Raw genomic sequence first — 45,181 nt, 5'->3', positions numbered from 1 at the left:
GTGGGGGTGCGGCGCCCGGGGCCCCCCGCCCCCGTGCGCCCCCGCCCCCCCGGGCGGCGCGGCGGGCCCACCGGGCGGGTCTCCCCGGGGGCCCCCCCCCCCCCCCCGGGGGCGGGGCCCCGCCCCACGGGTCAGCCTTCCAGTTGGGCGAGGGCCTCGGTGGCGATCCGTTCGAAGACGGCCTCGTCGGCTGCGAAATCGGAGTCGGGGATGGGCGCGTGGACCACCAGCTCCGTGAAGCCCAGCTCCCGGTGGCGGCCCGCGAAGTCGACGAACGCGTCCACGGACTCCAGCATGGTGTTGCGATCCGGAGTGAAGCCGGTGAGCAGGATCTTCTCCACGGACCCGGTCTCGCGCCCGATCTCCGCCAAGGCCTTGCCGAGCGCGCCGACCTGCCCGCGCAGGGCATCCAGCGACTGCTCCGCGGTGCCCTCATCGAAGAGCTTCGGGTCACCCGTGGTCACCCATGCCTGGCCGTGCCGGGCGGCGAGCTTCAGGCCGCGCGGCCCGGTCGCGGCGACGGCGAAGGGCAGCCTGGGGCGCTGCACGCAGCCGGGGATGTTGCGCGCCTCCACGGCGGAGTAGAAGGCCCCTTCGTGGGTCACCGCCTCCTCGGTCAGCAGCCGGTCCAGCAGCGGTACGAACTCGGCGAAGCGGTCGGCCCGCTCCCGCGGGGTCCAGGGGTCCTGGCCCAGGGCGGTCGCGTCGAAGCCGTTGCCACCCGCACCGATCCCGAGGGTGACACGGCCCCCGGAGACGTCGTCCAGGGACATGAGGTCCTTGGCCAGGGTCACCGGGTGACGGAAGTTCGGCGAAGTGACGAGCGTGCCCAGGCGCAGCCGCTCGGTGACGGCGGCCGCCGCGGTCAGGGTGGGCACCGCGCCGAACCACGGGCCGTCGCGGAAGGTCCGCCAGGAAAGGTGGTCGTAGGTGTAGGCGGTGTGGAACCCGAGCCGTTCGGCCCGCTCCCACTGGTCACGACCGCCCTCGTGCCATCGACGTACCGGAAGGATCACCGTACTCAGACGCAGACTCATGCGTTCGAGCCTACGGGGCCGCCCGACCGGCCCGCGCGGGACCGAGGCGAAGGTTTCACGTGAAACACGATCCCGGCACCGATGTTTCACGTGAAACACGGACCGGCCCCGGAGGTCGTCCCGATCATGGTTCGCCCGCTCGGGACCATGGGCGAAGATGGAGCCGTGACCTCGGCTCCCCAGCGCCCGGAAGGGCCCACTCCCACGCCCCGGCTGATCGCCACCGACCTCGACGGCACCCTGCTGCGCGACGACAAGTCGCTCTCGGCCCGCACCGTCGACGCACTCGCCGCCGCCGAGGAGGCCGGCATCGAGGTCTTCTTCGTGACCGGGCGCCCGGCACGGTGGATGGGCGTGGTCAGCGACCACGTGCACGGCCACGGCCTCGCCATCTGCGCCAATGGCGCGGCGGTGGTCGACCTGCACGGCGGTCCGGCGTTCGTCCAGGTCCGGGCGTTGCCCCGGACCGCGGCCGGCTCCGTGGTGGAGGCCCTGCGAGCCGCCGCCCCCGGTACGTCCTTCGCGGTCGAGCTGACCACCGGCATCTCCTACGAACCGGAGTACCCGCCCTTCTTCCAGGACCCCGGCGCCACGGTCGCCACCGCGGAGAAGCTGCTGCACGAGGACACGGACGAAGGCTCCGCCCCCGTGCTCAAGCTGCTCGCGCACCACTCCGAGCTGGCTCCGGACGCGTTCCTGGCCCTGGCCCGCTCCGCCGCCGGCGCCTATGCGTCGATCACCCGGTCCAGCCCGACCTCCCTGCTGGAGATCAGCGGCCCCGGCGTCTCCAAGGCGAGCACCCTGGAGCTCTGCTGCGCCGAACGGGGCATCGCTCCCGCCGAGGTCGTCGCCTTCGGCGACATGCCGAACGATGTGGAGATGCTCGGCTGGGCGGGCACCTCGTACGCGATGGGCAATGCCCACCCGGACGTGATCGCGGCCGCGTCCGGCCGCACCACCGCCAACAACGAGGACGGGGTCGCCGTCGTGATCGAACGCATCCTGGCCGAGCGCACCGCGGCCATCGCGGCCGAGCAGCAGGGCATCTGACCCCGCCCGCCGCGACCCGGCCGGGGCGGGCGCCGGTCGCGGCCCGGCATGCCGTACGGGCGGACGATCTCTAGAGCGGGGCCTCCCACACCACGGTGGTCCCGCCGCCGTCCTCCCCGATACCGGGGCCGTACGAGCTCGCGCCGCCCAGCGACTCCGCCCGGCGGCGCAGGTTCCGCAGGCCGCTGCGACGCCCGCCCTGCGCAATCCCCACCCCGTCGTCGGCGACCTCCAGCCGCACCCCGGGCCGCCCGTCGGCGAGGATGGCGGTGGAGTCCACGACCACTTCGATCCGCGATGCCTCGGCGTGCCGGAAGGCGTTGGACAGGGCTTCGCGGAGGGCCGCGATCAGGTTCTTGCCGACCAGCTCGCCGACGACGGCGTCGATCGGGCCGAGGAAGCGGTGGGCGGGCTTGAAGCCCAGCGGCACGGCCGCCATGTTGATCTCCCGCAGCACCCGGGTGCGCAGCCCCGAGGGGGCCTCCGCCGGGCCCTGCTGCAAGGCGAAGATCGCCGTACGGATCTCCTGGATGGTCACGTCGAGCTCGTCCACCGCCTTGCCGACGCCGTCACGGACCTCGGGAACGACCGATCTGCGCTGGGCGCCCTCCAGCATCATCCCGGTGGCGAAGAGCCGCTGGATGACCAGATCGTGCAGGTCGCGCGCGATCCGGTCGCGGTCCTCGAACACGGCCAGCCGCTCCCGGTCCCGCTGCGCCTCCGCCATCATCAGGGCGAGCGCCGCCTGGGAGGCGAACTGCGTCGCAAGAGTGCGTTCGGCCTCGCTGAACGGCCGCTTGTCGCGGGCGCGCGGAGTGACCAGGGCGCCCAGCACCCGGCCGCCGCTGTGCAGGGGCAGCATCATGCACGGCCCGTACTGGTCGGCCAGCCTGCTGATCGTGCGGGGGTCGGCGGCGGCGTCGTCCACGAAGACGGCCTCGCCCCGCAGCAGCCGGCCCACCACGGGACTCTCGGCCGGGATCACCATGCCGAGCGAGGTGGCCGGGTTCTCGGCGGAGACGGCGACGATCTCCATCCCGCCGTCCGCCGCCGGCAGCATCACGATCCCGGCGGCGGAGTCGGCCAGCCGCCGGGCCTGCTCGGCCACCACCGCAAGGGCGTCGTCCGCGTCCCCGCCGGACAGCAGGGCGGTGGTGACGGCCACCGAGCCGTCGATCCAGCGCTCGCGCTGGGTGGCGGCCTCGTACAGCCGGGCGTTGCCGATGGCGATGCCCGCCTCGGTGGCCAGCACCCGGACCATGTGGACGTCGTAGTCGTTGAACTCGCCGCCGCCTTTCTTCTCGGCGAGGTACAGATTGCCGAAGATCTCCCCCTGCACGCGGATCGGGACGCCGAGGAAGGTCTTCATGGGCGGGTGGTGGGCCGGGAACCCGGCGGAGCGCGGGTCCTGGGTCAGATCGGCGAGGCGCACCGTGTCCGGGTGCGAGATCAGGGCGCCCAGCAGCCCCCGCTTCCCGTCGGGGCGGTGGCCGATCTTCCTGGCCGGCTCCGAGCCGATTCCGAAGGTGACGAAGTCCGAAAGCCCCCGGCCCTCCGGGTCGACGACCCCGATCGCCGCGTACCGGGCGCCGGCGAGCTCGGCCGCGGTCTCGCAGATGCGGTCCAGGGTGGAGTGCAGTTCGAGACCCGTGCCGACCGACCTCATGGCCTCCAACAGCTGGGGCACCCGGGCGGTGAGCTCGGTGGACAGGCCCTGCAGGCTCCTGGTGGCCCGAGTGGCGGCCTCCATCGGGTCCGGCGTTCCGTCCGATGACTCCTGCGCTGACATGCCCTTGAGAGTAGTTAGTCCCTTTTGCTGTGGAAAGTCGGCCGCGTTCCGTCCGTTTCCCATTCCCGCTCCAGCATCCGCCGCAGCGGCCCCTCGGCAGCGGCCAGCTCCGCGTAGGAACCGCGCTGCGCGACTTCTCCGTGCTCCAGTACGAGCACCTCGTCGACCGCCTCCAGACCGGCGAGCCGGTGCGTGATCAGCACCGTGGTGCGCCCCTCCGTGGCCGCCAGCAGGTCATCCGTCAGGGCGTCCGCCGTGGCCGGGTCCAGATGCTCGGCCGGCTCGTCCAGGACCAGCACGGGGAAGTCCGCGAGCAGCGCACGGGCCAGGGCCAGGCGCTGGCGCTGTCCGCCGGAGATGCGCTCCCCGTGCTCGCCGACGAGGGTGTCCAGGCCGTCCGGCAGGCCGTCGGCCCACTCCAGCAGCCGGGCCGCCGCCAGCGCGTCCCGCAGTTCCGCCTCGTTCGCCCCGGTCCGGGCCAGTCGCAGGTTCTCCCGTACCGAGCTGTCGAAGATGTGGGCGTCCTGGGCGCACAGCCCCACGCGCGCCCGTACGTCGTCGCCGTCGAGGGTGCGCGCGTCCGTCCCGCCCAGGGTGTACGTGCCCTCGTGCGGGTCCAGGAACCGCAGCAGGACCTGCGCCAGGGTGGTCTTGCCGGAGCCCGAGGGGCCGACCACGGCGATCCGGCGCCCCGCTTCCAGAGTCAGGTCCAGCCCGTGCAGTGCCTCCCTCTCCTGGCCGGGGTGGCGGGCGGCCAGCCCCGTCAGCCGCAGCGGGAAGGGGGAGGCCGGGGCCCCGGCCGGATGCGCCGGCTCGACGACCGGAGCCGGCGCGTCGATGACCTCGTAGACCCGCTCGGCGCTGCGGCGGACCCGTTGGCGGTACTGGACGGCCAGCGGAAGCCCGTTGACCGCCTCGAAGGCGGCGAGGGGGGTCAGCACGGCGACGGCCATGGCCACCCCGGACAGCCGCCCGTCGTGCACCGCGTTCGCGGCGACGGCCGCGGCGGCCACCACGGTGAGCCCGCAGACCAGTGCGGAAAGGCCGCTGCCCAGACCGGTGGCGGCGGCGCCCCGGGCGGCGATGCGCGTGAGCACGCCGTCGCTCTCCCGGGTCCGGCCCTTGCGGTCCTCCAGGGCGCCGGCCACGGTCAGCTCCGCGGTACCGGTGAGGAGGTCGGCCACCCGGGTGGCGAGCTCGCCCCGGGCGGGCGCGAGCCGGCGTTCGGCGCGGCGGGCGGTCGCCCCGCTGACCAGGGGCACGCCGAGGCCGGCGGCGAGCAGTCCCGCCGCGAGCACCGCCCCCGCCTCGGGCAGCAGCCAGGAGGTGAAGGCCACCGAGCCGGTCCCGACCAGCACCGCGGTGCCGACCGGCAGCAGCCAGCGAAGCCAGTGGTCCTGCAGGGCGTCGGCGTCGGCCACCAGCCGCGCCAGCAGGTCGCCGCGCCGGTGCTCGCGCAGTCCTGCGGGGGCGATGCGCTCGAGCCGCCGGTACACCGACACCCTCAGGTCGGCGAGCATCCGCAGCACGGCGTCGTGGGAGACCAGCCGCTCGGCGTACCGGAAGACGGCCCGTCCCATGCCGAAGGCCCTGGTGGCGGTGACCGCGACCATCAGGTAGAGCACGGGGGGCTGTTCGGAGGCGCGCGAGATCAGCCAGCCGGAGACGGCCATCAGACCGACGCTGCTGCCGACGGCCAGCGCCCCGAGCAGCAGGCCCAGCCGGAACCGGCCCTGCCAGGCCTTGGCCACCGCACGCACCCGGCGCAGCGGATCGGTCCCGCCCGCGTCCGCCCCGCCGGCCCTCCCCGTCTTCTCGGACGCGGGGCCGAGGATCCACTCCCCGGCGTCCGGAGTGGATCCGCGCGGTTCGGCGGCGGGCCGGGTCCCGCTGGCGGCGGGCCGGGGGAGGAGCCCGGCCGGGCGGTCCTGCGCCGCCAGCGGGACCACCCGGTCCGCGACGGCGAGCAGGGCCGGCCGGTGCACGACCAGGAGCACGGTGCGCCCGACGGAGAGCCGCCGCACGGCGTCCACGACCCCGGCCTCCGTCTCCCCGTCCAGCGCGGCCGTCGGCTCGTCCAGCAGCAGTACGGGGCGGTCCGCCAGGAACGCCCGCGCCAGGGCGAGGCGCTGACGCTGGCCGGCGGAGAGCCCTGTGCCGCCCTCGCCCAGGGCTGTCTCCATGCCGCGGGGCAGCTCGGCGACGAACTCCCAGGCTCCGGCGTCCTGCAAGGCCTGGACCACGTCGGCGTCGGACGCCCCGCTGCGGGCCAGCCGTACGTTCTCGGCGATCGTCGCGGCGAACAGGTGCGGCCGCTGGGGCACCCAGGCGATCCGCTCGCGCCACTGGTCGGGCGCGAGCAGCGCGAGGTCCACGCCGCCGATGCGGACCCGCCCCGCCGTCGGTGCCGTGAATCCCAGCAGCACCTGGAGCAGCGTGGACTTCCCGGCCCCGCTGGGGCCGGTGAGGGCGACGCACTCCCCCGGCTCGACGGCCAGCGAAACCGGCCCCGGCGAATCCCCGCCGCGCCCCTCGTACCGGACGGCGACCCCGTCGAACTCGATCCGCAGAGGGGTGCCCGCCGGCAGCACCACCCGGCCGCCCGGGTTCGCGACGGGGGTTTCCAGTACCTCGAAGATCTGCTCGGCGGCCGCCAGACCCTCCGCGGCCGCGTGGTACTGCGCGCCCACCTGTCGCAGCGGCAGGTAGGCCTCCGGCGCCAGGATCAGGATGACCAGCCCGGTGTAGAGGTCGAGTTCGCCGTGGACCAGCCGCATGCCGATGGTCACGGCCACCAGCGCCACCGACAGGGTCGCCAGCAGTTCCAGGGCGAAGGAGGACAGGAAGGCGATACGCAGGGTCCGCATCGTCGCGCGCCGGTAATCGTCGGTGATCGCGCGGATCGACTCGGCCTGCGCCTTGGCACGCCCGAAGACCTTCAGGGTGGGCAGCCCGGCCACCACGTCGAGGAAGTGCCCCGACAACCGGGACAGCATCCGCCACTGGCGGTCCATCCGGGACTGGGTGGCCATGCCGATGAGGACCATGAACAGCGGGATCAGGGGGAGCGTGACCACGATGATCGCCGCCGACACCCAGTCCTCGGTGGCGATCCGCGCGAGCACGGCCACCGGTACGACGACCGCCAGCCCCAGCTGGGGCAGGTAGCGCGAGAAGTAGTCGTCGAGGGCGTCCACCCCCCGGGTGGCCAATGCCACCAGCGAACCGGTCCGCTGCCCGTCCAGCCAGCCGGGTCCCAGGTCCGCGGCCCGCTCCAGCAGCCGGCCGCGCAGCTCGGACTTGACCGCCGCGCCCGCCCGGTGCGCGGCCAGCTCCGTCAGCCAGGCGATCAGCCCCCGCCCCAGCGCCACGGCGGCGAGGAGCAGCAGGGGGGTCCGGAGGGCTTCGCCGTCCAGCCCCTCCTCGAAGGCGCCGACCACGATCTCGGCGATCAGCATCGCCTGACCGACGACCAGCCCCGCCCCGGCGAGGCCCAGGGCCACCACCGCCCCGAGGAAGAGGCGGGTGGAACGGGCGTACCGGAGCAGGCGCGGGTCGATCGGTTTCACGTGAAACATCCCCAGGGGCAGGGTCAGTCAGGCAGGAGGGCGGGATCGAGCGGGTTCAGTGCGCGTCGACGATGTGCTGCGTGCCGATCCGCTTGCGGAACACCCAGTACGTCCAGCCCTGGTAGAGCAGGACGAGCGGAGTGGCCACTCCCGCGCACCAGGTCATGATCTTCAGGGTGTACGGGCTGGACGAGGCATTGGTGACCGTGAGGCTCCAGGCGTCGTTCAGCGAAGACGGCATGACGTTCGGGAAGAGCGTCAGGAAGAGCATGGCGACCGCGGCGGCGATGGTGATCCCCGACAGGGCGAACGACCACCCCTCCCGGCCCGCGAGGTTGAAGCCTAGGGCGCCGACCAGGGCCGCCACCGCGACCACCATCGCCACCAGGCTCTTGCCGTCGCCGCGCGAGGCCTGGGTCCAGACGAGGAAGACCAGCGCCAGCACGGCGGTCACCACACCGAGCCGGGCCGCCAGCCGCCGGGAGCGGTCCCGGATGTCGCCGACCGTCTTGAGCGAGGTGAACACCGCGCCGTGGAAGGTGAAGAGGGTGAGGGCGACCAGTCCGCCGAGGATCGCGTACACGTTGAGCAGGTCGAGGAAGGTCCCGACGTACTCCTTGTTCGCGTCGATCTTCACGCCGCGCACGATGTTGGCGAACGCGACGCCCCACAGGAAGGCGGGAATCAGCGAGGTCCAGAAGATCGCGTGTTCCCAGTTGGTCTGCCATGCGTCCTCGGGCCGCTTGTGGCGGTACTCGAAGGCGACACCGCGGATGATCAGGCAGATCAGGATGAGCAGCAGCGGCAGGTAGAAGCCGGAGAAGAGGGTGGCGTACCACTCGGGGAAGGCGGCGAAGGTCGCTCCGCCCGCGGTGAGCAGCCAGACCTCGTTGCCGTCCCACACCGGCCCGATCGTGTTGATCAGGACCCGCTTCTCCGTGCGGTCGCGGGCGAGCAGCTTGGTCAGGACGCCGACTCCGAAGTCGAAGCCCTCCAGGAAGAAGTAGCCGATCCACAGGACGGCGATGAGCACGAACCAGACGTCGTGGAGTTGCATGGTGTGGTCTCCCCAGCCTCAGTACGAGAAGGCCATCGGCCGGTCGGGGTTCTTGTCGTCCCCGCCGATCTTGGTGGGCGGGTTGAGGTCGGCCTCGGTGAGCTCGGGAGGACCGGCCTTGACGTACTTGACCAGCAGCTTGACCTCGATGACCGCGAGCACGGCGTACAGGAGCGTGAAGCCGATCATCGAGGTGAGGACCTCACCCTGGGAGACGTTCGGGGAAACGGCGTCCCTGGTGCGCAGGACTCCGTAGACCACCCAGGGCTGGCGGCCCATCTCGGTGAAGATCCAGCCCCAGGAGTTGGCAATGAGCGGGAAGCCCATCGTCCAGAGCGCAATGACCCAGTACACGTTCGTGAGCCTGGGGCTCAGCGCCTTCCGGAAGAGGACCAGGTGCGGGACCTCCTCCTCACCGGTGCGCAGCCCCGGGGGCAGCATGAACCTCTTGCGGGTCAGCCACAGCCCCAGGGATCCGACGGCCAGGGAGGCCATGCCGAAGCCGATCATCCAGCGGAAGCCCCAGTAGGCGACGGGGATGTTGGGCCGGTAGTCGCCGGGTCCGAACTGCTCCTGCGCGGCCTTGTTGACGTCGTTGATGCCGGGGACGAAGGAGGTGAAGTCGTCGTTGGCCAGGAACGACAGCAGGCCGGGGATCTCGATGGCGACCTTGTTGTGGCCCTTGTCGACATCGCCGTACGCGAAGACGGAGAACGGCGCGGGCGCCTCGCCGTCCCACAGGGCCTCGGCCGCGGCCATCTTCATCGGCTGCTGCTTGTACATGACCTTGCCGAGCAGGTCACCGCTGACGGCGGTGCCCATACCGGCGATGATCATGACGACCAGGCCCAGCCGCAGCGAGCTGCGCATCACGGGGATGTGCCTCTTGCGCGCCAGGTGGAAGGCGGCGATGCCGGTCATGAAGGCGCCGCCGACGAGGAACGCGGCCGTGATCGTGTGGAAGAACTGCGTGAGGGCGGTGTTCTGGGTGAGCACGAGCCAGAAGTCGGTGAGCTCCGCCCGGCCCCGCTCCTCGTTGATGCGGTACCCGACCGGGTGCTGCATCCAGGAATTGGCCGCCAGGATGAAGTAGGCGGACAGGATGGTGCCGATCGACACCATCCAGATGCAGGCGAGGTGGATCTTCTTCGGCAGCTTGTCCCAGCCGAAGATCCACAGACCGATGAAGGTCGACTCGAAGAAGAAGGCGATCAGCGCCTCGAAGGCCAGCGGGGCCCCGAAGACGTCACCGACGAACCGCGAGTAGTCGGACCAGTTCATGCCGAACTGGAACTCCTGGACGATGCCGGTGACGACACCCATCGCGATATTGATCAGGAAGAGCTTGCCCCAGAACTTCGTGGCTCTGAGGTACTTCTCGTTCTCGGATCGCACCCATGCGGTCTGCAGGCCGGCCGTGAGGGCGGCGAGCGAGATCGTCAGGGGCACGAAGAGGAAGTGATAGACGGTGGTGATACCGAACTGCCATCGCGCCAAGGTCTCCGGCGCCAAAGCTAGGTCCACGTCGTCGTCTCCTTCGGACCGTGGGGGACAGCGGCAGTTTTGCCTGGTGTGCCCCACTCATCTAGGGAGGAAGTAGGACACGCTTGTGAACGCGTTCACATTCACAAGCATTATGTCGTACTGGCTTCCGGATCTTCCACGGGGGGGTACCTCTAGCCAATTTCTTCAACAGATTGTTGAATGCGGCTCATGCAGATACGAATCTCCTGGCCGGCGGGCCAGCTGACCGCGACCCTGTACGACACCCCGACCGCCAAGGCGCTGGCCGAGGCGCTTCCGATCTCCGCCTCCGCCAACACCTGGGGCGAGGAGGTCTACTTCGACACCGGCGTCTCCACGGCCCTGGAGCCCGACGCCCGCCAGGTCGTCGAGCCCGGCACGGTGGCGTTCTGGACCGAGGGCGACGCCCTCGCGCTCCCCTACGGCCCCACGCCCATCTCACGCGCAGGCGAGAGCCGCCTGGCGAGCCCGTGCAACGTGCTCGGCTCGTTCGACGGCGACCCCCGCCTCCTCTCCACCGTCCGCGACGGCGATCCCGTCCGCGTGGAACGGGCCTGAGGGACGTCCCGCCGGCGCCCGGCCGGCCCGGGCCCCCGGACCCGCCCGCCACTGCCCCTGCGCGCCCGCGGACGGGCCAGGCCTACAGCTCCTTGATGAACGCCCCTGCCGTGTGCAGGAAGAGGTCGTTCGCCTCGGTCTCACCGATCGTGACCCGCAGGCCCTCACCCGCAAAGGGCCGGACCACCACACCGGCCTTCTCGCAGGCCGCCGCGAACTCGGCGGTCCGCTCCCCCAGCCGCATCCACACGAAGTTCGCCTGCGTGTCCGGCACCGCCCAGCCCTGCGCCAGCAGCGTCTCGTGCACCCGGTTCCGCTCGCACACCAGCGCCCCCACGCGGCCCATCAGCTCGTCCTCGGCGCGCAGCGAAGCCACCGCCGCGTCCTGGGCGAGCTGGCTGACGCCGAAGGGGACCGCCGTCTTGCGCAGCGCCGCGGCCACCGGCTCGTGCGCCACGGCGAAGCCGACGCGCAGACCGGCCAACCCGTACGCCTTGGAGAACGTGCGCAGCACGGCGACGTTCGGGCGGTCGCGGTACAGCTCGATGCCGTCCGGGACGTCCGTGTCACGCACGAATTCGCGGTAGGCCTCGTCCAGCACCACCAGGACGTCCGACGGGACCCGGTCCAGGAACCGCTCCAGCTCGGCGCGGCGCACCGCCGTGCCCGTCGGGTTGTTCGGGTTGCAGACGAAGATCAGCCGGGTCCGGTCGGTGATCGCGGCCGCCATCGCGTCGAGGTCGTGCACGTCCCCCTCGGTCAGCGGGACCTTCACGGAGGTCGCGCCCGAGATCTGCGTGATGATCGGGTACGCCTCGAAGGAGCGCCAGGCGTACATGACCTCGTCCCCCGGGCCCGCCGTCGACTGGATCAGGGACTGGGCCACTCCCACCGACCCGGTGCCGGTGGCGACGTGCTCGACCGGCACCCCGAAGCGCTCGGCGATCTCGTTCACGAGCCCGGTGCAGGCCATGTCGGGGTAGCGGTTGAAGCTCCCGGCCGCCGCGACGGTGCTCTCCAGCACGCCCGGCAGCGGCGGGTACGGGTTCTCGTTCGACGACAGCTTGTACGCGACGTGCCCGCCGGCCGCGGCCGGCCTGCCGGGCTTGTACACCGGAATGCCGTCCAGCTCGGCGCGCAGCTTCGGGCTCTTCTCGCTCACCGCAGGTCCTCCTCGACCGTCCCGTACGACGTCGCCGCCGACTCAATACTGCTCACCTTATGAGGATTCCGCGCTCCCGAGAATGGGGGCGCCTGGATTGCGGGGGAGCGCGCGCATATATGCGCGCGCCGGTGGCCTGCGCCGTGGCGCGCATCCCTCGTGCAGGTGAGTTGAGACCGGCGCGAGGCCACCCCGTTTTGGCATGCCCGGTCCTACCGACAAGCGTACTGATCGCTTGGAGTACTCAAATGTCTTGATTTCCAAGGTCATTGGGGGTGGCGAACCATGCAGAATCGTGCCTGTCAACGCGTGCATATGCACCCGGACCGCCCACCCCACCGAGCCCTACTATCGGCTCGCCATGACAGCAGCAGGGAAGCATCAGGTGAGCCGGACCGAGACCACCCGGCGGGCCGCCGGCCGACAGGGCCGGGCCGGCATCAGGGACGTGGCCGCCGCGGCGGGCGTCTCCATCACGACCGTCTCCGACGCGCTCAATGGCAAGGGGCGGCTGCCGGACGCCACCCGCCGCCACGTTCGCGAGGTCGCCGACCGTCTGGGCTACCGCCCGTCCGCCGCCGCCCGCACCCTCCGTACCGGAAAGTCGGGCCTGATCGGCCTGACCGTGACCACGTACGGGGATGAACCTTTCACCTTCACCGAATTCGCCTACTTCGCAGAGATGGCCAGGGCCGCGACATCGGCCGCCCTGGCCCGCGGCTACGCCCTCGTCATCCTCCCCGCCACCTCCCGACACGACGTGTGGTCCAACGTCGCCCTCGACGGCACCGTCGTCGTCGATCCCTCGGACCACGATCCCGTCGTCAGCGAGCTGGTCCGCCAAGGCCTGCCGGTGGTCTCCGACGGCCGGCCGGCCGGAACCCTCCCCGTCACCGCGTGGGTCGACAACGACCACGAGGCGGCCGTGCTCAACCTCCTCGACCACCTCGCCGACGCGGGCGCCCGCCGCATCGGGCTCCTGACCGGCACCACCACCGACACCTACACCCGGCTCTCCACCACCGCCTACCTGAACTGGTGCGAGCGCGTCGGCCAAGACCCCGTGTACGAGTCCTACCCCGCCCACGACCCGTGTGCGGGTGCCGTCGCCGCCGACCGGCTCCTCGCCCGCCCCGACCGGCCCGACGCCGTCTACGGGCTCTTCGACCCCAACGGAACCGACCTGCTCGCCGCCGCCCGCCGCTACGGCCTGCGCGTCCCCGAGGACCTGCTGCTCGTGTGCTGCAGCGAGTCCACCGTGTACGCCAACACCGAACCGCCGATCACCACCCTCTCCCTCAAACCGCGCCGTATCGGCACCGCCGTCGTGCAGTTGCTGATCGACGCGATCGAGGGGGTCGACACCGGCCGCCCCGTCGAACAGGTCGTCCCGACCGAACTCATCATCCGTACCTCGTCGCAGCGCAGGCAGCCCCGCACCACCGTCAGCCCGCCCCGCTCGCCGGCGCAGGACTGACAGCCACACCACTCCACCGACGCGACCACAGACCCCTCCGAATATTTCAGCACCACCGATTTCGGGAGAAAAGGGCAGGAAGGATCGGCTCCGCAAAGGATTCACCACCCCTGGTGCGTCACAGAGCGCGAGCCGCATTCCTATGATGGGCGCACGACATCACGGACCCTCCTCTCCGGAGGTCAGAAGGGTCCGCAGGTGTACGGCAGCGCGACGGTGGTGGAGGGGTCGATGACTCAGGGGGCCGGTCAGGGACCCGCAATGCGGACGGACACGCTGCGGGACTTCCGGGTTCCGGTCGTCGAGCCCGTTCCGTACCCCGCGTCCCAGGGGTTCGCGGGCGAAGCACCCGTGTACGGCGAGTACCCGGCGTACTACGGCGGGAGTGCGGTGCCCGTGCGCACGATGAGCACGGAATCCGAGGACGAGGACCCCGAGGGCTACACCCCCACACAGCGGGACCTGCCCGTCATCGGGCGCGGCGCGATCGGCGGGCCGGGCGACACCGTCCAGGTCCAGTACGTCCCGCAGGAAACCGCCCCCGGGGGCCCCGGGCCGCTCTACGTGGTCGGCGACGTGCACGGCTACCTGGACGAGCTCGTCACCGAACTCCACGCCCAGGGCCTGATCGACACGGAGTGCCGCTGGTCCGCCGGCAATGCCCGGCTCTGGTTCCTCGGCGACTTCACCGACCGCGGCCCCGACGGCATCGGAGTCATCGACCTGGTCATGCGGCTCTCCGCGGAGGCCGCCGCCGCCGGCGGCTACTGCAAGGCCCTCATGGGCAATCACGAGCTGCTGCTCATCGGTGCCAAGCGGTTCGGCGACACGCCCGTCGCCTCCGGCGCCGGCACCGCCACCTTCCAGGCCGCCTGGCTCCTGAACGGCGGCCAGCGCACCGACATGGAGCGGCTCCAGGACGTCCACCTGCAGTGGATGTCGCGCCTGGACGCCGCCGTGCTGGAGGAGGACCACCTGCTGCTGCATTCGGACACCACCGCCTACCTGGACTACGGCGACTCCGTCGAGGACGTCAACGACACCATCCACGAGCTGCTCAACCGCAACGACGCCGACGTCACCTGGGACCTCTTCCGCAAGTTCACCAAGCGGTTCGCCTTCCGCGACGAGGACACCGGCCCCCAGGCCGTGCGCGAACTCCTGGGCACCTACGGCGGCAGTCGCGTCGTGCACGGCCACAGCCCCATCCCCTACCTGCTCGGCGAAGTGGGCACGGAGGACGGCGACGCGGCCCACGGACCCGAGGCGGTGGACGGCCCGCACGTGTACGCGGAAGGGCTCGCCATCGCCATGGACGGCGGGGTGACGATGGCCGGCAAACTGCTGGTCGTACAACTTCCTTTGAACGACTGACGCTTCTCCCAGCGGGGTATTTCCGGAAAGCCCCTGTCAACCGGTGGCGTGGGCGCTCTACCATCGCTCTATCCGTAGCGGGCTCTCCTCCGTTTGTGCCGGCGCCCGGGTCTACGCGGGCATACCGGCTTCTACGGAGCATCGGGGGATGCACATGACCAGCGCTCCGCACCTGCTGACCGAAGACCGGCCGGAGTTCGATCGGCTCCTCGACGAGGCGCTGCGCACCGCGCCCGACCGGCCGGAGCTCGCCGCCCTCGGCGAGCGGCTGAACGCCGAACAGCTGCGCACCATGGCCATGGGGGCCAGTGCGCTGCTCACGGGCGCGGCCGCGGCCGAGTACGACCACTACGTGAAGGTCCGTGGGGAGCGGCGCGACGAACTGCTGTCCACGCCGGGCTCGGCCGCCGAGGAGAACGACGGACAGGGTGACGGCGCCGGAGCCGGGGCCGTGGTCGCGGTCCTCGCCCCGGTACTGGCGGGCACCGCCATGCTGATCTTCCTGCTGGTGGGCTACAGCCTGAAGATGATCGAGCCGGAACCGGCCTTCGCCGAGACCATGCTGACGGCCGGCTGGCTCTTCGGCGCGCTCACCGTGGCGGGCCTGCTGTGCGCCGTGGTCGGACTGCTGGTGACGGCCGTACGCAACAGCGCCACCGAGGTGGTGGCCGACGAGACCGAGGCCGTACCCGACGAGGTCGCCCGGGCCCGTGAGGCGTGGCGCAACGCCCTGCTGGAACGCGGCATCATGCCGTTCCTGCGGGACGCCCTGGCGGACCCGAGTGCCGGGCCGGGCTTCCGGTCCCCGCGCGGACGCGGCGGCCGGATTCCCAGCCTCGGCTACACCGCACCCGACTTCACCAGCCCGGGGACCCCGTCGGAGGGCCCCCGGCCCGGCTACGCGTCCCCGGACTTCACCAGCCCGGACTTCGGCGGCCCGGAGCACGGCTCGGACTGACCCGCCCGCCTGCGCCCCGCGCCGTTCCCCGTACCGGCTGTTTCACGTGAAACATCGCGCGCAGGGGGCGGGCCGCCCCGCGGACACGTCAGTCGGCGAGCGGCAGGTACACGCGGTTGCCCGCGGCCGCGAACTCGGCGGACTTCTCCGCCATGCCCGCCTGGATCTCCTCCGCCTTGAGGTCCCCTCCGTGCTCGCGGCGGATGTCGTGCGAGATCTTCATCGAGCAGAACTTCGGACCGCACATGGAGCAGAAGTGCGCGGTCTTGGCCGGCTCGGCGGGGAGGGTCTCGTCGTGGAACTCACGCGCCGTGTCCGGGTCGAGGGCCAGGTTGAACTGGTCCTCCCACCGGAACTCGAAGCGGGCGTCCGACAGGGCGTCGTCCCACTCCTGGGCTCCGGGGTGCCCCTTGGCCAGGTCCGCCGCGTGCGCGGCGATCTTGTACGTGATGACGCCGGTCTTCACGTCGTCGCGGTTGGGCAGGCCCAGGTGCTCCTTGGGCGTGACGTAGCAGAGCATCGCGGTGCCCCACCAGGCGATCATCGCGGCGCCGATGCCCGAGGTGATGTGGTCGTAGGCCGGGGCCACGTCCGTGGTCAGCGGGCCGAGCGTGTAGAACGGCGCCTCCTCGCAGATCTCCTGCTGGAGGTCGATGTTCTCCTTGATCTTGTGCATCGGGACGTGGCCCGGGCCCTCGATCATCGTCTGGACGTTGTGCCGCTTGGCAATGGTGTTCAGCTCGCCCAGCGTCTTCAGCTCGGCGAACTGGGCCGCGTCGTTGGCGTCCGCGATGGAGCCCGGCCGCAGGCCGTCACCCAGTGAGTACGTCACGTCGTACGTCGCCAGAATGTCGCAGAGCTCCTCGAAGTTCGTGTAGAGGAAGTTCTCCTTGTGGTGCGCCAGGCACCACGCGGCCATGATCGATCCGCCGCGGGAGACGATTCCCGTCTTGCGGCGGGCGGTCAGCGGCACGTACGGCAGCAGGACGCCGGCATGGACGGTCATGTAGTCGACGCCCTGCTCGGCCTGCTCGATGACCGTGTCCTTGTAGATCTCCCAGGTCAGGTCCTCGGCGCGGCCGTCGACCTTCTCCAGGGCCTGGTAGAGCGGCACGGTGCCGATCGGGACGGGGGAGTTGCGCAGCACCCACTCGCGCGTCGTGTGGATGTTGCGGCCCGTCGAGAGGTCCATGACCGTGTCGGCGCCCCACTTGGTCGCCCAGGTCATCTTGTCGACCTCCTCCTCGATGGAGGAGGTGACGGCGGAGTTGCCGATGTTGGCGTTGACCTTCACCAGGAACCGCTTGCCGATGATCATCGGCTCGATCTCCGGGTGGTTCACATTGGCCGGCAGCACGGCGCGACCTGCGGCGATCTCCTCGCGGACCACCTCGGGGGAGACGTTCTCGCGGATCGCGACGTACTCCATCTCCGGGGTGATCTCGCCCCGGCGGGCATATGCGAGCTGCGTGACGGCGGCGCCGCCGCGGCCGCGGCGGGGCTGGCGGGGACGGCCCGGGAAGACCGCGTCGAGGTTCTTCAGCCCCCCGCGCGGCAAGGTGTGCTTGATGCCGTCGTCCTCGGGGCGCGCGGGGCGTCCCGCGTACTCCTCGGTGTCCCCGCGTCCGATGATCCAGTTCTCGCGCAGCGGCGCGAGCCCCCGGCGGACGTCCGTCTCGATTCCGGGGTCGGTGTACGGACCGGACGTGTCGTACAGCGTCACGTCCTTGCCGTTGGTGAGGTGGACCTGGCGAACCGGCACCCGGAGGTCGGGGCGGGAGCCCGCCACATACCCCTTGTGCCAGCCTGGCTGGCGCTCGGTCCGGCCGTCGGCGTCCTGGCTGACGGCAGGCGTGCGTGCGTCCTGAATGGTCATGAGACCTGATCTCCCTACGCCGGCATTACCCGGTAACAGGTTCGGCGGTCGACGCAGCCTCTTCCCGTGCGCACGGATCGTGCGCGTACGGTGATCAGCGTCCTCTCAGCCCGGTGCTCCGAGCTCCCGCGTTGTGCAAAGGTGCCCCCACGCTAGCGTCATCCAGGGCGTGCTGAACAGTGGGCCCCCTCATCTCTTGCGATGATCTGCCAGTGACGTCCTCGCCGCAGCCCCCCACCGATTCCACCGACGACCACGGCCACGCCGGCCACGCCCACCCGGGCCACGGGCCTTCCTCAGGCCATTCCCACAGCCACGGCCACGGCCCCGCGGCCCCCGTCTCCAAGCACCTGCGCAAGGTCATCGCCGCTGTGCTGATCCCCTTCGCCACCGCCGTCCTCGTCGGACTGGTGGTGCTCTGGCCCGGCGGCGCGCCGTCCCACGAGCGCACGGGGGTCGGCTTCGACCGCCAGACCCAGCAGGGCGTGGTCGTCTCGCTGGCGCTCGTCGACTGCAAGTCCGTGAACGCCTCGCAGGTGCCGCCCACGGGCGACACCTCGACCCCCGAGGGCCGGGAGGCGCAGTCCGCGCAGACGGACGAGTGCAAGAAGGCCACCGTCGAGGTCGGCACCGGCCCGGACAAGGGGCGGACCTTCGTGGAGATCGTCCAACCGGGCGCGCCGCGGCAGTTGGAGGACGGACAGGAGGTGGTGGTCGCCTACGCGCCCGATGCCCCGCGCGACCTCCAGTACTCGGTGATCGACGTGAACCGCAAGTTCCCGATGGCCCTGCTGGCCGGCATCTTCGCCCTGGCCGTGGTCCTCGTCGGGCGGATGCGCGGGCTCTTCGCGCTGATCGCACTCGTCATCAGCTTCGGCGTGCTGACCCTCTTCATCCTCCCCGCCATCCTCCAGGGATCGAATCCGCTGGTCGTCGCCGTCGTCGGGGCGAGTGCGATCATGCTCATCGGGCTCTACATGTGCCACGGCCTGACCGCGCGCACCTCGGTCGCCGTCCTCGGGACCCTGGTCTCCCTGCTGCTGATCGGCCTGCTGGGTTCGCTGTTCATCGACTGGGCCTTCCTCAGCGGCAACACCGATGACAACACCGGACTGATCCACGGGCTGTACCCCGACATCGACATGAGTGGTCTGCTGCTCGCAGGCGTGATCATCGGCTCGCTGGGCGTGCTGGACGACGTCACGGTCACCCAGACGTCCGCCGTCTGGGAACTCCGCCAGGCCGATCCGTCGATGGGATCCCGCGCCCTCTACCGCGCAGCCATCCGGATCGGCCGGGACCACATCGCATCGGTGGTCAACACCCTGGTACTGGCGTACGCGGGCGCCGCACTGCCCCTCCTGCTGCTGTTCTCGATCGCGAACAGCAGCATGGGATCGGTGGCCAACAGCGAGCTGGTGGCGGCAGAGATCGTGCGCACGCTCGTGGGATCGATCGGGCTCGTGGCCTCGGTCCCGGTGACGACGGCGCTCGCGGCACTGGTCGTCTCGGCCGACCGGCCGGGCCCGCCGGCCGCGGGGGCGGCCGCCGGGCCGGCCCGCAGCGGCCGTGGTCGGCGGCGCAAGCGCTGAATCCGGCCCGGAGGAGCGGGGCGGGCCGGCGCCGCTCAGCCGGTGTTCGGCTCGTTCTGCCGCGATTCGGCGAGGATCTTGCCGAGCGCCTCGTCGAGGTGCTCCTCGAAGTCGCCCAGGCTCCGCTCCTGACCGAGCGGAACGAGCCGGTCGGTGCGGTCCAGGAAGGCGACGAGCGGCGCCGCGCTGGCACGGAACAGAGCTCTGTCGCCGCCGACCTGGAGGCGGATGTGGACGTCGGACAGCTCTTCGGGGTCGGTGGGAGCGATGTGCACATCGCCGTCGCCGCACGCCTTGTTGATGCCGTCGAGGAGCAGTTCCCGTCCGAACGCCCACGTCACGGGCGCGTCTCCGGGAAGGTGGAAGGTAAGTCGCACTGCGTAGGGATCCCGAGCGTCGTACCGGAGTTCAACCGGGATACGGAACGAGAGCTCCTCGGAAACGAGGAAGCTCATCATGACCTCTGCCTGTACCGACTCGCGCATTGACTACCCCGCTGTAGTGGAAGTGGCCAGGAATGGTCCCCCAGGGCCTCTTGACAAGAGTGGTGGAAGCGCTAGCAGATCACAAGGAGTGAGTTTTCAGATACTGATAGAGAACATGAGGGTGCTCAACCGCGCGCCTACTTCTCTCCGCAGTTGCTCAACTGCGGACAGCAACCGACCCTCTTCGCTCAGGGGGAGGGAAATGGCCACGGTTGCAGGCGTCTCTCCGGCTGGGATCGGAATGGCCGCACACACCGTTCCCAGCGCATACTCCTGACGCTCAGTCACCGCCTGCAGCCGCTCCGGCGCCCCGAAGCGCTGCTCCAGCGAGCGCAGGTCCCGCACGGTGTAGGGGGTGATGGGGCCGACCGGATGGCGGTCGTAGTGGTCCTTGCGCGTCTTCTCGTCCAACTGGCCGAGCAGGCACTGCCCGACGGCGTGCGCGTGAGCGGTCTCGCGGAAGTCGGCCCATTCCTCGCAGGCCTGGCTGTCCGGGGTGTCCGAGACGCCGACGACCTCGATCTCACCCTCGCGGTAGACCGCGAAGTAGACGGGCGCCCCGACCGCGTCGCGAAAGTGCGCGAGGGAGTCGAGGATCATGCTGCGACGTTTCTGCTGGAGTCCGCCGCCGGCCAGCCGGACAGCCGCGTCGCCGAGTACGAAGACCCCGCTCTCGCGGCGCAGATAGCCCTCGTGCGTCAGGGTGCGCAGCAGGTGGTACGCCGTGGGCAGCGGGAGTCCGGCCTCGCGCGCCAGCTGTTTCGCCGGGGCTCCCCCGCTGTGCGATCCCACGGCTTCGAGCAGTCTCAGCGCCCGCTGCACCGAAGCGATGAGAGTCGGCACACCGGCGTTGTGAACCGCAGACAATGCTCACCCCCAGGCGTGGCGGCGGGCCTTCGGGGAAGCCCGCCCTGCGGGGGCCGCCCCCGCGTATGCCGTGGCTCCTGGGGTCGTGCTCGGTTGCTGCTCGAAGCCACCGGTTCAGAGCGGTGTCATCGGCTTCCGGCGCCCAGGGAGGGACGGCACCGATGGCCACTCTATCCACCGATTCCCGGGACCCGAGCGGTTTCGGGCCTCGCGTTCCCTCGCCTGGCTCAATCCCGGAACCGCTCCGGCCCGCCTGCCTACCACTCCCCGGAGGAGGCCTTCGAGCGGTCGCCGCCGATCTTCTTCACCACGAAGACCAGGCCCGCGACGAGGGCGACGAACAGGAGCAGCTTGAAGACCAGCCCGATGAGCGCACCGAGGATGCTGGTGATCACGCCGCCGAAGACGAGCAGCGCCAGCAGCGGAACGGCGACCCACTTGACCCACCACGGCATGCCTGCGAATGTCCCTCGGATCCCGTCCATGTCCTCGACCTCTTCCTCGTCCTTGGCTTCCTGCTCCCGATGCTAGGAGTCCGGGGCCGCCGCCGGGGGCGCGCGAGCCCCCGGAGTCCCCTGATCCGCCCCCTAGGGGGACCGGGGGCGCGACCCCCGGTCCCGTCGGCCGCTCAGCCCTCCGGCGGGGAGAACACCACCATCACCCGGAGGTCCTCCGTGATGTGGTGGAACTTGTGCGGGACCCCGGCCGGGACGTAGACGACGCTGCCCCGGGCCACGGTCGTGGTCTCCTCCCCGACCGTGATCGAGGCCCGGCCGCTGACCACGAAGTACACCTCGTCCTGGCGGTGCGGCGCCTGCGGGTCGCCCTGACCCGCGTCGAGCGCGTACAGCCCGACCGACATGTTCCGCTCGCGCAGGAACTGCAGGTAGGCGCCGTCGTTCGCGGCGCGCTCCGCTTCGAGCTCGTCCAGCCGGAAGGCCTTCATCGTCCTGGTGCCCCTTGTGTTCGGTCCCGCCGCCACATCCGCTGATCTGCGGATGTCCCGCCGGGATCTTCTCTGCCACGATCAGACACATGACGAATTTCGTAGTCAAGACGCTCGCCAACGCGGCTGCCCTGGCCGTCGCGGTCTGGCTGCTCGCCGGCATCACCCTGGACGACGGCAGCAGCCTCGGCCGCCGCACCCTCTCCCTCGTCCTGGTCGCACTGGTCTTCGGCCTGGTGAACTTCATCGTCAAGCCCGTGGTGAAGCTGCTCTCACTGCCGCTCTTCATCCTCACCCTGGGCCTGTTCACCCTCGTCGTGAACGCCCTGATGCTGCTGCTCACGTCATGGCTGGCCGAGCAGTTCGACCTCAGCTTCCATGTCGACGGCTTCTGGACCGCGGTACTCGGCGGCCTGATCATCTCCGTCGTCTCCTGGGCCGTGAACCTGGTCCTGCCCGACAAGAACTGACTCGACACCGTACGCGAGGCCTTGAAGGAGCACACCGCGTGAACGACCACGACCGAGACAGCCCCCGGCGCCAGGACGTCGGGGACGGCACACGGGCCGTCCGGGCCGGGCTGCCCGCGCCCGTCAAGAACGAGCCGACCCTGCCGGGCCCCGTCTTCGCCGCGCACTTCCACCTCCCCGGCGACGTGGAGGGGCCGTACACCTACGGCCGCGACACCAACCCCACCTGGACCCTGCTCGAAGAGGCCGTCGGGGAGCTGGAGGCGCCCGGCCAGGACGTGCACACCATCGTCTTCGCCTCCGGGATGGCGGCCGTCTCCGCTGTCCTGCTCTCCCAGGCGCAGACCGGCGACACCGTCGTCCTGCCCGACGACGGCTACCAGGCGCTCCCGCTGCTGCGCGGGCAACTGGAGGCGTACGGGATCCGCGTGCGCACCGCCCCCACCCGCGAGGAGGCCCAGCTCGACGTCCTCGACGGAGCCAGGCTGCTGTGGATCGAGACCCCCTCCAACCCGGGGCTCGACGTCTGCGACGTACGGCGCCTGGTGGACGCGGCGCATGCCGGGGGGACCCTGGTCGCCGTCGACAACACCCTCGCCACCCCGCTCGGGCAGCGGCCCCTCGAACTCGGTGCGGACTTCTCCGTCGCCAGCGGCACCAAGGGCCTCACCGGCCACGGCGACCTGCTCCTCGGATACGTCGTGTGCGGTGATCCGGAGCTCGCCGCCCGCGTCCGGCAGTGGCGCAAGATCGTCGGCGCCGTCCCCGGTCCCATGGAGGCCTGGCTGGCCCACCGCTCCCTGGCCACCCTCCAACTGCGGGCGCAGCGCCAGTGGGCGAACGCGCTCGCCGTCGCCGAGGCGTTGTCCGGCCGCGCCGAGGTGACGGGGCTGCGCTACCCGGGCCTGGCCACCGACCCGTCCCACAAGACGGCCGCCCGCCAGATGCGGGGCTTCGGGTCGGTTGTCTCCTTCACGCTCCCCGACCGCGCGCACGCGGAGCGCTTCATGGCGGCCCTGCACCTGGTCGAGGACGCCACCAGCTTCGGCGGGGTGCGTTCCACCGCCGAGCGGCGGGGGCGGTGGGGCGGCGACGCCGTGCCGGAGGGTTTCATCCGCTTCTCCGCCGGGGCCGAGGACACCGAGGACCTGGTGGCCGATGTGCTGCGGGCGTTGGGAGTCGCGGGCGGCGGTGGCTGATGAGCCCGCGATAGGGCGGTCCGAGCCTCCCCCCTCGTGGCTCGGACCGCCCGGGTTCCGCGCGCGGGGAACCACGCCACAAGGCTAATTGACCGAGCGTCAGAGTCCAATCACGCTAACGACAGGCCCCTATCGGCATATTTATACTTGTGGGCCCCCACCGAGAGGTGCCGCCGTGGACCTGGCCTTGCTGCGGACCTTCGTCGCCGTCCACCGAGCCGGCTCGTTCACCCGGGCCGCCGCGCTCCTGGGACTGTCACAGCCCGCCGTGACCTCGCAGATCCGTACCCTCGAACGGCAGCTGGGGCGGCCCCTGTTCCACCGCCGGGCCCGCGGCGTCACCCCCACCGCGGTCGGCGACGAGCTCGCCCACAAGGCCGCCCCCCACCTCGACGCCCTGCTGCGGATCACCGAGGCCGAGCAGGGGACCGCGGGTGCGCTGCGCACGCTCCACGTCGCCGGACCGCCGGAGTTCCTGAGCCTGCGCGTGCTTCCGGCCCTCGCGCCGCTGGTGATCCAGGGCCACTCCCTGCGCACCACCTTCCTGGCGGGGGCCGAGGAGACCCTCGAAGGGCTGGCCTCCGGCCATCACGACCTCGTCGTCACCACGGCCCGTCCGCGCGGGGGTCTCTTCAGCGCCACGGCCCTGTGCGACGAGGAGCACGTCCTGGTCGCGGCGCCCTACTGGGCCGCCTTCGTCGACCCGGAGCGGCTGCGCGCGGAGGGCCCGGCGGCGCTCGACGGCATCCCCCTCGTCGAGGTCCACGAGACCCTGCCGCTCGTCACCCGCTACTGGACAGCCGTCTTCGACACCCGGCCCGACTCCAGGCCCGCCGCGGCCACCGTGGTCGCGCCCGACCTGCGGGCCGTACTGGAATGCGTACGGGCCGGCGCGGGGCTCGCCGTCCTGCCCCGGTACCTCTGCCAGGACGCCCTCGACTCCGGCCGGATCGTGGCGCTGCCGGAGCCCGCGGTGCCGCCGCTGCGGACCTGGTTCCTGGTCGTACGGGCCGGCGATCTGGCCCTCGCCCACCTCGCGCGGGCCCGCGACGGCCTTCTGCACGCCGCCGCGCGCTGGTGAGCCCCCGTTTTCCCGGCCGTGGCGCGTTTCAGACGCGGAGCGCTGGGCCACTCTTCTCCCATGACCGAACGCCCTGTGGTCAAACGCACCGCCCGCGCGATCCTGCTCGACGGTGACGACCTGATCCTCATCAAGCGCACCAAGCCCGGGCTCGACCCCTACTGGCTCACCCCCGGCGGGGGAGTCGAACCCTCGGACGCCACCGTCGTCGACGCCCTTCACCGGGAGGTGCACGAAGAACTCGGCGCGAAGATCATCGATGTGGTGCCCTGCTTCGTCGACACGGTCGAGCACATCTCCGAGGGCGGGGTCACGGGCGTGAAAGTGCAGCACTTCTTCGTCTGCCACCTCGAATCGATGGACCCGAGCCAGCGGCACGGGCCGGAGATCGACGAACCCGAGGGCGAATACGAGATCGTCCGCGTGCCCTTCAGCAGGGTCGGGATCGCAGCCGTCCACCTCGTCCCGCTGTCCCTGCGGCACTACCTCGACGGCAACATCGAGGGGGTACGCGCCATGCACGCCCCCGACCTGGGCTGAACCCCGCCACACCGGCCGGGACCGGCGGACGATCCGCCGGTCTCAACCGGCGACGCCGGCCAGCTCCTCCACGGCGTCGTAGCGGATCCGCTCCCCGGGAATCCCGATCCGCTTCAGCTCGTCCACCCCGCTGCGGATCATCGCGGCCGGCCCCGACACGAATGCGTCGTACGAGCTCCACGGCCCGTGTTCACCGACGGCCTGCGGCAGTTGCCCGGCCAGCCCGTCCCCGACCACCGGGCGCACCGAGAGCCAGGGATGCGAGCGCTGGAGGCCCAGCAGCGTGTCCTTGTCGTACAGATCGTTGTCACTGCGCGCCCCGAAGAAGACCTCCACCGGGCGCCGCTCTCCGTGCTCGGCCACGTCCTCGATGAGCGCCTTGATCGGCGCGATCCCGGTCCCGCCGCCCAGGCAGAGCATCCCGTTGTCCGTGGTGTGGTCCACCACCATCGACCCGGCCGGCGGCCCCAGCCGCAGCACGTCCCCCGGACGGGCGTGGCGCACCAGCGCGTTGGAGACCCAGCCCGCGGGAACGGCCTTGACGTGGAAGGACAGCAGGCCGTCTGAGCGCGGGGCCGAGGCGAAGGAGTAGTGCCGCCACACCCGTGGCCACCACGGGGTCTCCAGGCTCGTGTACTGGCCGGCCAGGAAGGCGTACGGCTGGTCGGGGCGGACCGTCAGCACGGCGATGTCCGGAGTGCGCAGGTCGTGGGAGACCACCTCCGCGTGCCACCAGGCCGGCGTCCTGACCTCGTCCTCCGCCGCCGCGTCGATCATGATCTGGGAGATCGTCGTGTACGCCCGTACCCAGGCGGCCTCCGTCTCGGGGCCCCAGCTCGCCTCCGCGTACCGGGCCAGTGCTCCGATCAGGGCCTCGCCCACCACCGGATAGTGGCCGGCCATGGTGCCGTACTTGCGGTGGCCGGTCCCGAGCCTGCGCAGGTACGGGGTGAGCACGTCCGGATCGTCGATGTGCTCGGCGGCGGTCAGCAGCGCCTTCAGCAGCCGGTCGCGCTGCGTGTCCATGGCGGCCGGGAACATGGTCCGCACCTCGGGGTGCCGGGTGAACACCAGGGCGTAGAAGTACGAGGTCACCCTGTCGGCGACGGGTGCGATCTCCGCGAGGGTACGGCGGATGAGCACGGCGTCCGGTGAGGGCTCGGCCGTACCTCCCCCGGAGGGTATCCGGGCGGTCCCCCCTCTGGCCGATCTGGTGGGCGGAGCGTCCATGCGGTGCCTCGCTTCGAACATCTCGGTCGGTCTGCACACGCCACGGCCTGCGAATCCGTGGTTCCGGGTTCCCCAGCGTGCCAGCCGACCTCGGACCCTGCGGGGAAATGGGGAAACTCCGCGTTTCGAACCCACCTTCCCCTTAAGATGCCTCGACTCCCGGGCGTGCCACCCCCACGAGCTGGTATGCCTCGCGCAGGTCCCGGCCCTCGTAGACATGAGTCGCCCGCTCCGCCAGATAGGGGCGGGCATTGACCGCCACCGAGACCGGGACCACTTCGAAGAGCACCGAATCGGTGATCGAGTCCCCGTAGGCCACGCAGTCCCCCCGGCCCACGCCGAACTGCGCGCACAACCGGTCCGCCACCGTGACCTTGGCCTCGGGGGTCAGGATGCCCGAGACCTCCATGGGCCGGGTGAACGGCACCTCCGGGAAGACCGAGCCGTGAGCGGCGTGCGCCCCCCACTCCAGCAGGAGCTCCACGAAGAAGGACGGCGACAGCGAGATCACCGCGCAGTAGTCGCCGCGCTCCCTGATCTCCCGCCACACGTCCCTGATCCCAGCCAGCCAGGGAGAGCCGTCGAACGCGGCTCGGACGTGCGCGGGCGTCAGCCCCGCCCACAGGGTGTGAACGGCCACCGAGAACTCCTGGGGGGTGACCTTGCGCGCGACGAACGCCCGCTCCAGGCTCGCGATCTCGGCGCTCAGACCGAGCTGGCGGGAGATCTCGACCGGCGCGGCCGAGCCGTACATCAGGGTTCCGTCGAGGTCGAAGAGGTGCAAGGTGGCCATGACCGCCGAGATTAGTGCGTCCCTCTCCCTCGAAGCAGCGTGTTTCACGTGAAACGTCGATCCGTTTCACGTGAAACATCAGGGCGTCGTTTCACGTGAAACATCGGCGCACAAACCCTCTGGACGGCCGGCGGTTGATGATCCAGTCTGAGCCGGTGACTCCTCCGCATCTCACCGACCTTCCGATCCGAGCGCTGACCGCGGGCGACCTCCGCCGCTGCGCAGACCTGTCAGAGGACCGCGGCTGGCCCCGCGAGGAACACAAGTGGAGACTGCTGCTGACGGCCGGAACCGGCTACGGCATCGACGCACCGGACGGACAGGGGCTCGCCGCCGCCTGCGTCGTCACCCGGTACGGCCTCACCCCGGACGAACCCGAGCTCGCCGCCATCGGCATGGTCCTCGTCGCCGACCGCTACGCCCGCCAAGGCCTGGGCCGTCACCTGATGCGGCACCTCTGCGACGACGTCCTGCGAGGCGTCCCCCTCACCCTGCACGCCACTGCGTACGGGCGCCCCCTCTACGAGGAACTCGGCTTCGACACCACGGGCCGCGCCGAAATGCTCCGCGGCACCTTCCGGCGCGAGGAGGCCCCCGACACCTCGGACGGCTCCCGGGTCCGGCCGGCCACCGCGGAGGACCTCCCCCGCATCCTGCGCCTTGACGCCGAGACCTTCGGCACCGACCGCACCCACATGATCACGCGGCTGCCCGCCTTCGCGGACCGGCTGGTCGTGGCCGAGGACGCCGACGGCACGCTCACCGGCTACGCCGCGGCCTGGCCCAACATGGAGACCCACGTCATCGGCCCCCTGATCGCCCGGGACGCCGGCACCGCGCAGGCCCTGGTCACCGCGCTCGCCGCGGACACCGACCGGCCGCTGCGCACCGATGTCGACGTACGCCACGAAGGACTCCTCGACTGGCTCAAGGAGCGCGGCCTGCAGTCCGTGGCCTTCAACGCCGTGATGACCCGGGGCATCCCCGGTCCGCCCGGCGACTGGACCCGCCGCTGGGCGCCGCTCACCGTCGCCGCCGGCTGAGAGAGGAACACCCGCCATGACCGATGCGTCCGAGCTCACCATCCGCCCCGCCACCGAGGCCGACCTGCCCGCCGTCGTCGCCCTGCTCGCCGACGACCCGCTCGGGGCCGCGCGCGAGTCGCCGGACGACCTCACCCCGTACGCCACCGCCCTCAAGCACCTCGCCAAGGATCCGAACCAGCACGTGGTCGTCGCCGTCCGCGCGGACCGCGTCGTGGGCACGCTCCAGCTCACCATCGTCCGGGGGCTCTCCCGCAAGGGGGCCACCCGTTCCCTCATCGAAGGTGTCCGCGTGCACGCCGACGAGCGCGGCAGCGGCCTGGGCACCCGGTTCGTCGAATGGGCGATCGAGCAGTCCCGGGCCGAGGGCTGCGCGCTCGTCCAGCTGACCTCGGACGCGAGCCGGACCGACGCCCACCGCTTCTACGAGCGGCTCGGTTTCACCGCTTCCCACGTGGGGTTCAAGCTCACCCTCTGAGGACGCCGGACCGGCAGGCCGGGCCGCCGTGGCGCGGTCCGGCCTACGATCGGGAAGATGAGCCCGCGCCTTCCCCTCATCAGTACCGCCGAGCGTCGCCACCGCCTCGGCCGGCGACACCGGCTGGCGCCTTCGGCCCGCGCCGCCACCGTGCCCCAGGCGGCGGACGCCGTGGTCGGCCTGCACGCCACGGACGCCGCGACCGTCTTCCTCTCCGCCCGCGCCCGGCTGGCCGAGGGGGGACCCGAAGCGGTCGAGCGGGCACTCTACGAGGACATCGGCCTGGTCCGGCTCCTCAGCATGCGCAACACGCTCTTCGCGGTCTCCGCCGAACTCGCCCCCTACGTCGATGCCTCCACCGCCCGCGCCATCGCCGCCAAGGAGCGGCGCGCCCTCCTCAAGCACCTCGACAAGGACGGCCGCGGACTCGACGCCACCTGGCTGGCGGCGGCGGAGAGCGCCGCGCTGGACGCCCTCGACACCTGCGGCCCCTCCACGGGCATCCAGCTGTCGGCCGCCGTCCCGGCCCTGCGCCAGAAGATCACCCTCGGCCGCGGCACCAGGTCCGAGGCGCAGACCGGCGTCGCCACCCGGGTCATCCGCCTGCTGGCCGCCGACGGCCGGATCCGGCGTGACCGGCCCCTCGGGTCGTGGACCTCCAGCCGGTACCGCTGGGTCCACACCGAGCCCTGGCCCGCCGTAGCCGCCGCGCAGGCCCGTGCCGAGATCGCCCGGCGCTGGCTCCGGGCCTACGGTCCGGCCACCGAGGCGGACCTGAAGTGGTGGACGGGCTGGAGCCTCACCGACGTCCGCACGGCGCTCGCGGCCGTCGGCCCCGACCACGTACGCCTCGACGACGGCGGCACCGCCCTGGTGAGCCCCGGCGACACCGGACCCGAGCCGGCGCCCGAACCGTGGGCCGCCCTGCTGCCGGGTCTGGACCCCAGCGGGATGGGATGGGCCGACCGGGCCTTCCACCTCGACCCCGCCCACCGGCCCGCCCTCTTCGACCGCGCGGGCAACATCGGGCCCACGGTCTGGTGGAACGGCGAGATCGTCGGCGGTTGGGCACAGCGGGCCGGCGGCGAGATCGTCTGGCGGCTGCTGGGCAGTCCCGGCCGGGAGGCCGAGGCTGCCGTCACCGCCGAAGCCTCCCGTCTCGCCGACTGGCTGGGCGGAGTCCGGGTCACCCCGCGCTTTCGCACGCCCCTGGAGCGTGAACTCGTCTCCTGACGGCGGCCGTCGGCCCGGAGCCCGGAGCCCCTCGGGAACTGGGCTCAGCCGATGCCGCGCCAGCCCTGCGGGTCCACCCCGCCGGGCACCGGGGCCTGCGCGTCGTACGGCTCCCGCGTGAAGACGAAGGACGCGAGGTCGAGGTGGCCGACCGAGCCGTCCGCTCGGCGCACCGCACGCAGCGTCTCCCCCGCGTAGTAGCCGGACAGACCCGTCCAGGTGCCGTCCGGTTCCGCCCGGAAGCGCGCCGCGCGCCCGGTCGCCGCCACCGGACCCAGCTCCAGTGATCCATCGGCCGTCAGCCGCACCACATGGGCCGACGTGCCCCAGTACCAGGGCCCGCACAGCTCCAGCGCCACCGGGTCGGCCTCCCGGAAGGGCCGCCACGGCTCGGGGAACACCGGCTCCGCATCCGCCACGATCGCCACCAGGTCGGCGGCCACCGCCGCCGGCGGCAGGCCCGACGTGCAGTTCGCCAGGACCACGGCCGCCACGTCGTCCGCCTCGCTCACCCAGAGCGCCGCGAGGAAGCCCGGCAGCGACCCGGTGTGCCCCGCGAGCCGGCGGGCGCCGTCGGAGGACAGCTGCAGGCCCAGCCCGTACCCGGACCCCGCGACGGCGGGGTCGGGGGGCGAGGCCGGTGCGCGCATCTCCCGTACCGTCCGCTCGCTCAGCACCCGCTGGTCACCGCGCAGCAGGAAACCGGCGAACCGCGCCAGGTCCCTCGTGGTGGACCAGAGCTGACCGGCCGGAGCCATCAGCCCCAGGTCCTCCAGAGGCTCCGGCATCATCACGTCCGCCCACGGGTGGACCGCCCAGCCGCCGGCGTGGGGAGCCCGCGGCGACCCCGAGGTCCGGTCCAGCCCGAGCGGCTCCAGCACCTCGACCCTGAGCGACTCCTCCCACGGCCGCCCGCGCAGCGCCTCGACGAGCGAACCGAGCAGCGTGTAGCCCGGGTTGGAGTAGTGGTGCCTGCGCCCGGGTTCGTGTCGCAACGGCTCCCCGCCCAGCACGTCGGCCAGCTCGGGCCTGCGGGATCCGGGGGTGCGCTCCCACCACTCGCCGGGCGTCTCCGCGCCCAACCCCGCGGTGTGGGACAGCAGCTGGGCGATGGTCACCTCCCCCACACCCGTCCCGGGCAGGTGCTTCTCGAGCGGATCGGCGAGGTCCAGCAGCCCCTCGTCGCGCAGCCGCATCACGAGGACGGCCGTGAACGTCTTGCTGATGGACCCGATCCGGTACTGGACGTTCCCGTCCGGTCCGTGCCCGGCGACGGAAGTACGGGACCCCTCCCACACGACGGCCCCGCCGCGCGCCACCGCCGCCACCACGGACGGCGCCCGCCCCGCGCTCTGCGCGACGGCGATCCGGTGGTTCAGCGCCCGCCGGGTGGCCGGAAGGAGGTCCAGGTCTGCAGAGAGCTCGTCCATGATCGGATGCTACGTGTTGGCCATGTCCACGAACCGTGAATAGTGGCCCTGGAAGGCCACGGTGATCGTCGCGGTGGGGCCGTTTCGGTGCTTGGCCACGATCAGGTCGGCCTCACCCGCGCGGGGGGACTCCTTCTCGTACGCGTCCTCGCGGTGCAGCAGGATGACCATGTCCGCGTCCTGCTCGATCGAGCCGGACTCACGCAGGTCGGAGACCATCGGCTTCTTGTCGGTGCGCTGCTCGGGACCACGGTTCAGCTGGGAGAGCGCGATCACGGGGACTTCGAGCTCCTTCGCCAGCAGCTTGAGGTTTCGGGACATGTCCGAGACCTCCTGCTGGCGGCTCTCGGGGCGGCGCGAGCCGCCCGACTGCATCAGCTGGAGGTAGTCGATGACCACGAGCGAGAGGTCGCTGCGCTGCTTGAGCCGACGGCACTTCGCCCGGATCTCCATCATCGACAGGTTGGGGGAGTCGTCGATGTACAGCGGGGCGGCCGAGACGTCCGGCATCCGGCGGGCGAGCCGGGTCCAGTCGTCGTCCGTCATCGTTCCCGAGCGCATGTGGTGGAGAGCGACACGGGCCTCCGCCGACAGCAGGCGCATCGCGATCTCGTTGCGGCCCATTTCGAGGGAGAAGATGACGCTCGGCAGGTTGCTCTTGATGGAGCAGGCCCGCGCGAAGTCGAGCGCGAGGGTGGACTTTCCCATGGCGGGACGCGCGGCGATGACGATCATCTGGCCCGGGTGCAGGCCGTTGGTGAGCGAGTCCAGGTCGGTGAATCCGGTCGGGACGCCCGACATCTGGCCGCTGCGCGAGCCGATGGCCTCGATCTCGTCGAGGGCGCCCTCCATGATGTCGCCCAGCGGCAGGTAGTCCTCGGAGGTCCGCTGCTCGGTGACGGCGTAGATCTCGGCCTGGGCGCTGTTGACGATCTCGTCGACGTCGCCGTCGGCCGCGTAGCCCATCTGCGTGATCTTCGTGCCGGCCGCGACCAGGCGGCGCAGGACAGCTCTCTCGTGGACGATCTCGGCGTAGTACTCGGCGTTCGCCGCGGTGGGCACGGACTGCACCAGCGTGTGCAGGTACGAGGCCCCGCCCACCTTGCTGATCTCGCCGCGCCGGGTCAGCTCCGCGCCGACCGTGATCGGGTCGGCAGGCTCGCCCTTGGCGTAGAGGTCGAGGATGGCCTGGTAGATCGTCTCGTGCGAGGGGCGGTAGAAGTCGTGGCCCTTGATCACCTCGACGACGTCGGCGATCGCGTCCTTGGACAGCAGCATGCCGCCGAGTACGGACTGCTCGGCATCCAGGTCCTGCGGGGGGACCCGCTCGAAGCCGCCGCCGCCACTGCCGCCGCCGCCGCCGTCGTCCCAGGAGCCGCCCTCGCGGCCCCGGTCCCGCTGGTCGTCCCCGCGGCCGCGGCCCTCGCCGTTGCGGCGCGGACGGGGGGGCAGACGATCCCCCGGACCGCTGTCGGCCCAAGGGTCGTCCATGGGCTCGGGCATGCTCACCGGGCCGCCTCCTCCCGTCCGCAACGCGGACCTCGCCGTGGCACTCTTTCTACGACACGGCTCTGACAAATGGGGCACCCGAACCGCGCTCTCAGCGAGTCGGGCAACGCACCACGGTAGGGCCGGGAGCGGCGTCAGCCAATCTTGTTATCCACAGGCTGTGTGGATGAGATGTGGACGACGGCGCCAATGCTGTGGGTAACTCCCCGGAAGCTGTGCACGGACCGGGGGACGACACTGTGGACAAAATCACCCGCCCCACCCCGCCACCCCTACTGACCTGCACTTTCTCCGTCCGGCACCCGCGCGCGAGAAATATATTCGAAGCCGCCTCACGATGGCCTCCAACGGGGTGGGGAGAACGCCCAAGCCAGCGCCCTAGTAAGGACTCAAAGTCCCTTGCATCCATTACCTGTGGAAGATTAGATTGAGCGCATGACACAGGCCCCCGCGGCGCCGAAGGCCGCGCCGAGACGACACGACCGGGAGATCTTCGCCCTCGCCGTACCCGCCTTCGGCGCCCTCGTCGCCGAGCCCCTCTTCGTGATGGTGGACAGCGCCGTCGTGGGGCACCTCGGCACACCCCAACTGGCCGGCCTCGGCATCGCCGCCGCCCTCCTCACCACCGCCGTGAGCGTCTTCGTCTTCCTCGCCTACGCGACCACCGCGGCCGTCTCCCGGCGCGTGGGAGCGGGCGACCTGGCGGCCGCCATCCGGCAGGGCATGGACGGCATCTGGCTCGCCCTCCTGCTCGGGGCCGGCGTGATCGCCGTCGTCCTGCCCGCGGCGCCCTGGCTGGTCTCCGTCTTCGGCGCCTCCGACACCGTCGCCCCCCACGCCATCACCTATCTGCGCATCTCCGCCCTCGGCATTCCCGCCATGCTCGTGGTGCTGGCCGCCACTGGTGTCCTGCGCGGCCTCCAGGACACCCGCACGCCCCTCTACGTGGCCGTAGGGGGCTTCGCCCTCAACGGCGCCCTGAACGTGGCCCTGGTCTACGGGGCGGGCCTGGGCATCGCCGGCTCCGCATGGGGCACGGTCGTGGCCCAGTGCGCCATGGCCGCGGTGTACCTCGTGGTCGTCGTACGAGGCGCCCGGCGCCACGGCGCCTCGCTGCGGCCCGATGCCGCAGGCATCCGGGCCTGCGCCCAGGCCGGCGCGCCCCTCCTGGTCCGCACCCTGTCCCTGCGGGCCATCCTGATGACCGCGACCGCCGTGGCCGCCCGGCTCGGTGACGCCGACATCGCGGCGCACCAGATCCTGCTCGCCCTGTGGAGCCTGCTCGCCTTCGCCCTGGACGCCATCGCGATCGCCGGGCAGGCCATCATCGGCCGCTACCTGGGGGCGGGCGACACCGCCGGGGCCAAGGCCGTCTGCCGCCGCATGGTGCAGTGGGGCATCGCCTCGGGGTTCGTCCTCGGCCTGCTGGTGGTCCTGGCCCGCCCCGTGTTCATCCCGCTGTTCACCAGCGACCCGGTGGTGGAGGACGCGCTGCTGCCCGCCCTGCTGGTGGTGGCCGTGTCCCAGCCGGTCTCCGGCATCGTCTTCGTGCTCGACGGGGTGCTGATGGGCGCGGGTGACGGCCGGTACCTCGCGCGGGCGATGCTGCTGACCCTGGCCGTCTTCGTCCCGGTCGCCCTACTCGTCCCCGCCCTGGGCGGCGGCCTGACGGCCCTCTGGTGGGCCATGACGCTGATGATGCTGGTCCGCATGGTCACCCTCCAGCTCCGCGCCCGTTCCGGCCGTTGGCTGGTCACGGGGGCCGCCCGGTAGCGGTGTTTCACGTGAAACACCGCTCAAGGCGTTGTGTTTCACGTGAAACACAACCGGCCGACCGCCGCCGGACATGACGAAGGGCCGCACCCCAGCGGGGTGCGGCCCTTCGCGAGCTGCCCTTAGGCGGCGACGACCTCGATGCCCACGTTCGCGGCCACGTCGGCGTGCAGACGCACGGAGACCTGGTACGAACCGAGGGTCTTGATCGGGGAGCCGAGCTCCACGCGGCGCTTGTCGACCTTCGGGCCGCCCGAGGACTCGATCGCCGTGGCGATGTCGGCCGGGGTAACGGAACCGAAGAGACGACCGGCGTCACCCGCGCGGGTGGCCAGACGGACCTTCACGCCCTCGAGCTTGGCCTTGAACTCGTTGGCCTGCTCGATGGTCGCGATCTCGTGGATCTTGCGGGCGCGGCGGATCTGCGCCACGTCCTTCTCGCCACCCTTGGTCCAGCGGATCGCGAAACCACGCGGGACCAGGTAGTTGCGAGCGTAGCCGTCCTTGACGTCTACGACGTCGCCCGCGGCACCGAGGCCGGAGACCTCGTGGGTAAGGATGATCTTCATTAGTCGGTCACCCTTCCTTATCGCGCGGTGGACGTGTAGGGCAGCAGCGCCATCTCACGGCTGTTCTTCACAGCCGTGGCGACGTCACGCTGGTGCTGCGTGCAGTTGCCGGTGACGCGGCGGGCACGGATCTTGCCACGGTCGGAAATGAACTTCCGCAGCATGTTCGTGTCCTTGTAGTCCACGTACGCGGTCTTGTCCTTGCAGAACGCGCAGACCTTCTTCTTAGGCTTGCGCACAGGCGGCTTCGCCATTGTGTCTCTCCTGTGTGATCAAGAAGTGGGGGTTCGAGCTGCCCTAGAAGGGAGGCTCGTCCGAGTAGCCACCGCCGGAGCCGCCGGAGCCGCCGGAGCTTCCGCCCCAGCCGCCCCCGCCGCCGCCCTGCTGCTGGCCGCCGGCCGGCGCACTGGACGCCCACGGGTCGTCGGAGGGAGCTCCGCCGCCCTGAGGGGCGCCGCCACCGGGGGCTCCGCCCCAGTTGCCACCGCCGCCGCCCTGCTGCTGGCCGCCACCGCCGCCGTATCCACCCTGAGCGCCGCGGCCCGAGGTCTTGGTGACCTTGGACGTGGCGTTCTTCAGGCTGGGGCCGACTTCCTCGACGTCCAGCTCGTAGACCGTGCGCTTGACACCCTCACGGTCCTCGTACGACCGCTGCCTCAGCCGGCCCTGCACGATGACGCGCATGCCCCGCTGAAGGGACTCGGCGACGTTCTCCGCCGCCTGACGCCAGACCGAGCAGGTCAGGAACAGGCTTTCGCCGTCCTTCCACTCATTGGTCTGCTTGTCGAAGGTGCGGGGAGTGGACGCGACACGGAACTTCGCGACCGCCGCACCCGAGGGGGTGAAGCGCAGCTCGGGGTCGTCGACGAGATTGCCGACGACCGTGATGACGGTCTCGCCTGCCATGGATGAACCTCTCGGCGGGGATTGCTGCTGGGCTGCTGTGCTACTCGGTCCCGATTACCGCTGAACCGAAGTTCAGTGGGTCTCGGGGCGAAGGACCTTGGTCCGGAGAACCGACTCGTTCAGGTTCATCTGCCGGTCGAGCTCCTTGACGACCGCAGGCTCGGCCTGGAGGTCGATGACCGAGTAGATGCCCTCGGGCTTCTTCTTGATCTCGTAAGCGAGACGACGACGGCCCCAGGTGTCGACCTTCTCGACCTTTCCGTTGCCCTCACGGACGACGGAGAGGAAGTTCTCGATCAGCGGGGAGACAGCGCGCTCCTCGAGATCGGGGTCGAGGATGACCATCACTTCGTAGTGACGCATGTGGAACCCACCTCCTTTGGACTCAGCGGCCACGGTCGTTCCGTGGCAGGAGGGTCGTGATGCGTGCCGCACGATGCCTGAGAACAGACACCGCGCAGACCGTACAGACTACCCCGTCGACTCCTTCCGGTTGAAATCCGGCAGGAGGAGGCCACAATCTGTATCCATCGGGTGTGCTCGGTGCTATGCCCCCGGCCCCTCCGGACGGCGGCCCCGCAGCACCGCTCTGCTTCAGCCAGGAGGTGCCTTCCGATGGCACAGGCAATACGACGCCAGCCCTCCATCTCGCTCCTCGCGACCGACGGCAGGCCCCATCCGCTGCAGGACACCCTGCTGGCGGCCACCCTGATCCTCGGCGCCGTGGCGTTCGTCACGGCGTTCTTCCACCACCTGCACCTGATCAGCTCGTGGGCGGGGCTGCTCGGGATCGCGACGGGTGCCTACGGACAGTTCATCTCCGTCACGACACGCGAGCGCTTCGCGCTGATCATCGGCCTTGGCGCGTCTGCCTTCGGCTTCTTCCTCGGCATGGCCCACGGCGGCCTCTTCGGCGGCTGGCTGGGCTGACCGGGGCACCTCCGCGACGGGGCGCCGACCGCACGCCGGTCCGGGCCTGGGGCCCGTCCCCCAGATGGGTGGCGCCCCTGTCGCAGTAGGCTTCGCGCCATAGCCAGCGAAGCCGCCGGAGGAGACGCCCCGCATGAGCCTGTCCCTGAGGACCATCAGCCGAGAGCAGCATCTGGGTTATCTCCAGAGCCTGCCCTCGGCGAGCCACTGCCAGGTCCCGGCGTGGGCCGACGTGAAGAACGAGTGGCGGTCGGAGAACCTCGGTTGGTTCGACGGCTCCGGCGAACTCGTCGGCGCCGCCCTCGTGCTGTACCGGCAGCTGCCCAAGGTGAAGCGCTACCTCGCGTACCTTCCCGAGGGCCCGGTCATCAACTGGTACGCCCCCAACCTCGAGGAATGGCTCCAGCCCATGCTGGCCCACCTCAAGCAGCAGGGCGCCTTCACCGTGAAGATGGGCCCGCCCGTCGTCATCCGGCGCTGGAACTCCACCGCCATCAAGGCCGGCATCCAGGACCCGGACGTCAAGCGCCTGCGGGACGTGGAGGCCTCGGTCATCGAGCCCCGCGCCTTCGAGGTCTCCGACAAGCTCCGCCGCATGGGCTGGCAGCAGGCCGAGGACGGCGGCGCGGGCTTCGGCGACGTGCAGCCGCGCTACGTCTTCCAGGTGCCGCTGGCCAACCGCTCGCTGGACGACGTCCTCAAGGGCTTCAACCAGCTGTGGCGGCGCAACATCAAGAAGGCCGAGAAGGCCGGTGTCGAGGTCGTCCAGGGCGGATACGAGGACCTGCCGACCTGGCAGCACCTCTACGAGATCACGGCCGAGCGGGACAAGTTCCGCCCGCGCCCGCTCAGCTACTTCCAGCGCCAGTGGACGGCCCTCAACTCCGAGGACCCCAACCGCATGCGGCTCTACATCGCCACGCACGAGGGGGAGCCGCTGGCCGCCGCCACGATGCTCACCGTCGGCCAGCACGTCTGGTACTCGTACGGCGCCTCGGCCAACCACAAGCGCGAGGTGCGGCCGTCGAACGCGATGCAGTGGCGCATGCTGCGCGACTCGTACGCGCTCGGCGCGAGCGTCTACGACCTGCGCGGCATCTCCGACACGCTGGACGAGAACGACCACCTGTTCGGCCTGATCCAGTTCAAGGTCGGCACGGGCGGCGAGGCCGTCGAGTACGTCGGCGAATGGGACTTCCCGCTCAACAAGGTGCTGCACAAGGCGCTCGACATCTACATGTCGCGTCGCTGACCGCACCTGCATTCCCACCCACCCCACACCCCGCTGCACCACGCAGCTCCCCAGGAGAGGTTCCGGACGGGCATGGCGCTCACGCTCTACGTCGACACCGCGCGCTGGCGTGCGCACCAGAAGCAGATCCAGGACCAGTTCCCCGGGATGGTCCCGGTCTGCAAGGGCAACGGCTACGGCTTCGGCCACGAGCGGCTCTGCGAGGAGGCGACCCGTATGGGCGCCGACGTGCTGGCCGTCGGGACGACCTACGAGGCCGCCAGCATCAAGGACTGGTTCGGCGGCGACCTGCTGGTCCTCACCCCGTTCCGGCGGGGCGAGGACCCGGTCCCGCTGCCGGACCGGGTCATCCGCTCGGTCTCCTCGCTGGACGGGGTCCGCGGCCTGGTGGGCGCCCGGGTGGTCATCGAGTGCATGAGCTCGATGCGCCGCCACGGCATCTCCGAGCAGGACCTCGGCCAGCTCCACGCGGCCATCGAGGACGTCCGGCTGGAGGGCTTCGCCCTCCACCTGCCGCTGGACCGCCCGGACGGCTCGGACGCCGTCGAGGAGGTCATCGGCTGGATGGACCGGCTGCGCGCGGCCCGGCTGCCGCTGCACACCATGTTCGTCAGCCACCTGCGCGCCGAGGAGCTGGCCCGGCTCCAGCAGCAGTTCCCGCAGACCCGCTTCCGGGCGCGCATCGGCACCCGGCTGTGGCTGGGCGACCACGAGGCCACCGAGTACCGCGGCGCGGTCCTCGACGTCACGCGCGTCGCCAAGGGGGACCGGTTCGGCTACCGCCAGCAGAAGGCCGCCTCCGACGGCTGGCTGGTCGTGGTCGCCGGCGGCACCTCGCACGGCGTGGGGCTGGAGGCCCCGAAGGCCCTGCACGGCGTGATGCCCCGCGCGAAGGGCGTCGCCCGGGCGGGCCTGGCCACGGTCAACCGGAACCTGTCGCCGTTCGTGTGGGCGGGCAAGCAGCGCTGGTTCGCGGAGCCGCCGCACATGCAGGTGTCGATCCTGTTCGTACCGTCCGACGCCACCGAGCCGAGGGTCGGCGACGAGCTGGTGGCGCACCTGCGCCACACCACCACGCAGTTCGACCGGGTGCTCGACGCCTGACCCGCCCGGTCACTCCCGGGGGCCCGCCCCCCAGTCTACCCGCTGTCCGTCCGAGGGCGCCGCGTACCGCGGCGCCCTCGCGGCGTCCGACAGCACGAAGACGTCCTCGGCCCCGTCCAGGACCCCGCCGGAGGGGTCGTCCGACCCGTCCCGGCGCACGACGTCCCGCTCCGGCATGAGGATGTCGCGCACGACGACCGCGCACAGGTAGAGCGTGGCCAGCAGGTGCGCCGCGATCGCCAGCTGGTAGCCCTCCACGGGCAGGCCCTGGTGCTTGTCACCACTGGTCGTGTAGGCGAGGTAGAACCAGATCCCGAGGAAGTAGGCGACCTCGCCGGCCTGCCAGACCAGGAAGTCCCGCCAGCGCGGCCGGGCCAGCGCGGCGAGCGGGATCAGCCAGAGCACGTACTGCGGCGAGTAGACCTTGTTGGCCAGGATGAAGGCGGCGACGACCAGGAAGGCCAGCTGGGCGAAGCGGGGCCGCCGGGGGGCGGTCAGGGTGAGCAGCCCGATCCCCGCGCACAGCAGGAGCGTCAGCCCGGTCGCGTACGTGTTGGCGCCGTCGAGCGGATTGCCCGAGCGCTGGGAGATCAGCAGCCACACGGAGCCGAAGTCGATGGGCCGCTCCTGGCTGAAGGTGTAGAACTTCGTCCAGCCGTCCCAGGCGAAGAGCATCACCGGCAGGTTCACCAGGAGCCAGGACCCGGCCGCGCCGAGGGCGGCGAGGCCGAAGCCGCGCCATTTCCCGGCCCGCCAGCACAGGACGAACAGCACCCCGAGCAGCAGGACGGGGTAGAGCTTGGCGGCGGTGGCGAGGCCGATGAGGACCCCGAAGAGCACGGCCCGGCCGCGGGACCACATGAGCATCGCGGCAGCGGTCAGGGCGATGGCGAGCAGGTCCCAGTTGATCGTCGCGGTGAGCAGGAAGGCGGGCGCGAGGGCGAAGAGCAGGGCGTCCCAGGGGCGGCGCCGGTGGGTGCGGGCGACGCACACGGCGATGACCGCGGCGCAGGCCATCAGCATGCCCGCGTTGACCATCCAGTACATCTGTTCGCGGTGCTGCATGGAGCCGGTGGTCGGCGTCAGCCAGGAGGCGACCTCCATGAAGAGCCCGGTGAGGACCGGATACTCCAGGTACTCCATGTCGCCGGTGAGCCGGTCGAAGTAGGGCGTCAGGTTGTCGGCGAAGCCGCGCACCGAGTACAGGTGCGGGATGTCGGAGTAGCAGGCGTGGGTGTACTGCGAGCCCGCACCCCGGAACCACGCCCAGTCGTAGCAGGGCAGCTTCTGCACCATGCCGAGGGCGAACATCCCGATGGCGACGAGGGCCACGACGCGGACCGGCCCCAGCCAGTGGCCGCCCAGCCGGGCGTGGCGGCCGAGGGGGCCGCCGAAGAGCTCGCTGCCCGCCGCGGCGACCTCGTCCTGCTGGGTGGGCAGTACGGGGAGGTCCTGTTGCACCTTCGTCATGCGCTCATCCTGCCGTACGGGGCCGGACACGGGGGAAGGCCGCCGCACGGTGTGTGCGACGGCCTTCTCCGTGCCCGTCCGGGCCGGTGATCAGCTGCCCGGCTCGCCGGTGGGCCAGCCGCCGGTGACGCCGCCCGGGCGGCCGGGCCTTCCGCTGTTCGACGGGGAGGGGCCCGTGCTGGCGCCGCCGTCGGCGCCGCCGATCATCCCGCCGCCGGTCGTGCCGCCGCCGGTCGTGCCTCCGTTGGCGGCGCCGCCGTTGCCGGCACCGCCGTTTCCGGCGCCGCCGCTGGGCGCGTTCGGGTCGCAGTACAGCTCCCAGTCCCACGGCTTGCAGGACGGCTTCCCGCCCTTCGACGGGGTGGGGGACGGCGACGGCGAGGAGCTGGCCGAGGGGGACGGCGAGGGGGACGAGGACGGGGACGGGGCCGCCGAGGGCGTGGGGGACGGGGCCCCCGCGGAGTCCGCCTCCACGCCGATGTCCTCGGCCTCCGGGAAGTCCTTCGCCGGGGTGCCCTTGAGGGCCTCGCGCATGTACTCGGTCCAGATCACGGCCGGGATGTCACCACCGTGGATGGAGTCGGTGCCGCCGACCCCGTTCATGGAGATGAGCTTCTTGTCCTTGGAGTTCGGATCGGTGCGGAACAGGGTGACCGAGGTGGACAGCTCCGGGGTGTAGCCGACGAACCACGCCGACTTGTTCTGGTCCGTGGTGCCGGTCTTGCCCGCGGCCGGCCGGCCGAGCTTCTTGACCTTGACGCCGGTGCCGTTCTGGACCACGTTCTCCAGGACCTTGGTGACGTTGTCCGCGACGGCGCTGTCCATCGCCCGCTGGTCCTCGGGGGCCTCGAACCCGCTCAGCGTCTGGCCGTCCTTGATGACCTCGGTGACAGAGAAGGGCTCGCGGTGCGTGCCGGAGGCGGCGAAGGTGGCGTAGGAGTCGGCCATGCGGATGGCGCTGGGGGTCGAGGTTCCCAGCGCGAAGGACGCGTTGTCGCCCTTGTCCATCGATTCGTCGAGGATGCCCGTCGACCTGGCCACCTCGCGCACCTTGGTGTGGCCGACGTCGAAGACCAGCTGGGCGAACGGCACGTTGATGGACTTCTCCATCGCCTCGTTGAGGGTGACGTAGCCGAAGGCGGTCGGGCTCTCGTTCTTCTGCCGGAAGGGCTCGCCGTTCTTGTCGAGCAGCGGCCTCCCCTGGCGGTTCTTGATCACGGTGCGGTCGTCGGCCATGTACTTGCTGTCGACCGAGATGCCCTTGCCCTTGGAGTTCTGGGTGCCGTACTGCATCGCCGCGGCCAGGACGTACGGCTTCCAGGTCGAGCCGACCGGGACACCGCTGGTGTTGGCGTTGTTGCTGAAGTACTTCTTGTCCCAGCCCGGGCCGCCGTAGAGGGCCACGATCGCGCCGGTCTTCACGTCGACGGAGGCGGCGCCGAACTGTACGAAGGTGTCCAGCTCGGGGCGCTTCTTCTCGTCGAGGAAGTCGTCGCGGGTGTCCTCCACGGCCTTGGTCAGGGCGTCCACCTTGGGCTTCTGGAAGGTGGTCTTGATCCGGTAGCCGCCCAGGGCCATCTGCTCCGCGGTGATGTCCTTGGTCTTCATCACGTACTGCTTGGCGGTCTCGACCAGGTATCCGATCTGGCCGTTCATGCCGCGGGCCTGGGCGGACTCGATGCGGGCGGGGAAGTCGGCGTCCTTGTACTTCGACCGCTCCTCCTTGGACATCCGCCCGACCTCGACCTCGCGGTCCAGCACCCAGGACCAGCGCTTGCGGGCCCGCGTCTCGTTGAGCTCGGGGGTGGCCGCGGCGCCGATCCCGCCGTCCGGGTTGTAGAGGTTGGGGCCCTTGAGCACCGAGGCCAGGAAGGCCGACTCGGAGGGGTTGAGGTCCCGGGCGTCCTTGCCGAAGTAGGCGCGGGCCGCGGCCTGGATGCCGTAGGCGTCCCGGCCGTAGTACGCGGTGTTGAGGTAGCCCGCGAGGACCACGTCCTTGTCCTCCGAGATCCCGAGGTTGATCGCGATGAAGAGCTCGGTGACCTTCCGCTTCAGCGTCTGCTCGGAGCCGAGGAAGTTGTTCTTCACGTACTGCTGGGTGATGGTCGAGCCGCCCTGGGTGGAACCGCCCTTGGCCATGTTCCACACGGCGCGGGCGATGCCCATCGGGTCGACGCCCTTGTCCGTCTCGAAGGACTCGTTCTCCGCGGCGATCACGGCGTTCTGCATCGACAGCGGGATCTGGTCGATGCCCACGATCTGCCGGTTCATCGATCCGCCGGTCGCGACCATCTGGGAGCCGTCCGCCCAGAGGAAGACGTTGTTCTGTGCCTCGGCCGCCTTGTTGGGGTCCGGCTTGTTCACCATGGCGATGCCGATGCCGGCCCCCGCCACGATGACCGCGAAGAATCCGAGCACGGTGCCGCCGACGAGCTTCCACGAGGGCAGGAAGCGCTTCCAGCCCTGCTTGTCGGACCGCGGGTAGTTGATGAGGCGCTTGTCCGGGCGGCCCGCGCCCCGACCGGGCGCGCCGGCGCCCCGTCCGCGGCCGGCGGAGCCCCTCTGGGCGGCCCGGCGCGGCTGTGTGCGGCCGCCCTGCGGGGGCGGATCTGCGTACGGGCCGCTGGGCGACGCCGTGGGGACGTCACGTCCGGCCTCGGCGCCGCGGCCCGGGCGCTGCGGGGCGGCCCGGCGGGACGAGGCGCGTCCACCGCCCTGGGGCTGCGGCGGTTTGCGGCGGTGCTCGCTCATCGAACGACTACTCCTCGGGCAGGCGAGTGGCCTGGAAGCGGCAGGTGAATTCCGGTCCCCCCGTTGTCATGGCCCACAGACTACGCACGCTCAAAACCCGTCCAGTGTCGAAGTTCACCCCAAATCAGGCAACTTGCCTCGTACGAATCGGTGATGTGACGCCGGTCACCAGGTCGCCCCTTGCCGCAGGGGATCTACCGTTCTATCGTCTGGATGTATCGAGTCGATACATCAGCTCGGCATAGAGACTCCAGAGTCGGAGGAGGGGCAGGCGATGAGCAGGCGCTCAGGCATCCTCGAATTCGCCGTCCTCGGCCTGCTCCGCGAATCCCCCATGCACGGGTACGAGCTGCGCAAGCGGCTCAACACCTCACTGGGGGTGTTCCGGGCGTTCAGCTACGGGACGCTCTATCCCTGCCTCAAGACGCTGGTCGCCAACGGCTGGTTGATCGAGGAGCCGGGCCACGCTCCGGAAGACGCTCTCGCCGCTTCACTCGCAGGGCGCCGCGCCAAGATCGTCTACCGGTTGACGGCCGCGGGCAAAGAGCACTTCGAGGAGCTGCTCTCGCACACGGGCCCCGACACCTGGGAGGACGAGTCCTTCGCCGCCCGCTTCGCCTTCTTCGGCCAGACCGAACGAGACGTGCGCATGCGGGTACTGGAGGGCCGCCGCAGCCGGCTGGAGGAGCGTCTGGAGAAGATGCGCGCCTCACTCGCCCGCACACGGGAGCGCCTCGACGACTACACGCTCGAGCTGCAACGGCACGGCATGGAGTCGGTGGAGCGCGAAGTGCGCTGGCTGAACGAGCTCATCGAGAGCGAGCGGGCGGGACGGGATCGGAGACGACCCGGTCCGTCCGACGAAACTGCAAAATGAGGCCTGCATCTCGCAGACCTCGTCCGAGAACAAACAGGGAGCAACCGGAATGGGTTCGGTTCGCGTAGCCATCGTCGGCGTAGGCAACTGCGCCGCCTCGCTGGTGCAGGGCGTCGAGTACTACAAGGACGCCGACCCGGCGGCCAAGGTCCCCGGTCTGATGCACGTCCAGTTCGGCGACTACCACGTGCGTGACATCGAGTTCGTCGCCGCGTTCGACGTCGACGCGAAGAAGGTCGGCCTCGACCTCTCGGACGCCATCGGCGCCAGCGAGAACAACACCATCAAGATCTGCGACGTCCCGAACACCGGTGTGACCGTTCAGCGCGGCCACACCCTGGACGGTCTGGGCAAGTACTACCGCATGACGATCGAGGAGTCCGCCGAGACTCCCGTCGACGTGGTCCAGATCCTCAAGGACCGCCAGGTCGACGTCCTGATCTGCTACCTGCCCGTCGGCTCCGAGGCTGCGGCGAAGTTCTACGCCCAGGCCGCCATCGACGCCAAGGTCGCCTTCGTCAACGCCCTCCCGGTCTTCATCGCCGGCACCAAGGAGTGGGCCGACAAGTTCACCGAGGCCGGTGTCCCGATCGTCGGCGACGACATCAAGTCCCAGGTCGGCGCCACCATCACGCACCGCGTGATGGCGAAGCTGTTCGAAGACCGCGGTGTCCGTCTCGAGCGCACCATGCAGCTCAACGTCGGCGGCAACATGGACTTCAAGAACATGCTCGAGCGCGACCGCCTCGAGTCGAAGAAGATTTCCAAGACGCAGGCCGTCACCTCGCAGATCCCCGACCGCGAGCTCGGCGAGAAGAACGTCCACATCGGCCCGTCCGACTACGTCGCGTGGCTCGACGACCGCAAGTGGGCGTACGTCCGCCTCGAAGGCCGCGCCTTCGGCGACGTCCCGCTGAACCTCGAGTACAAGCTCGAGGTGTGGGACTCCCCGAACTCCGCCGGTGTCATCATCGACGCGCTGCGCGCTGCGAAGATCGCCAAGGACCGCGGGATCGGCGGCCCGATCCTGTCGGCGTCCAGCTACTTCATGAAGTCCCCGCCGGTGCAGTACTTCGACGACGAGGCCTACGCCAACGTCGAGAAGTTCATCAAGGGCGAGGTCGAGCGCTAGTCGGCCCCAAGGGTCCTCAGGACACCTGGACTTCGGCTGTTCTTCCGCGGAGGGTCCCCGGGCCATGTGCCCGGGGACCCTCCGCGTGTG

39 protein-coding genes, 1 pseudogene and 1 riboswitch are annotated in these 45,181 nt (G+C 70.9%); of the genes and pseudogenes, 19 read left to right on the top strand and 21 right to left on the bottom strand.

The window, feature by feature from the left end:
• Nucleotides 1-131 precede the first annotated feature (131 nt).
• Nucleotides 132-1,037: an LLM class flavin-dependent oxidoreductase gene (locus ACFWU6_RS12580; RefSeq protein WP_383980777.1), complete on the bottom strand. Its 906-nt coding sequence runs from the start codon at nt 1,035-1,037 to the stop codon at nt 132-134.
• Nucleotides 1,038-1,184: 147 nt separating this feature from the next.
• On the opposite strand from ACFWU6_RS12580, the gene ACFWU6_RS12575 reads away from it, so the two are divergent.
• Nucleotides 1,185-2,087: a Cof-type HAD-IIB family hydrolase gene (locus ACFWU6_RS12575; RefSeq protein WP_383800640.1), complete on the top strand. Its 903-nt coding sequence runs from the start codon at nt 1,185-1,187 to the stop codon at nt 2,085-2,087.
• 70 nt (nt 2,088-2,157) lie between these two features.
• Here the strand turns inward: ACFWU6_RS12575 and ACFWU6_RS12570 are convergent, their stop codons facing one another.
• The 4 genes from ACFWU6_RS12570 to ACFWU6_RS12555 are packed head-to-tail and all read right to left on the bottom strand — an operon-like array spanning nt 2,158 to nt 10,026.
• Complete coding sequence (locus ACFWU6_RS12570) at nt 2,158-3,876, bottom strand: GAF domain-containing sensor histidine kinase (RefSeq protein ID WP_383980775.1); 1,719 nt, start codon at nt 3,874-3,876, stop codon at nt 2,158-2,160.
• Between the two features lie 14 nt (nt 3,877-3,890).
• On the bottom strand, nt 3,891-7,454 hold the full coding sequence (gene cydD, locus ACFWU6_RS12565) for a thiol reductant ABC exporter subunit CydD (protein ID WP_383980773.1): 3,564 nt from the start codon (nt 7,452-7,454) through the stop codon (nt 3,891-3,893).
• Between the two features lie 46 nt (nt 7,455-7,500).
• Nucleotides 7,501-8,502, bottom strand: coding sequence for a cytochrome d ubiquinol oxidase subunit II (gene cydB / locus ACFWU6_RS12560; protein ID WP_383980771.1), 1,002 nt, complete (start codon nt 8,500-8,502; stop codon nt 7,501-7,503).
• A gap of 18 nt (nt 8,503-8,520) precedes the next feature.
• Nucleotides 8,521-10,026, bottom strand: coding sequence for a cytochrome ubiquinol oxidase subunit I (locus tag ACFWU6_RS12555; protein WP_383980769.1), 1,506 nt, complete (start codon nt 10,024-10,026; stop codon nt 8,521-8,523).
• A 189-nt stretch (nt 10,027-10,215) separates the two neighbouring features.
• Here ACFWU6_RS12555 and ACFWU6_RS12550 point away from each other — a divergent pair, with 189 nt between their 5' ends.
• Nucleotides 10,216-10,584, top strand: a complete 369-nt coding sequence (locus tag ACFWU6_RS12550) for a cyclophilin-like fold protein (RefSeq protein ID WP_383980767.1) — start codon at nt 10,216-10,218, stop codon at nt 10,582-10,584.
• 82 nt (nt 10,585-10,666) lie between these two features.
• Here the strand turns inward: ACFWU6_RS12550 and hisC are convergent, their stop codons facing one another.
• A complete protein-coding gene (hisC, locus tag ACFWU6_RS12545; protein WP_383800657.1) occupies nt 10,667-11,746 on the bottom strand; it encodes a histidinol-phosphate transaminase in 1,080 nt (359 codons plus the stop codon).
• A gap of 361 nt (nt 11,747-12,107) precedes the next feature.
• Here hisC and ACFWU6_RS12540 point away from each other — a divergent pair, with 361 nt between their 5' ends.
• From ACFWU6_RS12540 to ACFWU6_RS12530, 3 genes are all read left to right on the top strand, one after another.
• Nucleotides 12,108-13,223 (top strand): LacI family DNA-binding transcriptional regulator, encoded by a 1,116-nt coding sequence (locus tag ACFWU6_RS12540; protein WP_383800659.1) that lies wholly within the window; start codon nt 12,108-12,110, stop codon nt 13,221-13,223.
• A gap of 216 nt (nt 13,224-13,439) precedes the next feature.
• Nucleotides 13,440-14,597, top strand: a complete 1,158-nt coding sequence (locus tag ACFWU6_RS12535) for a metallophosphoesterase (protein WP_383980779.1) — start codon at nt 13,440-13,442, stop codon at nt 14,595-14,597.
• Between the two features lie 148 nt (nt 14,598-14,745).
• Nucleotides 14,746-15,555 carry a hypothetical protein gene (locus ACFWU6_RS12530; protein ID WP_383980765.1) on the top strand — a complete coding sequence of 270 codons (810 nt, stop codon included), beginning with the start codon at nt 14,746-14,748 and terminating at the stop codon, nt 15,553-15,555.
• A gap of 88 nt (nt 15,556-15,643) precedes the next feature.
• On the opposite strand, the gene thiC is transcribed toward ACFWU6_RS12530, so the two are convergent.
• Nucleotides 15,644-17,431 carry a phosphomethylpyrimidine synthase ThiC gene (gene thiC, locus ACFWU6_RS12525; RefSeq protein ID WP_383980763.1) on the bottom strand — a complete coding sequence of 596 codons (1,788 nt, stop codon included), beginning with the start codon at nt 17,429-17,431 and terminating at the stop codon, nt 15,644-15,646.
• Nucleotides 17,426-17,571: riboswitch (TPP riboswitch) on the bottom strand. Its footprint overlaps the gene before it by 6 nt.
• 72 nt (nt 17,572-17,643) lie before the next feature.
• On the opposite strand from thiC, the gene ACFWU6_RS12520 reads away from it, so the two are divergent.
• Nucleotides 17,644-19,023: a YibE/F family protein gene (locus tag ACFWU6_RS12520; RefSeq protein WP_383800668.1), complete on the top strand. Its 1,380-nt coding sequence runs from the start codon at nt 17,644-17,646 to the stop codon at nt 19,021-19,023.
• Between the two features lie 35 nt (nt 19,024-19,058).
• Here ACFWU6_RS12520 and ACFWU6_RS12515 read toward each other — a convergent pair whose 3' ends face one another.
• The 4 genes from ACFWU6_RS12515 to ACFWU6_RS12500 form a co-directional block, all read right to left on the bottom strand.
• On the bottom strand, nt 19,059-19,508 hold the full coding sequence (locus ACFWU6_RS12515; RefSeq protein ID WP_383800670.1) for an SsgA family sporulation/cell division regulator: 450 nt from the start codon (nt 19,506-19,508) through the stop codon (nt 19,059-19,061).
• 96 nt (nt 19,509-19,604) lie between these two features.
• Nucleotides 19,605-20,375 carry an IclR family transcriptional regulator gene (locus ACFWU6_RS12510; protein WP_383980761.1) on the bottom strand — a complete coding sequence of 257 codons (771 nt, stop codon included), beginning with the start codon at nt 20,373-20,375 and terminating at the stop codon, nt 19,605-19,607.
• 257 nt (nt 20,376-20,632) lie between these two features.
• On the bottom strand, nt 20,633-20,860 hold the full coding sequence (locus ACFWU6_RS12505; protein WP_383800676.1) for a DUF5326 family protein: 228 nt from the start codon (nt 20,858-20,860) through the stop codon (nt 20,633-20,635).
• Between the two features lie 143 nt (nt 20,861-21,003).
• Nucleotides 21,004-21,321, bottom strand: coding sequence for a cupin domain-containing protein (locus ACFWU6_RS12500; protein ID WP_150518853.1), 318 nt, complete (start codon nt 21,319-21,321; stop codon nt 21,004-21,006).
• 89 nt (nt 21,322-21,410) lie between these two features.
• Between ACFWU6_RS12500 and ACFWU6_RS12495 the strand changes: the two genes are divergently transcribed.
• The 4 genes from ACFWU6_RS12495 to ACFWU6_RS12480 all read left to right on the top strand — a co-directional run bounded on the left by ACFWU6_RS12495 (nt 21,411) and on the right by ACFWU6_RS12480 (nt 24,611).
• Nucleotides 21,411-21,791 (top strand): phage holin family protein, encoded by a 381-nt coding sequence (locus ACFWU6_RS12495; protein ID WP_383980758.1) that lies wholly within the window; start codon nt 21,411-21,413, stop codon nt 21,789-21,791.
• 38 nt (nt 21,792-21,829) lie between these two features.
• On the top strand, nt 21,830-22,990 hold the full coding sequence (locus tag ACFWU6_RS12490; protein WP_383980757.1) for a cystathionine gamma-lyase: 1,161 nt from the start codon (nt 21,830-21,832) through the stop codon (nt 22,988-22,990).
• 175 nt (nt 22,991-23,165) lie between these two features.
• The gene (locus tag ACFWU6_RS12485; RefSeq protein WP_383980755.1) at nt 23,166-24,071 is read left to right on the top strand and encodes a LysR family transcriptional regulator; all 906 of its coding nucleotides are present in this window, start codon (nt 23,166-23,168) and stop codon (nt 24,069-24,071) included.
• Nucleotides 24,072-24,131: 60 nt separating this feature from the next.
• Nucleotides 24,132-24,611, top strand: a complete 480-nt coding sequence (locus ACFWU6_RS12480) for an NUDIX domain-containing protein (protein WP_383980753.1) — start codon at nt 24,132-24,134, stop codon at nt 24,609-24,611.
• Between the two features lie 42 nt (nt 24,612-24,653).
• Here ACFWU6_RS12480 and ACFWU6_RS12475 read toward each other — a convergent pair whose 3' ends face one another.
• Both ACFWU6_RS12475 and ACFWU6_RS12470 read right to left on the bottom strand, forming a co-directional pair.
• A complete protein-coding gene (locus ACFWU6_RS12475; RefSeq protein ID WP_383980751.1) occupies nt 24,654-25,754 on the bottom strand; it encodes a globin domain-containing protein in 1,101 nt (366 codons plus the stop codon).
• A gap of 229 nt (nt 25,755-25,983) precedes the next feature.
• Nucleotides 25,984-26,634 (bottom strand): HAD family hydrolase, encoded by a 651-nt coding sequence (locus tag ACFWU6_RS12470; protein ID WP_383980749.1) that lies wholly within the window; start codon nt 26,632-26,634, stop codon nt 25,984-25,986.
• A gap of 155 nt (nt 26,635-26,789) precedes the next feature.
• On the opposite strand from ACFWU6_RS12470, the gene ACFWU6_RS12465 reads away from it, so the two are divergent.
• From ACFWU6_RS12465 to ACFWU6_RS12455, 3 genes are read left to right on the top strand one after another with little or no spacing between them, the layout of a single operon-like run.
• Nucleotides 26,790-27,677, top strand: coding sequence for a GNAT family N-acetyltransferase (locus ACFWU6_RS12465; protein WP_383980747.1), 888 nt, complete (start codon nt 26,790-26,792; stop codon nt 27,675-27,677).
• A gap of 16 nt (nt 27,678-27,693) precedes the next feature.
• Nucleotides 27,694-28,155: a GNAT family N-acetyltransferase gene (locus ACFWU6_RS12460; RefSeq protein ID WP_383980745.1), complete on the top strand. Its 462-nt coding sequence runs from the start codon at nt 27,694-27,696 to the stop codon at nt 28,153-28,155.
• Nucleotides 28,156-28,212: 57 nt separating this feature from the next.
• Nucleotides 28,213-29,388, top strand: a complete 1,176-nt coding sequence (locus tag ACFWU6_RS12455; protein ID WP_383980743.1) for a winged helix DNA-binding domain-containing protein — start codon at nt 28,213-28,215, stop codon at nt 29,386-29,388.
• Between the two features lie 44 nt (nt 29,389-29,432).
• Here ACFWU6_RS12455 and ACFWU6_RS12450 read toward each other — a convergent pair whose 3' ends face one another.
• Together ACFWU6_RS12450 and dnaB are read right to left on the bottom strand one after the other, a co-directional pair.
• Entirely contained in the window at nt 29,433-30,818 is a 1,386-nt protein-coding gene (locus tag ACFWU6_RS12450; RefSeq protein WP_383980741.1) for a serine hydrolase domain-containing protein, read from the bottom strand.
• A gap of 9 nt (nt 30,819-30,827) precedes the next feature.
• Nucleotides 30,828-32,321: a replicative DNA helicase gene (dnaB, locus tag ACFWU6_RS12445; RefSeq protein WP_383800821.1), complete on the bottom strand. Its 1,494-nt coding sequence runs from the start codon at nt 32,319-32,321 to the stop codon at nt 30,828-30,830.
• Nucleotides 32,322-32,762: 441 nt separating this feature from the next.
• Between dnaB and ACFWU6_RS12440 the strand changes: the two genes are divergently transcribed.
• Nucleotides 32,763-34,100, top strand: coding sequence for an MATE family efflux transporter (locus ACFWU6_RS12440; protein WP_383980739.1), 1,338 nt, complete (start codon nt 32,763-32,765; stop codon nt 34,098-34,100).
• A gap of 122 nt (nt 34,101-34,222) precedes the next feature.
• Here the strand turns inward: ACFWU6_RS12440 and rplI are convergent, their stop codons facing one another.
• The 4 genes from rplI to rpsF form a co-directional block, all read right to left on the bottom strand.
• Nucleotides 34,223-34,669, bottom strand: coding sequence for a 50S ribosomal protein L9 (gene rplI, locus ACFWU6_RS12435; protein WP_069921086.1), 447 nt, complete (start codon nt 34,667-34,669; stop codon nt 34,223-34,225).
• A gap of 17 nt (nt 34,670-34,686) precedes the next feature.
• Nucleotides 34,687-34,923 carry a 30S ribosomal protein S18 gene (rpsR, locus tag ACFWU6_RS12430; RefSeq protein ID WP_005315025.1) on the bottom strand — a complete coding sequence of 79 codons (237 nt, stop codon included), beginning with the start codon at nt 34,921-34,923 and terminating at the stop codon, nt 34,687-34,689.
• 43 nt (nt 34,924-34,966) lie between these two features.
• Complete coding sequence (locus tag ACFWU6_RS12425) at nt 34,967-35,575, bottom strand: single-stranded DNA-binding protein (protein ID WP_383800712.1); 609 nt, start codon at nt 35,573-35,575, stop codon at nt 34,967-34,969.
• 72 nt (nt 35,576-35,647) lie between these two features.
• Nucleotides 35,648-35,938, bottom strand: coding sequence for a 30S ribosomal protein S6 (gene rpsF, locus ACFWU6_RS12420; RefSeq protein ID WP_004950685.1), 291 nt, complete (start codon nt 35,936-35,938; stop codon nt 35,648-35,650).
• A gap of 252 nt (nt 35,939-36,190) precedes the next feature.
• On the opposite strand from rpsF, the gene ACFWU6_RS12415 reads away from it, so the two are divergent.
• The 3 genes from ACFWU6_RS12415 (at nt 36,191) to ACFWU6_RS12405 (ending at nt 38,861) form a co-directional block, all read left to right on the top strand.
• Nucleotides 36,191-36,505, top strand: coding sequence for a hypothetical protein (locus ACFWU6_RS12415; protein WP_383800716.1), 315 nt, complete (start codon nt 36,191-36,193; stop codon nt 36,503-36,505).
• Nucleotides 36,506-36,638: 133 nt separating this feature from the next.
• Nucleotides 36,639-37,757, top strand: coding sequence for a peptidoglycan bridge formation glycyltransferase FemA/FemB family protein (locus tag ACFWU6_RS12410; RefSeq protein ID WP_351270862.1), 1,119 nt, complete (start codon nt 36,639-36,641; stop codon nt 37,755-37,757).
• A 72-nt stretch (nt 37,758-37,829) separates the two neighbouring features.
• Entirely contained in the window at nt 37,830-38,861 is a 1,032-nt protein-coding gene (locus ACFWU6_RS12405; protein WP_383800719.1) for an alanine racemase, read from the top strand.
• 9 nt (nt 38,862-38,870) lie between these two features.
• Here the strand turns inward: ACFWU6_RS12405 and ACFWU6_RS12400 are convergent, their stop codons facing one another.
• Both ACFWU6_RS12400 and ACFWU6_RS12395 read right to left on the bottom strand, forming a co-directional pair.
• Nucleotides 38,871-40,331 carry a glycosyltransferase family 87 protein gene (locus tag ACFWU6_RS12400; RefSeq protein ID WP_383800722.1) on the bottom strand — a complete coding sequence of 487 codons (1,461 nt, stop codon included), beginning with the start codon at nt 40,329-40,331 and terminating at the stop codon, nt 38,871-38,873.
• A 90-nt stretch (nt 40,332-40,421) separates the two neighbouring features.
• On the bottom strand, nt 40,422-43,082 hold the full coding sequence (locus ACFWU6_RS12395; protein WP_383980737.1) for a transglycosylase domain-containing protein: 2,661 nt from the start codon (nt 43,080-43,082) through the stop codon (nt 40,422-40,424).
• Between the two features lie 274 nt (nt 43,083-43,356).
• On the opposite strand from ACFWU6_RS12395, the pseudogene ACFWU6_RS12390 reads away from it, so the two are divergent.
• A pseudogene (locus ACFWU6_RS12390) lies at nt 43,357-43,956 on the top strand (helix-turn-helix transcriptional regulator); the annotation flags it as partial.
• A gap of 52 nt (nt 43,957-44,008) precedes the next feature.
• Nucleotides 44,009-45,091: an inositol-3-phosphate synthase gene (locus ACFWU6_RS12385; protein WP_150518833.1), complete on the top strand. Its 1,083-nt coding sequence runs from the start codon at nt 44,009-44,011 to the stop codon at nt 45,089-45,091.
• Nucleotides 45,092-45,181 lie beyond the last annotated feature (90 nt).

The organism is Streptomyces sp. NPDC058674 (assembly GCF_042716505.1).
Taxonomy (GTDB): Bacteria; Actinomycetota; Actinomycetes; order Streptomycetales; family Streptomycetaceae; genus Streptomyces.
This window is presented reverse-complemented; position numbering and strand designations above follow the sequence as displayed.

What these genes read in the sequence shown, in the direction of transcription:
- ACFWU6_RS12580 (WP_383980777.1), bottom strand. Translation starts at nt 1,037, where the DNA reads ATGAGTCTGCGTCTGAGTACGGTGATCCTTCCGGTACGTCGATGGCAC.
- ACFWU6_RS12575 (WP_383800640.1), top strand. Translation starts at nt 1,185, where the DNA reads ATGGGCGAAGATGGAGCCGTGACCTCGGCTCCCCAGCGCCCGGAAGGG.
- ACFWU6_RS12570 (WP_383980775.1), bottom strand. Translation starts at nt 3,876, where the DNA reads ATGTCAGCGCAGGAGTCATCGGACGGAACGCCGGACCCGATGGAGGCC.
- cydD (WP_383980773.1), bottom strand. Translation starts at nt 7,454, where the DNA reads ATGTTTCACGTGAAACCGATCGACCCGCGCCTGCTCCGGTACGCCCGT.
- cydB (WP_383980771.1), bottom strand. Translation starts at nt 8,502, where the DNA reads ATGCAACTCCACGACGTCTGGTTCGTGCTCATCGCCGTCCTGTGGATC.
- ACFWU6_RS12550 (WP_383980767.1), top strand. Translation starts at nt 10,216, where the DNA reads ATGCAGATACGAATCTCCTGGCCGGCGGGCCAGCTGACCGCGACCCTG.
- ACFWU6_RS12540 (WP_383800659.1), top strand. Translation starts at nt 12,108, where the DNA reads ATGACAGCAGCAGGGAAGCATCAGGTGAGCCGGACCGAGACCACCCGG.
- ACFWU6_RS12530 (WP_383980765.1), top strand. Translation starts at nt 14,746, where the DNA reads ATGCACATGACCAGCGCTCCGCACCTGCTGACCGAAGACCGGCCGGAG.
- thiC (WP_383980763.1), bottom strand. Translation starts at nt 17,431, where the DNA reads ATGACCATTCAGGACGCACGCACGCCTGCCGTCAGCCAGGACGCCGAC.
- ACFWU6_RS12515 (WP_383800670.1), bottom strand. Translation starts at nt 19,508, where the DNA reads ATGCGCGAGTCGGTACAGGCAGAGGTCATGATGAGCTTCCTCGTTTCC.
- ACFWU6_RS12505 (WP_383800676.1), bottom strand. Translation starts at nt 20,860, where the DNA reads ATGGACGGGATCCGAGGGACATTCGCAGGCATGCCGTGGTGGGTCAAG.
- ACFWU6_RS12500 (WP_150518853.1), bottom strand. Translation starts at nt 21,321, where the DNA reads ATGAAGGCCTTCCGGCTGGACGAGCTCGAAGCGGAGCGCGCCGCGAAC.
- ACFWU6_RS12495 (WP_383980758.1), top strand. Translation starts at nt 21,411, where the DNA reads ATGACGAATTTCGTAGTCAAGACGCTCGCCAACGCGGCTGCCCTGGCC.
- ACFWU6_RS12480 (WP_383980753.1), top strand. Translation starts at nt 24,132, where the DNA reads ATGACCGAACGCCCTGTGGTCAAACGCACCGCCCGCGCGATCCTGCTC.
- ACFWU6_RS12470 (WP_383980749.1), bottom strand. Translation starts at nt 26,634, where the DNA reads ATGGCCACCTTGCACCTCTTCGACCTCGACGGAACCCTGATGTACGGC.
- ACFWU6_RS12460 (WP_383980745.1), top strand. Translation starts at nt 27,694, where the DNA reads ATGACCGATGCGTCCGAGCTCACCATCCGCCCCGCCACCGAGGCCGAC.
- ACFWU6_RS12455 (WP_383980743.1), top strand. Translation starts at nt 28,213, where the DNA reads ATGAGCCCGCGCCTTCCCCTCATCAGTACCGCCGAGCGTCGCCACCGC.
- ACFWU6_RS12450 (WP_383980741.1), bottom strand. Translation starts at nt 30,818, where the DNA reads ATGGACGAGCTCTCTGCAGACCTGGACCTCCTTCCGGCCACCCGGCGG.
- dnaB (WP_383800821.1), bottom strand. Translation starts at nt 32,321, where the DNA reads ATGCCCGAGCCCATGGACGACCCTTGGGCCGACAGCGGTCCGGGGGAT.
- ACFWU6_RS12440 (WP_383980739.1), top strand. Translation starts at nt 32,763, where the DNA reads ATGACACAGGCCCCCGCGGCGCCGAAGGCCGCGCCGAGACGACACGAC.
- rplI (WP_069921086.1), bottom strand. Translation starts at nt 34,669, where the DNA reads ATGAAGATCATCCTTACCCACGAGGTCTCCGGCCTCGGTGCCGCGGGC.
- rpsR (WP_005315025.1), bottom strand. Translation starts at nt 34,923, where the DNA reads ATGGCGAAGCCGCCTGTGCGCAAGCCTAAGAAGAAGGTCTGCGCGTTC.
- ACFWU6_RS12425 (WP_383800712.1), bottom strand. Translation starts at nt 35,575, where the DNA reads ATGGCAGGCGAGACCGTCATCACGGTCGTCGGCAATCTCGTCGACGAC.
- rpsF (WP_004950685.1), bottom strand. Translation starts at nt 35,938, where the DNA reads ATGCGTCACTACGAAGTGATGGTCATCCTCGACCCCGATCTCGAGGAG.
- ACFWU6_RS12415 (WP_383800716.1), top strand. Translation starts at nt 36,191, where the DNA reads ATGGCACAGGCAATACGACGCCAGCCCTCCATCTCGCTCCTCGCGACC.
- ACFWU6_RS12410 (WP_351270862.1), top strand. Translation starts at nt 36,639, where the DNA reads ATGAGCCTGTCCCTGAGGACCATCAGCCGAGAGCAGCATCTGGGTTAT.
- ACFWU6_RS12405 (WP_383800719.1), top strand. Translation starts at nt 37,830, where the DNA reads ATGGCGCTCACGCTCTACGTCGACACCGCGCGCTGGCGTGCGCACCAG.
- ACFWU6_RS12400 (WP_383800722.1), bottom strand. Translation starts at nt 40,331, where the DNA reads ATGACGAAGGTGCAACAGGACCTCCCCGTACTGCCCACCCAGCAGGAC.
- ACFWU6_RS12395 (WP_383980737.1), bottom strand. Translation starts at nt 43,082, where the DNA reads ATGAGCGAGCACCGCCGCAAACCGCCGCAGCCCCAGGGCGGTGGACGC.
- ACFWU6_RS12385 (WP_150518833.1), top strand. Translation starts at nt 44,009, where the DNA reads ATGGGTTCGGTTCGCGTAGCCATCGTCGGCGTAGGCAACTGCGCCGCC.